At 70.9% G+C, this 46,529-nt stretch carries 27 protein-coding genes and 3 pseudogenes; 10 read left to right on the forward strand and 20 right to left on the reverse strand.

Translation table 11 applies throughout. The annotated features are described in order from the left end of the window. The 3 genes from ACZ4FV_RS39135 to ACZ4FV_RS39145 form a co-directional block, all read right to left on the reverse strand. Positions 1 to 183: GNAT family N-acetyltransferase (locus ACZ4FV_RS39135; protein WP_465325384.1), on the reverse strand; the 183-nt coding region annotated here is incomplete at its 3' end. Between the two features lie 237 nt (positions 184 to 420). Beyond that, a complete protein-coding gene (locus tag ACZ4FV_RS39140) occupies positions 421 to 1,074 on the reverse strand; it encodes a response regulator (RefSeq protein ID WP_465325386.1) in 654 nt (217 codons plus the stop codon). Then, entirely contained in the window at positions 1,062 to 2,342 is a 1,281-nt protein-coding gene (locus ACZ4FV_RS39145; RefSeq protein WP_465325388.1) for a sensor histidine kinase, read from the reverse strand. Before ACZ4FV_RS39145 ends, ACZ4FV_RS39140 begins: the two co-directional genes overlap by 13 nt. A 161-nt stretch (positions 2,343 to 2,503) precedes the next feature. On the opposite strand from ACZ4FV_RS39145, the gene ACZ4FV_RS39150 reads away from it, so the two are divergent. After that, the gene (locus ACZ4FV_RS39150; protein WP_465325390.1) at positions 2,504 to 3,271 is read left to right on the forward strand and encodes an ABC transporter ATP-binding protein; all 768 of its coding nucleotides are present in this window, start codon (positions 2,504 to 2,506) and stop codon (positions 3,269 to 3,271) included. Beyond that, complete coding sequence (locus ACZ4FV_RS39155) at positions 3,268 to 5,775, forward strand: ABC transporter permease (RefSeq protein WP_465325392.1); 2,508 nt, start codon at positions 3,268 to 3,270, stop codon at positions 5,773 to 5,775. The genes ACZ4FV_RS39150 and ACZ4FV_RS39155 overlap by 4 nt, the downstream gene beginning before the upstream one ends. On the opposite strand, the gene thpR is transcribed toward ACZ4FV_RS39155, so the two are convergent. From thpR to ACZ4FV_RS39170, 3 genes are all read right to left on the reverse strand, one after another. After that, a complete protein-coding gene (thpR, locus tag ACZ4FV_RS39160; protein ID WP_465325394.1) occupies positions 5,756 to 6,550 on the reverse strand; it encodes an RNA 2',3'-cyclic phosphodiesterase in 795 nt (264 codons plus the stop codon). The two genes, ACZ4FV_RS39155 and thpR, sit on opposite strands and share 20 nt — an antisense overlap. A 517-nt stretch (positions 6,551 to 7,067) precedes the next feature. Beyond that, positions 7,068 to 7,313, reverse strand: a complete 246-nt coding sequence (locus tag ACZ4FV_RS39165) for a hypothetical protein (RefSeq protein ID WP_395861387.1) — start codon at positions 7,311 to 7,313, stop codon at positions 7,068 to 7,070. Continuing rightward, a complete protein-coding gene (locus tag ACZ4FV_RS39170) occupies positions 7,297 to 7,548 on the reverse strand; it encodes a DUF6400 family protein (protein WP_395861385.1) in 252 nt (83 codons plus the stop codon). Before ACZ4FV_RS39170 ends, ACZ4FV_RS39165 begins: the two co-directional genes overlap by 17 nt. A 732-nt stretch (positions 7,549 to 8,280) precedes the next feature. Here ACZ4FV_RS39170 and ACZ4FV_RS39175 point away from each other — a divergent pair. Beyond that, complete coding sequence (locus ACZ4FV_RS39175; RefSeq protein WP_465325397.1) at positions 8,281 to 8,610, forward strand: hypothetical protein; 330 nt, start codon at positions 8,281 to 8,283, stop codon at positions 8,608 to 8,610. 451 nt (positions 8,611 to 9,061) lie between these two features. Here the strand turns inward: ACZ4FV_RS39175 and ACZ4FV_RS39180 are convergent, their stop codons facing one another. Continuing rightward, positions 9,062 to 11,098: a hypothetical protein gene (locus ACZ4FV_RS39180; protein ID WP_465325399.1), complete on the reverse strand. Its 2,037-nt coding sequence runs from the start codon at positions 11,096 to 11,098 to the stop codon at positions 9,062 to 9,064. A 951-nt stretch (positions 11,099 to 12,049) separates the two neighbouring features. Between ACZ4FV_RS39180 and ACZ4FV_RS39185 the strand changes: the two are divergent. The 4 genes and pseudogenes from ACZ4FV_RS39185 to ACZ4FV_RS39200 all read left to right on the forward strand — a co-directional run. Further along, positions 12,050 to 12,198 (forward strand): annotated as a pseudogene (locus ACZ4FV_RS39185) (zinc carboxypeptidase); the annotation flags it as partial. 369 nt (positions 12,199 to 12,567) lie between these two features. Further along, positions 12,568 to 13,359 (forward strand): annotated as a pseudogene (locus tag ACZ4FV_RS39190) (S1 family peptidase); the annotation flags it as partial. 93 nt (positions 13,360 to 13,452) lie between these two features. Next, a complete protein-coding gene (locus ACZ4FV_RS39195) occupies positions 13,453 to 13,728 on the forward strand; it encodes a proprotein convertase P-domain-containing protein (protein ID WP_402235314.1) in 276 nt (91 codons plus the stop codon). A gap of 718 nt (positions 13,729 to 14,446) precedes the next feature. Continuing rightward, the gene (locus ACZ4FV_RS39200; RefSeq protein WP_465325425.1) at positions 14,447 to 14,932 is read left to right on the forward strand and encodes a TetR/AcrR family transcriptional regulator; all 486 of its coding nucleotides are present in this window, start codon (positions 14,447 to 14,449) and stop codon (positions 14,930 to 14,932) included. Between the two features lie 687 nt (positions 14,933 to 15,619). Here the strand turns inward: ACZ4FV_RS39200 and ACZ4FV_RS39205 are convergent. Then, a complete protein-coding gene (locus tag ACZ4FV_RS39205) occupies positions 15,620 to 17,548 on the reverse strand; it encodes a choice-of-anchor P family protein (RefSeq protein ID WP_465325401.1) in 1,929 nt (642 codons plus the stop codon). Between the two features lie 549 nt (positions 17,549 to 18,097). Then, positions 18,098 to 19,045 (reverse strand): barstar family protein, encoded by a 948-nt coding sequence (locus ACZ4FV_RS39210; RefSeq protein WP_465325427.1) that lies wholly within the window; start codon positions 19,043 to 19,045, stop codon positions 18,098 to 18,100. A 76-nt stretch (positions 19,046 to 19,121) separates the two neighbouring features. Here ACZ4FV_RS39210 and ACZ4FV_RS39215 point away from each other — a divergent pair, with 76 nt between their 5' ends. Continuing rightward, positions 19,122 to 20,168, forward strand: coding sequence for an LLM class flavin-dependent oxidoreductase (locus tag ACZ4FV_RS39215; RefSeq protein WP_465325403.1), 1,047 nt, complete (start codon positions 19,122 to 19,124; stop codon positions 20,166 to 20,168). A 195-nt stretch (positions 20,169 to 20,363) separates the two neighbouring features. On the opposite strand, the gene ACZ4FV_RS39220 is transcribed toward ACZ4FV_RS39215, so the two are convergent. Together ACZ4FV_RS39220 and ACZ4FV_RS39225 are read right to left on the reverse strand one after the other, a co-directional pair. Continuing rightward, the gene (locus ACZ4FV_RS39220) at positions 20,364 to 20,570 is read right to left on the reverse strand and encodes a hypothetical protein (RefSeq protein ID WP_395861370.1); all 207 of its coding nucleotides are present in this window, start codon (positions 20,568 to 20,570) and stop codon (positions 20,364 to 20,366) included. Between the two features lie 914 nt (positions 20,571 to 21,484). Next, positions 21,485 to 22,828, reverse strand: coding sequence for a glycoside hydrolase family 18 protein (locus ACZ4FV_RS39225; RefSeq protein WP_465325405.1), 1,344 nt, complete (start codon positions 22,826 to 22,828; stop codon positions 21,485 to 21,487). A gap of 127 nt (positions 22,829 to 22,955) precedes the next feature. Between ACZ4FV_RS39225 and ACZ4FV_RS39230 the strand changes: the two are divergent. After that, positions 22,956 to 23,103 (forward strand): annotated as a pseudogene (locus tag ACZ4FV_RS39230) (IS5-like element IS4811 family transposase); the annotation flags it as partial. A 609-nt stretch (positions 23,104 to 23,712) separates the two neighbouring features. Here the strand turns inward: ACZ4FV_RS39230 and ACZ4FV_RS39235 are convergent. After that, the gene (locus ACZ4FV_RS39235) at positions 23,713 to 24,354 is read right to left on the reverse strand and encodes a hypothetical protein (protein ID WP_395861366.1); all 642 of its coding nucleotides are present in this window, start codon (positions 24,352 to 24,354) and stop codon (positions 23,713 to 23,715) included. Positions 24,355 to 24,939: 585 nt separating this feature from the next. Here ACZ4FV_RS39235 and ACZ4FV_RS39240 point away from each other — a divergent pair. Continuing rightward, the gene (locus ACZ4FV_RS39240) at positions 24,940 to 27,243 is read left to right on the forward strand and encodes an NACHT domain-containing protein (protein ID WP_465325407.1); all 2,304 of its coding nucleotides are present in this window, start codon (positions 24,940 to 24,942) and stop codon (positions 27,241 to 27,243) included. Between the two features lie 55 nt (positions 27,244 to 27,298). Here the strand turns inward: ACZ4FV_RS39240 and ACZ4FV_RS39245 are convergent, their stop codons facing one another. The 8 genes from ACZ4FV_RS39245 to ACZ4FV_RS39280 form a co-directional block, all read right to left on the reverse strand. Beyond that, positions 27,299 to 27,706 (reverse strand): hypothetical protein, encoded by a 408-nt coding sequence (locus tag ACZ4FV_RS39245; RefSeq protein ID WP_465325409.1) that lies wholly within the window; start codon positions 27,704 to 27,706, stop codon positions 27,299 to 27,301. A 661-nt stretch (positions 27,707 to 28,367) separates the two neighbouring features. After that, positions 28,368 to 29,834, reverse strand: coding sequence for a DUF4082 domain-containing protein (locus tag ACZ4FV_RS39250; protein WP_465325411.1), 1,467 nt, complete (start codon positions 29,832 to 29,834; stop codon positions 28,368 to 28,370). Positions 29,835 to 30,135: 301 nt separating this feature from the next. Beyond that, positions 30,136 to 30,891 (reverse strand): aquaporin, encoded by a 756-nt coding sequence (locus ACZ4FV_RS39255; protein ID WP_465325413.1) that lies wholly within the window; start codon positions 30,889 to 30,891, stop codon positions 30,136 to 30,138. Positions 30,892 to 31,268: 377 nt separating this feature from the next. Beyond that, on the reverse strand, positions 31,269 to 31,493 hold the full coding sequence (locus ACZ4FV_RS39260) for an MbtH family protein (protein WP_395861357.1): 225 nt from the start codon (positions 31,491 to 31,493) through the stop codon (positions 31,269 to 31,271). Then, complete coding sequence (locus ACZ4FV_RS39265; protein WP_465325416.1) at positions 31,490 to 41,893, reverse strand: non-ribosomal peptide synthetase; 10,404 nt, start codon at positions 41,891 to 41,893, stop codon at positions 31,490 to 31,492. Before ACZ4FV_RS39265 ends, ACZ4FV_RS39260 begins: the two co-directional genes overlap by 4 nt. A gap of 904 nt (positions 41,894 to 42,797) precedes the next feature. Continuing rightward, positions 42,798 to 43,784: a PI-PLC domain-containing protein gene (locus tag ACZ4FV_RS39270; protein ID WP_465325418.1), complete on the reverse strand. Its 987-nt coding sequence runs from the start codon at positions 43,782 to 43,784 to the stop codon at positions 42,798 to 42,800. A 446-nt stretch (positions 43,785 to 44,230) separates the two neighbouring features. Further along, the gene (locus tag ACZ4FV_RS39275; protein ID WP_465325420.1) at positions 44,231 to 44,635 is read right to left on the reverse strand and encodes a RidA family protein; all 405 of its coding nucleotides are present in this window, start codon (positions 44,633 to 44,635) and stop codon (positions 44,231 to 44,233) included. 343 nt (positions 44,636 to 44,978) lie between these two features. Continuing rightward, positions 44,979 to 46,355: an amidase gene (locus tag ACZ4FV_RS39280; RefSeq protein ID WP_465325422.1), complete on the reverse strand. Its 1,377-nt coding sequence runs from the start codon at positions 46,353 to 46,355 to the stop codon at positions 44,979 to 44,981. Between the last annotated feature and the right edge of the window lie 174 nt (positions 46,356 to 46,529).

Genomic DNA, 46,529 nt, shown 5'->3' on the forward strand with positions numbered 1-46,529 from the left:
GGTCGCGACGACCTCGCCCGTGCTCTCCAGGACGAACAGGTGCAGACCGGGCGAGCGCAGGATCCCGGCGAACACGGCCACGCCCACGCCGTCGCGTATCGACGGGTCCTCGGGGTGCAACTGCCGGTACAGACGCAGGATGGCATCGAAATCGCCGGGCCCTGCCTCGCGGAACACGATCATGCCGCCAGGCTACGCGAACGGCCCACCCGGATCGCCGTCAGTGTGCGACGGCGCCACGTCCGGCGCGAGCAGGCGTTCGTCCTCCGCGGCACGTTGCGAGGCCCGTAGAGCGGAACGCTCGTCGTCCGCTTCGTGCTCACATCACATCGAACGACCGTCACGTTCGCGGAAGGGGCGCCTCCACCGAATGGGGCGGGGGTCGTTGGCCGGCAAGGTCGGTGATGCACACCGTGGCTCTCACTGTTCGCGCAGGTAGGTGAGGACCGCCAGTACTCGGCGGTGTCCCGCGTCGTCGGCGAGCAGGCCGAGTTTGTTGAAGATGTTTCGGATGTGCTTGTGGATCGCGGCCTCGGTGACGTGCAGTTCGGCTGCGATGTCGCCGTTGCGGTGGCCCTGTGCCATCAGTTGCAGCACGTCGCGTTCGCGTGCGGTGAGGGCGGTGAGCGGACTGCGGCTGCGGCTGCTGCCGCGGCGCATCAGGGTCGTCACGACCTCGGGGTCGAGCACGGTCTCGCCCCTGACCACGCGGTCCATGGTGCGCAGGAAGTCCTCGACGGCGCCCACCCGTTCCTTGAGCAGGTAGCCAACCGCTCCGGCGCCGTCGGCCAGCAGTTCGCCGGCGTACTTGGTCTCCACGTGGGCCGACAGCACAAGCATGGGGAAGCCGGGACGCACGGCGCGGACCTGCATCGCGGCGCGCAGACCCTCGTCGGTGTACGTCGGCGGCATCCGCACGTCGACGATGGCCAGTCCCGCGTCGAACTCCTCGATGGTCTCGTACAGCCGATCGGCGTCAGGACGCGCCGCGACCACCTCGACGCCCTCGGCGGACAACAGCGCCGCAAGACCTTCGCGCAGCAGCGTGTCGTCCTCTGCGATCACGACTCGCATGGCAGCTCCATCCGCACCGACGTCGGCCCGCCGGGTGGGCTGGCGACTGCGACCGTGCCGCCGAGTGCCTCGATCCGGCTCTCGATTCCGGCCAGGCCAGTGCCCTTCGACCGCTCGGCGCCGCCGTGTCCGTCGTCGGTCACGGTGGTGGTTACGCGCATCTCGCCGTCGTCCTCCGTCCAGGTCAGGTGAATATCGCATTCGGTCGCGTTGCTGTGCTTGGCAACGTTGGTGAGCGCCTCGGCGACCGAAAAGTACAGGGCGGCATCGACGGACGCCGGTGTCGGCGCCGGGGCGTCGACCCGCAGCCGGGTGGGGATCTGCATCCGGTCGGCCAGCAGCCCCAAGGCCGGCACCAGGCCTTCCTCGGCGAGCACCGGCGGATAGACGCCCCGGATGATGCGGCGCATTTCGGCCAGCGCGTCGCGGTTGGCGTCCTGCGCTTTCGCCAGGGCCGTCGCGACGTCGCCGGTTCCGGTGCTCAACTGCCGTTGCGCCGTGCCGATGAACATGGAGACGGCCACCAGCCGGTTCTGGGCCGCGTCGTGCAGGTCCCGCTCGATCCGCCGCAGCTCGGCGCTGTGCAGGTCCACGGCCGAACGTCGGCGCTGCTCCTCCATGTGCGCACGGAGTCGGAGCTCCTGGTCGCGAGTCGGGGCGAGCAGCAGTTCGAGAAGCTTCGCGTCGGCGGAGCGCACGGGGGACGCGGCGACCGCCCACGCGGCCAGTCCGGCGAGCCCGATCAGGCCTGATGCCAGTGCGAGCCACCACGACGTGATCTCGAACAGTTGGTCGGCGGGCTTGCCCTCCGGCATCGCCCACCAGTACGTCGGCAGTGCCAGCGCTTGCAGTGACACCAACGGCAGCAGGACGATGACCACGCCGAGCGGGATCCCGACGACGATCCGCTGGAGGACGGCGGCCAGATCGCGGGCCGACGTGCCGTCGGCGATGCGCCGACGGGCAACGTCCGCCCCGGCGGCAGGGCTCGGGTACGGGGAACCGATGCGTCGTCCCAGCGCCCGTCCGACCCTGACCCGTTCACGGTCGCACCAGTGCCTCAGCAGCCCGGACGCGGCGCCGGTGAGCAGGAGCCCGACACCGACCACCGACAGCGCGGCCACCACCACGATGACCGCGAGAACCAACAGGCCGTACAGCCCGGAGAGGGTGCCGGCCGCCAGGTACCGAACCGAAAGAGCCGATCGCCGGACGGACTTCGCGTCTCGTGGTCGTTGCCTGGTGCCGACGCCTTCGGTGGAACTCACCTGGTGAGCCTACTGGCACCACCAAGTCCCCGGCAGAGCCCGTCGGGCTGCCCGCCCGGAGGGATATAGCCGGCACTACCATCCGGGTGGGCGCACGTACCACCGCGGCTCGGGTGAGCGGGGGACTGTGTCGCAAGCACCGCGATCCTACGGTCGGTTACGTGAAAACGCACAAGGGCGAACGCCCCGGAAACCATGACGACCACGCCGTGACGGTCAGCGGGTTGAGCAAAAGCTTCGGCGCCGATGCCACCCGGTTCTGGGCATTGGCGAACATCGACCTCTTCGTCGCGCCGCGGAGTTTCACCGCGATCATGGGACCGTCGGGCTCCGGCAAGACCACCTTGCTGAACTGCCTGTTGGGCCTGGAAAAGCCCGACACCGGCTCGATCCACATCGGCGGCACGGACATCACCGGCCTGGACGAGGCCCAACTGGCCGAGATGCGGCGTTCGCACGTCGGGGTGGTGTTCCAGTCCTACAACCTGATCCCGTCGCTCACCGTCGCCGACAACATCTCATTGCCGCTGCGACTGGCCGGCCGACGGATCGACCAGCGCCGCGTACGGGATCTGGCCGAGACCGTCGGTGTCGGTGCCACACTCGAGCGCCGACCGGCACAACTGTCCGGGGGGCAGCAACAGCGCGTCGCGTTCGCGCGTGCGCTCGTGACGGACCCGGAGTTGATCGTCGCCGACGAGCCGACCGGCGCGCTGGACACCGCCTCGAGCGACGTCATACTCGGCCTGCTCCGTTCGATCGTCACCGACCTCGGACAGCGGGCGTTGCTGGTGACGCACGACCCGCGGGCCGCGGCGGTCGCGGACCGTGTGCTGTTCCTCCGCGACGGACGCTGGCACGGCGAACTCCACGGGGCCACCGAAGGGCAGATCGCGGCGACCCTGACCGACCTCGGGCTGCGGTCGTGAACAAGCTCGCCCGACTGACGCTGCGAGCGCGCACGGGCCAGGTCGTCGCACTGGCTGTGACCGTGTTCTTCTCGGCCGTTCTCGTGGGGGCGTTCGGAGTACTCCTGGAGACCGGCGTCCGCGGCCGGGTCTCCACCGGCGAGTACGACAACGCGCCGTTGTTGGTCGCGTCCCGGCAGTCGGTGCCGGTCGGCGGCGACGTCGACATGACGGTTCCGGGCCGGGCGTTGCTGCCCGCCTCCTTGGTCGACGAGATCGCGGCGGCGCTGCCGGCATCCCGCGTGGTCGCCGACCGCATCGTGCCCGCCATCCTTGGTGGCCGAGCGGGCGACGCCGAACCGGTGGACGCGCATCCCTGGTCGGCGTTCGCGCTCGGGAACCGCGAACTGGCCTCGGGACGCGCACCCGTCGAGCCGGACGAAATCGTGCTGCCGGGCCACGTCGCCCGTTCCCACGGCCTGGCGACCGGGGGAAAGGTCTCGCTGGGCTTCGGCGACCGGTCCGTCGAGTACACGCTCGCGGGCACCACCACAGCCGACGACACGGGAGTCGACGTCCCGGACGTCTATCTGAGCGACGGGCAGATCGGGACGCGCGGCAACCCCGATCGCGGTGTGGCGGTCATCGGCGTCTGGCCGCAGGCGATGCCCGACGAGCACACACTCGCTCGCCTGGTCCCACCCGCCGACGCTCGGCTGTGGGATCGAAGCGCCCGGGGGCCCGTCGAGGCGGTCTCCCAGGGCCGGGCGACGGCGGCACTCGTCTCCGCCTCGGGCGCGCTCGGCGCTGTCGCGTTCATCGTCGCCGTGTTCACCGTCATCGCTCTGACGTCGCTCCAGATCCGCGAGCGATCACGCGAGTTGGCCATGCTCCGCATCGTCGGCGCCACGCCACGACAGGTGAAGCGGCTGCTTCGCGCGGAGATCCGCGTGGTCGTCGCGCCGGCAGGGGGCCTCGGCGGGCTCGCCGGACCACTCGTGGGAGCGGTCATGATCGACGCCATCCGATCCTGGGGGGCGCTGCCCCGCACCCTTCAGCCGGTCTTCGGCCCGTTCCCCTTCATCGCGGCGATGCTTACGGGTTTCGTCGCCGCGGAGATCGCCATGCGCGTCGCGGTGCGCCGAGTCGTACGCAGCAGTCCGCTGGCGCAACTCGAGGGTGGCGACACGGGTCCGTCCGGATCGCCGCGGACGGCGCGGCGCGTCGTCGTCGGAGTGGTGCTCCTCGCGGTGGGCATCGTGATGGCCCTGGCGCCGACCTACACGTCCAACGTCGATGCGGCCAGTGGACTTCCCGGGATCTCGGGATTGGTGATGGCCTTGTCGATCGGTCCGCTGAGTCCGCAGGTGGTGCGCGCGGCGGCCGCGATCGTGCGCCGACCGGCCGCGCGGACCGCCGCGGCATACATGGCCCTCGGCAGTATTCGCCACCGGGCCGCCCGCGTCGGCGGCGCGATGACCCCGATCGTCCTCGGAGTCGCGCTGGCCGCGGTCCAGCTCTCCGGCGCCGCGACCGTCGGCGCCGTGTCGAAGGCACAGGCTCACGCGGGCGCGCGCACCGACCTCACGGTCACCGTGTCGAGTGCCGGCGTCGGCGACCGGACGGCCGAACTCGTGCGAGGCGTGCCCGGGGTCGGCTCCGCCACCCCATTCGTGACCACCGGCGTCATCGTGCAGCCGCCCGCCGGCAGCGACAACAGCCCCCAAACCCTGAAGGCACTCGGCATCGCCGGTGACCAAGTGGAGCGCTACGCCGATCTCAAGCCCACGAGCAACAGTCCGATCCGTCTCCGGCAGGGCGACGTCGTGCTCGGCGTTCTCGGTGCCGCACAACTGGGAGCACACGTGGGAGACGAGGTCACCATCGTGCTGGCGGACGGACAGTCGATCAAGCGGCACGTGAGCGCGCTGTACGAACGCGGCCTCGGTTTCGGCGATGTCCTGCTCCCACTCGACGACCTGCAGCCGGCCACCGCTTCGGGACTCGCATCGGGTCTGGCCGTCACGGTCCCCGCATCCGAATCGGTGGCGCGGGTCGAACGCCGCATCCGCAACGACCTGGCGGACGTGCCCGGAGCCGAGGTCACCCGGTCCGCCTCCGTCGCCGACGCCGACGGCGCCTCGGGCGGCGAGGACAAGTTCGGGCTGCTGATACTGCTGGTCCTCTTCGGCTATATCGCCATCGCGGTCACAAACTCCCTCGTGACGGCAACCCTCTCCCGCCGATCGGAATTCGTGCTCCTGGCGGCCGTCGGCGCCACACCACGCCAACGACGCTCGATCCTGCGCTGGGAAGCCGCCATCCTGGGCGCCACCGCCTGCATCGTCGGGACCGCGTTCGCGCTGCCCGGCCTGTTCGCCATGACGTACGCCCTGAGCAACGGCGACCGCATCATGCCCGCAATCGATCCCTTCACCTACAGCGGGATCGTCACGTTCACCTTCGTACTCGTCTTCTCCGCCACCGCCCTCGCCGGCCGAGCCGTCATGCGCGACCGGCGATGATCTCCGCGTTCGAGTCGGCATCGGTGCGCTCGTCGGGTGCCGACGGCGCACCGACTGCCGCCGTAGCGGCGGGTGCCGCCGGGTTCAAGGACCGGCTGCGCGCAGAGGGGCCAGTGTCGGGGTCGCCCACCCGGACGAGCTGCTCGTCGTCGGCCGTGACGATGACGATCCGGAGCAGCCCGCCCGCGCGGACGTGCGATGAGCGCCTGCCCACCAACGGCCACGTCGCCACGTCGTGGTACCGAGCCGGGCCGTTGCCGATGACGCTCTGCACCAAGTGCAGCCGGGCCGCGGTCCATTCCACCCCGTCGAATCCGGCGAGATCGGCCGCCGGGTCGGTGAGCGCACTGCCCGGAGGGCGCCGCCCGCCCGCCCCGCGGGCTTGGGCGACGCGGGCCAGAGTCACGTGACCGTGCCACGGCCGGCCCTCGATCGGGATGTGGCATTTGCCGGCCGCGCGCCGTACGGCCACGGCCAGGGCGGCCATTGCCCGCCGATCGCCCCGGATCCCGATCCACAGGGTGCGATCACCGAAACGGCCGCTGCCGGTGAGCGCGAGGTTCCGCGGCGGATGGCGTGCGGCGACGCGGGCGAGCCGGGTTTCCAACTCGATCCGGGTCTTCGGCTCCACCGTGCCGAGAAAGGCGAGAGTGAGGTGCCAACCTTGGGGCCCGGTCCAGCGCAGCCCGTCGTACCGGGAGCGGATCGGGTCGACGGCACGACGCAATTCCGCCACCGCTTCGGGGGGCGGCACGAGCGCCACGAACAAGCGCATGGAGCCGTTTTCGCTCACCCATCCATCAGAACACGGCTGCGGCACGACCGCGAACAACCCCATCCCGCCCGGTACACCTGTCCTTGTCAGTGGCGGAAGAGCACGACCGTGCGGCCGTGGGGGATTCGGTGTCGTCGGGGATGTTCGTGATTCCGGTCAGGGCGGGGCTGTCGGCGCCGGTGACGCCCGGGATCTCGGCGAAAGTGCTCCAGGCACACCGAGACGACCCTGAGGATCTCGTCGGCCCGCCGCAACTCGACGTTCTCCCTCGGGAGTTGCCTCGGTTCCTCCGACTCGGCGGTGGTCGGGCGGTCGGTCCGCTCCCCCGGCGTCGGCCTCGGCCCCCCGGACCCGATTCCGCAGGGCCTCCGTGTGGATGCCCAGGTCCCGGGCGACCCGGGCGACCCGGGTGCCCAAGAGGTACGTACCTCCCGGATCGCCCGTTCCTGCGGCTCATCGGGGCATCTGCGTGCCGCCGGCACAGCTTACGGACCTCCCCGGCCTCCGCTCCGACTCGTCAGAAGCAGGGAGTGTTGTCACCGGAGCGGGTGATGCCGGGCCGGGTGTCCAGGGACCACATGTGCGTGCATCGGGGGCACTGGAGATTGACGACCGGCCCGTTGTTGGAGATCAGGTAGCGCCAGTGCTCGCCGCAGTTGCGGCGGTCGGCGCAGGTCGCGCAATGGCGGGCGTCGTCGCAGACCGGGCAGGTCACCCAGGCGCGTCGGGCGAGGTCCGCCTGTGGATCAATGGGCAGCCGCATGGCCCGGCTCCTCCCCCGGCAGGACACCGGCCGCCACCAGCAGGTCGTGGATGCGCTGCTGTTCGGCGTCCAGGCCCGAGTAGAGGAGGGCATACGCCTCGTCCTCGCCTCGCAGGACCGCCACCGGGTCCCAGTCGGGCCCGAGTGCTGCGACGACCTCGGCCCGTCGCCGGGCCTCCTCGAAGGTGAGGTCGATCGTGAAGGGGACGAGATCGGGAGTGTTGTCCTGGTTCATGGCGAGACTTCCGAAGTGCTGGGGAACCCGCCCATCTCTACCAGGCACCGTTGCCGCAGGGAAGAGCGGCCCCAGTCGCCTCGAGACGCCCCGGGGCCACGCTCCACCCCCGCCCATCGACGGGGCGCCCTCGGATCAGCCGACACAGGCGGGCCGTTGCCGCCACCAAGCCTCGAACGACGGACACGCCCCACCCACGGCACTATGACGTATTTCACGGCGCGCCCCGCAGCATGCACCGAGCGGACCGTGGGGCGCAGCGGCGATCACGACGGGGACCATTCCAGTGCGCGCCGGCGACGTCGCTCGCACACGGCGGGTGATGCGCGGCGACGGTCCGACCACTGACCGCCCTCCTCAAAGGCACACGGCCGGCCGGCCCCTTGGCGACCGCTCGGACACCTGGCCGATCCGGCGGAACCCTTGGACCCCGAGCCGTCGCCGCCTTCGTCACTCGGGTCGACTGCCTCACCTGAACCCACCGGCACACCAGGCCCCAATCGCCGCACGCGACACACCTGGCCATCGCAGACCCGGCACAAGGAATCGACTGGATCCTGGACGGAGAATCCGACGACTGACCCGACCGGGATCGGCCGACAGAACCAAGGAAACCACGGGATGAAGCAGCGTCCGTTGCGCCGTCAACCGAGAGGGGAACTGGCGCGGCCGCCGCTCGGTGCCACGATGGAGTGGAGGAGCCTTTTCGATCGGCGATTGGGGAAGGCGATCATGAGCCGCGAGTATCACTTTCATTGCGAGCACGCCGGTTGCTCGGTCACCGTGGGTCTGCGGATGGGCGGGACGCGGGAGCTGGAGCTCCTCGTGGACGGGAAAGAGGTCGCCGCCGCCCGCGTCCACGGCCACCACGCCCGGACGCAAGTGATGACCGCGATCCTGCCCACCGACCCGCCTCGCGGCATCGAGGTCGAAGTGACGCTCCCGGGCGCTCTCGGCGGCGATCCGGCGAGCGTCCTGCTCGCGGCCGGCGAACGCAGGCCGATGCCCGCTCGGGAGGTGCCTCGGCGGTCGCGGCCGACGGAGGCGTCCTGGTACTCCTGACCGTGTCGGGGCGCCACAAGGCGTATCGGTGACGCCCTCGGGCCGCCGGAGACGTCCGTGGCGCGGCGACTGGGGGCGGATCGTGCAGCGCCCGGTTCGGGCGAGTCTGGGTGGTCACAAGGTCCCGGAGTCACGGGGCTCGGCGTACGGCGCGCTTCGTGCCCGGTGCGGTTTCTTCAGCCGGCCGAGCGACCCGCCGGCCACCGTCGTCGTCAAGCAGGTGCGGCCGCAAGCCGCCGCCGTGTCGATCCATGGGGTGTCGCCACCCCCGCAGGCATCGGAAGCGATCTCGAAGCGACCGGATGTGAAGCTGATCAACGTCCGCTGCGGCCGGGCGCGGAGGTTTCCGCGAGCCACCGCCCGCCGTTCACCGAATGTCGTCAACCACCCACCCAAGCGTCTGGTTGTCGTGGTGGCTCGGGTTCCGGGGACGGGACATCACAGTGCGGTCTCACGAACGACCGGCGGCGCGACCGGCGGTGGCGAGCAGCTCGTCGACCGAGCCCGCGAAGTCCGGCAGCAGCCGCATCGCGATCGTCCACGCGTCGGGATCCTCGCCGAGGTGCGCGTCGACGAGTGCACGCAACGGCTCGGCCAGCGGCCGCAGTTTCCCACGGCTCCGCTGCTCGTCGCCGAACGCCCACAGGAGGAACGAGGCCGCCGCGGTGTGCGTCAGCAGGTCGTCCGGCGTGAGCGTGCCTGAACGCAGGCACGCGGCGAGCGCCGGGAGCACGAGTGTCCACCCCGAACCTTCGCGGCGGCCCCACACCCGGGCCGCTGCGGGCAGGAGCGCCAGGGCGGTCGACCGGGGCAGCGCCGCCAGCAGCCGGGCGTAACGTTGCGGATCGGCTTCGAACAGCGCGGCGGCGACCGACTCCGGCAGCGCGGGATGGCGGCTGAAGGTGTCGAGGACGTTCCTCTCCGCGCGTCCCGAGGTCACCTCGTCGAGGACCACGTCCCATGAGATCGGGGCCTCGACCGGGGCGTGGTGCGCGACGGGGCCCGGTTCCGCCGCGGTGCCGGTCGTCCGGGCGACGAGCTCCGCGCGCTGGTACGCGGTGAGGGCGTCGCCCGCGAGCAGCGCGGCGTCCACCTCGCCCAAGCCGAGCGCGATCAGTTCGGCACGCTTGTCGGGGTCGTGCTCGACGCCCGCGACGAAGTCGCGCAGCACCTCGGGGCTGCGCGAGGCCAACTCCCGTGCGATCGGCGGGACGAGCGCCGGCGCAACCGGCGCCCTGCGGCTGACCCCGGCCAACTCCGGGAGGACGTCGTCGTCGAACGCCGCGAGGATCGCGGACAGCGCGTCCGCGTCGGCGCAGGACAGCAGCAGCCGCAGCGGCGAAGGACCGGCCGACGGTGGGCGGGCCGGCCGCGGCTGCCGGCGGAAGTCGGTCCACGGCGCGGGCGCCTTGCCCGCGGGCGCCTTCGCCGAGCCGGACGGCCTCAGCCACGGGACGGTGGCTGCCTCGTCGAGCAACGCCAGGACACTGCCGGGGTATTCGGTGTCCCGGGTGAGCAGTGTCGCGGCCGCGCGCCAGGCGCCGGGGTCCGTGCCGAGCCGGGTCCGCACCGCCTCGCACAGGCCCTGTTCGAGGGCGGCCACCTCCTCCTCGGCGAGGGTCACCCTGATCCAGTCGTCGTTGGGCGGCGACCAGTGCAGCGCGTCGATCAGCCCGAGGACCCGTGCGGCACCGGGCCCGCGGCGCAAAATGTCGTCCGGAGTGACCGTGCCCGTGTCCAGCGCCACCCGGGCGGGGAACGTGTACGGGTTGTCGGTCGGCCCGTACGCGAGCAGGGCCAGCGCGGTGTCGACCGGGCATGCGGGTTCGCCGACGAGCGCGACGCACTCCTCGTTCTGCCACGGCTTTTCGATGTGCCGCACGGCGGTCTCGGCCCAGTCGTCGGCGGTCCACTTCTCCGGGCGCAGCAGCGCGAGCGTCTCGGGGAACCGGTCGTGACCGCGCGGCGACGACGTGTCGGGGTCGGCCGCCAGTGCGCCGGATCCCTGAGGTGGCAGCGGACGCCTGCCGAGGATCGTCCGGTATGTCTCGGCGGCCAGTTCCGGGTCGGGGCAGTCCATCGCCATGCCGAGTTCCGGCAGCGCGTCGGTGCACATGAGCCGTTGGCGCAGCACCGGCGCGATCGGGAGGGTGGCCAGCGCCCGGCGGCGCAGTGAGCCCGGGACCCTGCGGTGGAAGAACACCGCCGCCCGGACGTCCGGATCGGGGTCGGCGGCGAGCGCGGCCATCGCCCGGTGGTCGAGGAATCGGTTGCGGGCGTACGCCGCGCGGTCGGCGGCGGCACCGTCCCGCAGGCACCACGTGACGGCGCTCGGCCGTAGCACGCAGTACTCCAGTATCTGCGCGCGCAGCTCGGCTCCGACGCGGGCGAGTGCCAGACCGGCCTGGCGTGAGTCGCCCGCGCCGGTCAACGCCCCGAGAGCGACCAGGTCCGGAAGGGGGAGCGAGCGCTCTTTCACCGGCGTCACGCGCGCCTCCCGCCGACCGCACGCGGGGCGTCGCCGGCACCGGTCGACGCCCTGAGGGCATTCGGGCGAGACAGGCGGCGCTTCGGCTCGCCCCACGCGGCCGCGCACCCCTCCGTCCACTTCGGATCGGTCACTCCGCAGACCGGGGTCGTCATGGGTCGGATCCCAACTTCCTTCGCAGGGCGGACCGGGCGGATGGTCCGCACGATCGGGATGGCACCGATGATGCCGCCGCGAGGAACGCCCGCCGCAGCACAATCGGCCGGCGGATACCGCGTACGCGTCGAGCGCGGACCCGGGCGACGGCGCGCCGGCCCTCTCCCACAGCTCGGGAACGACAAGGGATTTCCCCGATTCGCGCCGGGTTCCCGATGGCTAGCGTTTGGTAGCGGTACCCCTCGACTTCTCGTGCCGAACACGTCCCCCGTACCGAACGCCTCCGGCGTCAGGAATCGGAAGTCAAGCGCGGTCTCCCGTTCAATGCGCGGCCGTCCCTCCGCACCTTGATCCGTGGTTCGCTCGTCAGACACCCCCCGGAGCGACCGGAAGCCGTTTCCCGCCGGCCTTCGGCCGTCCCCTCCGCGCACCCACACCACCCCGCGTGTGCGCAGCTCGCGCACCGAGTCGGGGACTGCGGCGCAGTGCATCGACTGCGATCCATCTCGACGGATGCCGTCGGCCACCACCGACGGTCTCCGGTCGACACGCACAGGAACACATCCCTCCGGCGTCGGCGAAATCCGGCGCCCTCGTGAGGAGGTACCCGTGTGAGACGTAAACGCCTGTCCGTCGTCACCGCTGCCTTCACCGCTGCTCTCGCGATGGTCGTGGTGGACCTCGCGTCCCGCGGTCGGCAACAAGGCACCGGCGTCGGCCGAAGCTCGTACCTCGGCGGAATACAGCGTTGTGGTCGGTAGGCATCGGTAAGCAGGTGATCGGCCGGCCCTGTCAGGCCGTGCGCTGTGCGTGCCGAAGATTTCGGACAACGTCTCGGTCGACGAGAACGAACCGGAAGGGCTGTTCGCCCACCATCAGCATCCCCGCGAACACCTGACTGTCGGCCGGCGCTCTACCTGGTGAAACTCCCCGGCGACGGTTACGCCGGGAAGGTCACCTGCCGGCACCTGCCGGCAGGATCCGCGACAGGCCATACGAGTCGGGAACGGTGTGCGCGTCGCACGCGGTCCACGCGGTCCACGCGGTGCGCGCCCTCCGCGCCGTCCACGCCTTCCCGCCGAGCGTCGGCAACACCCGCACCGCACCGCCCTCGTCGCGGTGCGTCGGGTGCGCCGAACCACTGCTCCATCGCCCGGAGTTCGCTCCTCTCCGGGTGGCTCCAACAAGCATTTCCCCGGTCGCAACGCGGGGTCCATCCGGTTCCACACCCCGGCTTCCACACCCCCGGTTCCGGATCCACGCGCTCCCCCATGCGGGTCGAAAGGAAGAAAATGGTAAGCAGGCATTCTCTGATCAAAAGGCTCCTGGTGGTTACCGCCGCTGTGACGGCAATCGCCGCCGGCGGCGCGGGGCAGACGATCGCGTCGCCCACCCCGCCGCCCTCCAACCCGGGCGACGTCACACCGCACATCGTCGGTGGCACCTTGGCCGCCCAGGGCGAATTCCCCTGGATGGTACGGCTGTCCATGGGCTGTGGCGGCACCATGTACACCGACCAGATCGTGTTGACCGCAGCGCACTGCGTCGACGGATCCGGACCCGACTCGAGCATCACGGCCACGTACGGTGTGGTGGACCTGAACAGCCCGGCGGCTGTCAAGCGCACGTCCGTCGAGGTGCTCAGCTCCCCCACGTACGACACCCCCACGGGCGGTGACTGGGCGCTGATCAAGCTGGCCGCCCCGATACCCGGCGCGGCGACCATCCCGATCGCCACGAACAAGACCTACGACAACGGCACCTTCACCATCGCCGGTTGGGGTGCGGCCACCGAGGGCGGCGGACAGCAGCGCTACCTGCTCAAGGCCGACGTCCCGTTCGTGACCGACGCGACGTGCAAGGCGTCGCCCGGGTATTCGGGGTTGATCCCGGCGGCCGAGATCTGCGCCGCGTATCCGCAGGGCGGCACGGACACCTGCCAGGGCGACTCGGGCGGGCCGATGTTCCGCAAGGATGCCGCAAACGCCTGGATCCAGATCGGGATCACGAGTTGGGGTGTCGGCTGCGCCCGACCGGGCCGACCGGGCGTGTACACCGAGGTGAGCACCTTCGCCACCGCCATCGCGCAGGGCGCGAGCGAATTGGGCGGAGTCGATCCCCCGGACGGTGAGACGTTCGAGAACACCAACGACGTCGCGATCCCGGACAACGGCGGCGCCGTGTTCAGCGACATCGCCGTGACCGGCGTCGCGGGCAACGCGCCGGCGACCCTCAAGGTCGGCGTCGACATCAAGCACACCTGGCGCGGCGACCTGACCGTCGACCTGGTGGCCCCCGACGGCACCGCCTACCGACTCAAGAACTCCAGCGGCAGCGACTCCGCCGACAACATCATCACGACCTACACCGTCAACGCCTCCAGCGAACTCGCCAACGGCACCTGGCGCCTGAAGGTTCAGGACGTCGCCGCCGCCGACACCGGCAAGATCGACTCCTGGAAGGTCACCTTCTAGTCCGGCGGGATCACCTCCCGACGATCCTTCCCGATCTCCCACGACCACGTTCCAGGGATAGCCCCCTTCCTCGGCCTCAATGCCCTCCACGCACGGCGCGGGCCGGGGACATACCGATCCAGGCTCGGCTCGGCCCGACGCGGTTTCCCGCGCCGGTCCGGGCCGAGCCGCACGTCGTACGTCAATCGGGCGCGCAAGCCCCGGCCCACACCACACCCCCACCAACCATCCCCTGGCTCATCTCCCGGTCAAGGTCGGTGTCGCCGTCAACGGCTGTTCACGGATGCCTCGTTCGAGGTGGGGACCGCATCCGGATCGGTGGAAGTCGCGGCGCCGCGGAGCCTTCTGCGGGCTCGGACCCCACCAGCCACAGGCCGGTGACCACGGCGGTAACCAACGTGACGGTGCCGGCAGCGAGGAAGGCGCTGTTGAGGCCGGTCTCGAAGGAGGCGCCGCCGGATTGCCGGGTGCGGACGACGGCTCCGAGTACCGCCACGCCGAGCACCGCGCCGATCTGCCGGGTGGTGCTGCTGATGCCTGAAGCGAGGCCGCCTTCCTGTGGGCCGACTGCTTGGATGGCGGCTCCCGTCAGTGGGGACATCGTCAGGGCGAAGCCGATGCCGACGACTCCCAGCCGCCACCACACGTTCCCGCGGCCCGACGACCCGGCGGGCGCAGCGCCCGCGTCGGCGCGGAGGTACACCGGGCCGTCACCGACCTGATCAGCGAGCGCGGCTACGGCAACTTCACCGTCGGCGAGGTCGCAGCCCGCGCGGGTGTAGCCGACAGCAGCATCTACCGCCGGTGGGGCAGCCTGGAAACCCTGCTCACCGACGTGGCGCTCACCCGCCTCAACGCTCAGTCGCCGATGCCCGACACCGGGAGCCTGGCCGGCGACCTGCGCACCTACGCGGCCAACGTGGCCCGCGAGATCACCGGACCCGACGGTCCGGCGCTGCTGCGCCTGGCCGTCGCCCTGTCCGACAACGGTCCTCAGGGCCTGCAGGCGCGTGACGACCTCCTCGCCGAACGCGCCCGGCAACTGCAGTCCATGCTCGATCGCGCCCGCGAACGCGGCGAGCACCCACCCGACGCGTTCGGCGTGCTGGACCACATCCTGGCCCCGATGTACATCCGCGTCCTGTTCGGCAGGGGCCCGCTCACCCCGGACTACGTCGACGGACTGGTCGACCGATTGTTGTAAACCTCGACCCGGTCCCCGTGATCGGCCCTCGGACGCGGTAACAGGGTCCGCGGCACCGGGGCCTCGTGAGGTGCTCCGCCGCGTGCCGTGTGCCGTGTGCCGTCCCACCTCAGGCACCCGGCCCCCGGCCGGCCCACGCGGCCCGGCCGAAGCCGTCGGCCGGCGACGCGCGTCGCGCGTTTTCTTGACCCGCCCCGGGCCTCCTCACTCGTCAACCCCCGCGAGGTCAACGGGCGTTCCGTCGTCGCCGAACGCCTCCATCCCCCGGAAGGCCCCGTTTGCCGCCCGGTCCGGCCGGACCCGGGGATCGAGCAGGAACGGATCAGGAAGACACCGGGTGGCCGCAACTCCGCCATCCCCGGCAGGTATACGCCCTGTGCATGGTTCGCCGGCCGCCGACCACACCGGGCGAGAGCCGGTGTCGAGGTCCACGCGGGCGGCCCCGTCTCCACACTCGAGCGACCGCCGGTGATCGACGTGTCGGTGCGCCGCTTGTACCGCGAGAACCCGGCCCGTTCCCGGACCACGCCTGTCGAACAGGTCCCGGGCCGACGGTGCCCTATCGGCGGCGGACCCCCGCCCCGCGGAGGCCGAATCGAATCCCGGGACGCGCCCCGACACCAATGCCGACACGCACGGACGCGGCGACCGCGAATGGCCGCCGCGCCCAAGCTCGTCCGCCTCACCTCACGCGGTCGGGCACGTACCTCCCGGCAGCGTCAGCGCCACCCGCGCATGCGACACCACGACGCTCACGCCGGACAACAGTGTGATCCGCAGCGCGTTGACCGTGATCCCCCGACCGCCGGGGTCGACCACTCGCTCGTTCACCCGCACCGTCGCCACCAGCGGGATCGTGATATCCACGTTGACGTTCGGGTTCACCACCGGCACCCCGGCCACCCGCAGGTTCGCCAACGTCACCGAACCGCTCGGCGTCGCGCCGCCGTTCGCGTCACCCTGCACCGTGGCGATCGCTTCGACGACGTCCGCCGTGACCAGTCCGCCGAGCAGGTTCACCCCGGCCGTCTCGGCGCGCGCGTTCGCCCGCTGCAGGCCGTTCGCGTCGATCGTGCCCTCCGCGCGGGTGGTGACCACGCCCGCGTTGCCGACGACGCCCAGCGACACCGTCGCGACGTTGTCGGTGTCGACCGCCGCGACGTTCGAGCACGTCACGTCGGACGCGGCGATCGGGCCGATGTTCGCGAGCGGGGACTTCAGTGCGGCCCCGTACGCGTGCGCGTCGAAGCGCATCGTGTCGAACACGACGCTCGCGCACCCCGGCAGGCTCACCCCGACCACGTTCGTAAAGCCCGCCGCGCAGTTCGTGTACGTCCCGCGCGCCGCCGAGGTCACCTGGACCTGCGCCGTGCAGGATTCCTGACCCGCCGTCAGGTTGCCGGATACGTCGACCGAGCCCCCACCCGCCGGCGCGAAGACCGAGCCGGCATCGCACGTCGTCGTGGTCACCCCGGTCGCCTTGAGCCCGGCCGGCAGCGCGTCCGAGAACGACCAACCGGGCTTGGCGCCCAGCTCGTTCGTGTTCGTGATCGTGAAGGTCAGGGTCGAGGTGCCACCGGTGAGCACCGGTGTCGGCGCGAAGCCGATGTCGACCTGCGGGCTCGCGTCGACGAGCTTGACGTTGTCGAAGGCCACGTCGTTGCCGGTGCCGCTCGGCTGCTCGTTCACCAACCGGATGCCGGCCTGGTTGCCGGCGAACAGCACGGCGCCGTTGCTGGTGAAGGTGCCGACCTTGGCCCCGCCGATCGTCGTCGTGGCATCCACGCACGCCTCGATCGGGCGCGTGAACGCGGGCGTGGCCTGGTCGCCGTCGAGCAGGTAGAAGCTGAACTTGGAGTGGTTGGCGAAGCAGTTGACTTCGGCGATGTCGACCGAGAACGCGATGAAGCGCCGCCCCGCGGGCAACGGGATCGGGGTCGCCGTCTCCAACTGCACCTTGCCGGCGCCCGGATTGCCCGCGGTGTACGCCGTCACGGCGTGGTTCGTGGTCGAGGAACCACCCGACCACTGACCGAGTACGCCCGCGAGGTTCTTGACCTGGGCCCAGTCGCCCGGGACGCACCCACTGCCGGCGGGAGGCGTGGTCGACGCGGCCGGCGACGTGACCCAGCCGTTGCACGCGGTCAACCAGGCCGGGTCGGCGGTGTACGTCTCGCCCACCGGCGGACCGCCGATGTAGTTCGTGAGCAGGGTCGGCGTCGCGCCCTGGCCGTTCTCGAAACCCTCGGCGAAGATCGCCGCGGGCGCCTGCGGCACACCCGGTGTCCCGGGCGCGGCCTGCGCGCCGCCGACGGCGAACGGTGCGGTCAGACCCGCAACGGCCACCGCGATCGATATACCGACGTTGCCGAAGCGTCCGGTGAGCCGTTTTCTCATCGTGGACATGACGAAACCCCTTACGTCGCAAGGTGTCTGACCCCACGACCCGCCCCACGGGGCAGGCCGAGGACGGCGAGGCCGCACCGACCGATCGCGGATACCACGACCGGTCCGGCACATCGCCTTGAGCAGCACAGCACCCACAACGCCGGACGACCGCCTCTCGGCAGCCAAACCACACCTACAGGTGACACCGTCGCGCGCCGGTGCGCGCACCGAACCGCCCCGCGCACCCCCACCGCGGGAGCCGCGCCGCACCCTCGACCGTGCCCCACCACCCCTCACCCTCCACCCCGCACGATCGCCCGGCTCGGCCGACCGCGACGCCCGCCCGGTGACAACGCGTCCACGCCGTCCGCCGCGACCCGACGACCACCAGCGTGGTTTCAAGGTGCCTTCGCTCGACGTAGCCATGCAGATCGCCAAGGCCCCTCACCGACACGCCGCTGACGGTCCAGCCCGGTACCCTCCGGCATCACGCAGACGCCCTGCCCCCGGCCGGCCCACCGCCCGCAATCCGTCGGCGGGTCGGGATAGCCGAACGCGTACCGGCCCTGCGCCACCTCGCCCACCCGCCCAGGCCCCCGACACCCGGACCCGACCCGAAGCCGGCATCCGGAGCCCCGCCGAGCGCGACGGGGTCCCGGAGCGGCCGGTGCCGGGGCGGGCGGGTGGCGGGATTACGGCGGGATCGCGTTCGCGTTCGCGGGCGCGATCCGGCCGTCCCCGGCGGCCAACCGCCCCAAAACCTCGCAACGCCAGCGGCTACCACGCACCCACGTACAGGTTCACCACGCGCCGGGGGACCACCGGCTTGAAGACTGAAATGAACTCCGCGGTGGTCTCCAACTCCATGACGCATCGCATGAATTGCCGTAGATCGCGACGGTGCATCCCGTCGAGCCCGCGCACGACGGTAACCACCGGCTCCTCGCTCGCCACGACGAAATCGGAATAGCAGTCGGTGTAGGCGGGCCAATTCTCTCCGAACCAGTCCGGGAAATCGTAGGTTCGGGCCAACGCTTGCAGCACGTCAAGCTCCGAGCCCCCTTCGGGACATCGACATCCAGCCGTACGAAACCGGCCGCGACGAATCTCTCGACCGCGGTCTGCGCCGTGGACTCGTCTACCAGGTACGGCCTTTCCCCCAGCGCGGCCAGGACATCCGCCCCGTCGACCCAACCGGCCAACCTGCGCCGGGCACCAACGACCACGGATCCGTGGAATCCTTCGGCGCGTCCTCCAGCCTCTGCCAACCACCAGGCTCCCGATCCCCACCCTCGACCTCCTCACCCACACCGTGACCGCATCGCCCTCCTTCGGGCACGACGAGGCCATGCCCGCCGTCTGCCCCCAATGGTGACAACGCGCCGCACGCTGTTTGGAGCCTCCCCGCCGGACGACTCCGAAGGGGCCGCCGCACCGCGAAGAGCCGCCGACACTCCCCGAGGTCGGCGGGTGCGGGGAACGCCCGGGCACCCGATGTGTGGAAACGGGCGGGTGAGGGAAGGCCACGTTCGTCGTCCCCCCGGACTCGGTCGGCACCCCGTCGACCGTTTCGCCGGTGATGATCGGCCGACTCAACGCCTCCTGACCGGTAGCCGGTTGTTGCGCCACCCGCGGGTCCTGCGCACGAAGCTCCCTCCCCGTTCGCGCGGCACCTTCCCGATCCTGAGACCGCTGCGGTAGGCCCACCGGCGCGCTGGGGAGCATGATTTCGACCAAAGGACGACAGCACACTGCAACCGGAGTGGTTCAGCTGTCTCACTCGACGGCGAGGAGAGTCGCCATGCGGACCGGCATCGTCACGACAGCAGGGCCGGGTGTGGAACACCTGGCCGCCCGCGCGGAGGAACTCGGCTTCGACAGTTTCTGGGTGTACGACACGCCGATGATCCACGGCGATCCGTTCGTGAGTCTCGCACTCTGCGCCAAGTCCACCCACCGGATCAGGCTCGGCATCGGTGTCACCTCACCGGCACTGCGTTCCGCGCCCGCCGCGGCGGCGGCCGTCGGCAGCCTCAACGCCCTCGCCCCCGGGCGCATCGTCTGCGGGGTCGGCACCGGCAACACGGCGCGCCGTACGCTCGGCATGCGGCCCACGAAGACGGCGGAACTGGAGTCGTTCACGGCCGCCCTACAGGATCTCACCGCGGGCCGCGAAACGGACTACCGCGAGGGGACCCGGTCCAGCAGAGTGCGATTCCTGCACGTCGGGCCGTACGTCGACACCGAGGCTCCCGTGGAGTTCGTCGTGGCCGCGTTCGGCCCGAAGGCTGCCGCGGTCGCCGGCCGGCTCGGCGCGGGAGTGATCTCCTTCGGGATGCACGACCCCGCGGCCTGGTCCACCCTCGGCCGGGCCCGGCGGGCGGCGGCGCGGAACGCGGGCAGCACCGAGAAGACCCGTGCGTATCTCATGTCCTCCCTGCATGTCCTCGCCGACGGCGAGGACCGCTACGGCGATCCGGTCAAGGACTCGATGGGGCACATCGCACTGAGCGCACTGATCCTCGGCGCGGAGGACCCCGCCCTCCGCGCGGCCCTGCCTCCGGAAGAGGCCGCGGCCGTCGACCGTCTGCTCGAGTTGCGCGGCACCACCCTCACCGACCCCAAGCTTCACCAAGCGCTCTACCGCAACTACCTCGGCCGGCTCTCCACCGAGGACCGCGAGCTCATCCTGCCCTCCCTGGTGGACAGATTCGGCCTGGTCGGTACCAGGGCCGAGGTCACCGAACGGATCAACGCGCTGGAGAAGTCGGGGGTCGACGAACTGGTGATCCAGCCCGTCGTGGACCCGGAGACCGAAATGGTCGAGCTCGCACGGCTGCTCGCCTGAAACTCGGCAAAGAACGGCCGTCGGATCGTCCAGCGGGCCGTTCGGCCGTTCAGGCCGTTCAGACCGCTCGGGCTGTTCGGGGTGGCGGCGGACAGGCTGCCCTGTGCGTACCCGCCCCTCGACCGCCAGGGTCAAGTCGATCGTGCGGTCCCTCAAGCGTCGACTGGCCGCTCGGCGATTCCCCCCGTTGTAGGGTCAGATGACCCCTTGCGGGGTGCCGCTTTCGCTGAACGTGTTGCCGCTCGGCATCAGCCCGGTTCCGCCCGTGTCGGCGTACCACAGGCTGTTGCGCGGGAAATCCCGGTGGCTGGGGGCTTTTCCGGTGGCGGTGTCGAGTCGGAGCCCGACGTACGAGGCTCCGGCAGCGCCCGGCACCGCCGGCGCGCAGAGGCCGGTGAGCACGCGGCGCCGGGGCCGCGAGGCGCCCGGGCCCGTCTCAGCTCCTCGCTGCGAGAGTCGCCGACACGCACGCCACGTTCGGCCGGGAACACAACGCCGCGACGTCCGATGCGCTCATGGACGGCGTCGTCGGGAAGTCCATGACCGGCGGCCGCTCCACAGGCACGGCGGACGACCCCTCGTCGAGCACACGCGTCGCCACCCACGCCGCCACAACAACGAACACGTAGACCAGCACGTGCTTGCGGAACCGACGCACAACTCCCCCGGGTCCCGGATGACGACAGCGTAACCACCGCCCCCGACAGCAACGTTCGCCGACGCATCATCACATCGGTCGGAATGTGCCACGGCGAAACTTCTTGCCGCCGTGCGGAGCTGGCGAGGCATCGGCGTGGGCCGCGGCCACGGCCGGGCCGGTGTCCGGGACCGGGAGCTCGCCCTCCGACGCGGCACAAGGCCACGTCGGGTTCGCGGCAACGGCCTTGAACACGGCGCCACTTCCGGTCGCCGCGCTCGGCCAAATGGATGGATGGATGTCGTGTCTCCGGCCGGCGAACGGCCCGGTGGTTGCCGTGATGATCGGGTGCCCCCTCCCCCGCGACCCGCATCTCCCCCTGCGTGGGCGCCCCGCGGACAAGGCGGCCCGACCCGACCAGTACCAACGCGCCCTGTGAGCCCGGGTCGTGTGTGCTAGGGAAGCCTCTCACGCGGGGCGCAGGGGCCGTCGGCGGGCGACTGGTGATGTGGCCCAGGACCATCACGTCCGGACGTGATGGTCCTGGCGGAACAGGCCAAGGGTGCGCGAAAGGTTGACGCAGATGCCTTCATGGCCGCTATCGGAGAATGCGGACTGCGCGCCGCCACGGTCGAGTTCGTCGAGACCGCGGCGGCCGACAGCCGGCAGTGGCGGGTCGCTAGCGTCGCAGGCCGCGGTCCAGGGCGGCGATGCCGCTGCCTCGGGCGTCGTCGCCGTCCAAAGCCCAGATCATGACGCCGGCCAGATCGTGCCGGCGGGCGTAGCGGGCCTTGGCGGTGAGGATCTCGGCGTTGTCATACGTGTAGAAGGTGTTGCCGTCGTATTTCCACGAGGCGCCGTGGTTTCGGTCGACGTAGGTGGTGCCGGGGTGGGCGCCGAGTTCCTTGTAGGTGAGGTCCGGTGCGGTGGCGGTGGCCTTCTGGTAGAGGCCGTTGCGGTTGCCTGCCGGGACGCCGGTCCAGCCGTGGCCGTAGAACGGGACGCCCAGAACGGTCTTTCGGGAGGGCAGGCCGAGTCGGGCGTAATGGTCGACGGCCTTGTCGGCGCTGCGTTGGCGGGCGTCGGGGTCGGTGGGGTCGGAGTACAAGTTGGCGTGGTGGTTGGTGGGGCCTTTGCTTTCCCACGCGCCGTGGAGGTCGTAGGTCATCAGGTTGATGAAGTCGACCGAGGCGGAGACCTTGGGGATCTCCAGGCGGTCGGCAACCACGGAACTGGCCGGGAGCGCGGCGGTCAGCAGGTAATGCCGAGGCTTGGGGCGTTCGCCCCGGGTCTTGGCCTTCTGCGCGGCGTACTCGTCGAGTTGCTTGCGGAACTCGGCCATCAGCAGCGTGAAGTTGCGGCCGTCCTCGGGGCGTTCGACGTTGCCTTCCGCGCCGCCGCCGCCCGGGTACTCCCAGTCGACGTCGATGCCGTCGAAGACGCCTTCGGCGGCGCCGGGCCCGCCCTCGGGAGCGCCGCCGAGCCGCGGCACGTCGCCCTTGATGTAGAGGTCGATACAGGAGGAGACGAACTTCTTGCGCGACTGGTCGGTGGCGGCGGCGTCGGAGAAGTACTTGGACCAGGTCCAGCCGCCGAGCGCGATGACCGCCTTGAGCTGCGGGTTCGCGGCCTTCAGTTTGCGCAGTTGGTTGAAGTGGCCCTTGAGTGCCTGGCGGGGGGTGTCGGCCACGCCGTCCACCGACTCGGCGGCGGTGAACGGGCGCTGGTAGTCGTCGTAGGCGTAGCCCTGACCCTCGATGTTGGCCTCGAAGCAGGTGCCCTCCGCGGAGACGTTGCCGAAGGCGTAGTTGATCGTGGTCAGCTTGGCGGCCTGGCCGGTCTTCTGGACGCGTTTGGCGGAGCTGTCGGGGCCCCACTGGGTGAAGTACCCGATCCGCTGGCCTTTCGGCTTCGGACCGTGCGGCCCGTTGCCGGCGGCGGCGGTCGCGGTGGTGGCAGAGGTGGTGGCGAGCAGCACGGCGGCGGTGACGGCCGCGAGCAGACCGGATGGACGAACGGTCACGAGCGCCTACTTTCCGACGGGGCGTCACGGCGCCCTGGGCCAGACATGGCAAAGGTCTAGTCCATTCCGTCGCACGTGTACAAGGGGTGCGTTCGGATCGGTGCAGTATGCAAAACGGTGTTTCATCATGGCCCGCTGGGCGGCGGCCCGGCCTGGTCGGACAGATCCGCGACCATCTCCGCAAGCGCATCCGGCGCGGTATGGGCCGAGCCCCCGGGGCGGTCGCCACCGTCATCGACTCCCAGTCCGTGAAGGCCGCGGAGACCGCTGGTCGAACGATCGATCGCCTGGGTCATGCACGCCCGCCGGCCCGCCCGCGACCTACGAACACCTCATCCGGAACTCCGAGTCGCTCATCACCTGGGCCGCGATCACCCTGATGACCAGGCGAATCACCCGCCGCACCTCCCGCCGGGCCGGCCGGCCGCCCTCACGCGAGGCCCACCGGGACTGACCACGGTCCCTACCGCGACCGCGAACTGCGGCTTCCGACGCACGCACCCTCGCACAGAGCCGACCCGCTCATCGAGGCCCCGGGTCGACTCCGCTCGGGCCGGGTGAGACGTATCCCGGTCCGCGTGCGCGTCGAGGTCACAGACGGCGCAGCGGGACGTCCGTCGGAGTGGCCGTGGACCGGGTGATCTCGACCTACGCGGTGGAACACGTGCCGTGCGCGTGGATCGCCCAGGCCCGGTCCGGAGGCCGTGTGGTCACGCCGTGGGGGCGGTTGGGTCACGTCGCGTTGACGGTCGCCGACGGACGACGCCGGAGACCGGCCGACGTGAACGACCCGCCCGCACGGATCGTCGGCGCGCCGCCGGACCGCCCTCCCGGCACGGATCGTTGCCCCGCGTCGGCCGACGCCCGGTACGGGGCGGTGGCGGCTACGCCTTCGGCTGTTCCGGGAAGTCTCCGGTGGGCAGGCCCAGGAGGACGCGGATGCGGTACGCGAGATCGGAATCCGGGGGGTCCAACTCCCGTATCGCACGAGCGAGTTGCTCTCGGGTCCTCGCTTCGATGATCTTGAGCCAGGAGGGCCGCATGGACACGTTTTCGCGCGCGAGCGCGTCCGCGAGCGGGGCGACGTCGGCCGGCCACGGGGTCGCGGCGAGCTGCCGGGACTCCTCGTCCTCGGCGGCGAGCCGGTCGACGGCGAGGACGCGCACCTCGGACCACGGACGGCCGTCCTCGATGGCCTCCTCGAACGCGTTGATCGCCCGGTTTCGGCCCGACACGATCTGCTGGTAGCGCCGCGCGGCCTCGGCACGCGTCAACGTGGCGCCGGTACGCGGCGGCAGGCTGAATGGAGTTGCCTCCGGGACGGCGCGAGTGGCCGGGCTCCCGGGCCGAGTCGCCGGCGATCCCGACGAGGTCGCCTTCGGGGCGGCACGGGCGGTCGAGGATGCGGCCGGTTCGGGGCGGCTGCCGGCCGCGAGGTCGGTCGCGGCCGAACAGCCGATGACGGAGACGGATATCAGGGCCGTGCTCGCGAGAGCGGCAAGCACGGTACGGGGATTGTCGATCACGAGGACGTGAGCATAAGCCTCCCGCACACCGGCACGGCAGGCGGGGTCACGGCTCGTTCGGGCGCGCCCCCGGGAGCGAACCCACTCGGGCGTCCGGACGACCCCGGTTCCCCCGCCCACGCGAACTCTCCTCGTCCACTGGGGCCTTGCCACCTCCGGCCGCCACGTTCCCGCCACGGGCCACCGCGGTTGCACCGTCGTCGCCGAGGACGACCACACACTCGCCGAACATCCGGCGATGCCCGCGTCCCGCGGCGGCGTCACGGACAACCATCCCAGGGATCGGCGGCGGGAGGTGCGGATGCGGCCCGGGCCGCGTCGGCGACGACGCCGACATCACCGCCCGCATCGATGCCGAGATCAGTTCGATGATCCGGGCGTTCACGGCGCGCTGCTCGGCGACGAATGTCCTGAGTTCTGAAGGCCCGCGCGGGGCCTCGGCCGCGGATGTGGACACGCCTCGCTCGGTGTCGATGGTGGCGTTTCGGGATTGCGCATAGGCAACGGCCGAGAGCGCGTTCGCCAAGGATCCTTGGTCCTGGAAAGCCCTGCGGCCGTTCGCGTCGGGTCGGGATGATGCCTGTCATGGGCACTCACGGGGGACGCAGGGTCGCTTTGGCTTGGGCACTGGTGTGCTTGGTGGCCGTGGTCGTGGCTGCGGTGTGGGGGTTGCGCGGGGTCAAGCCCGGGGACGACTTCGACCCGATCGGGGCACTGGGGGTGCTGTTCGGGACGGGTGTGGCGGTGTGGTCGGGGCTCATGACCCGGGCGGCCCTGCGTCAACAGGCTCCCAACCTCGCGTTCGCCGACGACCTGGCCCGTCAGGTGAAGTTGGTCGAAACGGCCGAGCGGGCGCGGATGCTGGGCGAGGACAGCCCGCGCATCGACGTCAGATTCGTCCTGCGCCCGGCCGCCCGGCGCAGCGCCGCCGGCGCCGGGTCGGAGGGGCGGCTGAGCACGGTGGTCGACTACTACGCCAAGTTGCGTCCGCGGCGGTTGGTGATCACCGGGGCTCCGGGGGCGGGCAAGACGGTCCTGGCGATCGAGTTGGTCCTGGGTCTGTTGGATCTCGAGCGCAAGGCTTCGGATCCGGTGCCGGTGCGGATGTCGTTGGCCTCGTGGTCCACGCTGCCCGACGCGGTGCCCGTGACGGTCGAGGCGGCGGGGGCGGCGGTGCGTTCGTGGGTGTGCGCTCATCTGGTGCGCAACTATCGGATCACGTCGGTGGTCGCGAAGGCGTTGGTCGAGGCGGGGCTGATCCTGCCCGTCCTGGACGGTTTGGACGAGATGGACGCGGAGGATCCGGGCCCCAATTTCGGCCGGGGGTGGCGGGCGCTGGAGGTGCTGAACGCGTACCAGCACGGTCGTGAGAAGGCGGGTCTGGTCCTGACGTGCCGCAGCGGGCCCTACGACGGTCTGCAGGTGTGGGCCAAGGACGCCGCGCGTGTGGAGATCGTGCCCGTGACCTTTTCCCAGGCGCGGCAGTTCATCTTCGACCGTGTCGACGACCGCGCGCGTTGGCGGAATGTGACCGACACCCTCGACCGCGAGCCGTTCGGAAGCGTCGCACGGGTTCTGTCCACGCCCTGGCGGCTGATGATGGCCGTGACCGTGCATGAGCAGCGTGACGCCCGCGGCTTCCACTTGCCGCAATTCCATCCCGACAACCTCCTCTCGCCTCGACCGGGTGGTGAAGCGGCGATGCGTCACCACCTCAACAGGCTCTTCGTGCTGGCCGCCACCACTGATCAGCTCGCACGCGACGGGCGACGGCCGGGATACACCCCGGCTCAAGTGCACACGTGGTTGGGCGTGTTGGCCGGCTACCTCAGGGCGAACACCGTCACGTGGCGCCACGTCGGCGGGCGCACGCTGTCCGGGACCGACATGATCCTCCACGAGATGTGGCCGCTGGCCGGCCCGCGACGACCCAGAGCCGTCCACGGATTCCTGTGCGCGGTCCCGCTCGGGCTGGGCATGTTGTTGTTGACCGCTCTCTTCGATCGATTCGAATTCTCCGCGGAAAAGCTCCAGGGGGCAGGCACGGTGGCTGCCATCTGCGGCGTCGGGGTGGCGTGTGCCTGGTACAACGTTTGGCCGTCACCCGCATACCTGTCGCCCCTGCGCATCCGGCCGCGTCATGGAGGTCCCACCGCGGTGGAGCGCATCGCCGGGGGGCTCACGATCGGGGTCGAAGGAGCGGTGATACTGCGATTCCTGTACGGCTACACGGATGTGACCGTGTCCGTGGCGATCGCGCTGATCGCGTTGCTGATCACCGGGCACGAGTCGGCCGGCAGGGTCGGCTTCACTAACCCGCGCAACCTGATCAGGTCCGACGTCGCGGCCTGGCTCGGCATCGGATTCGCCTGCGGTGCGGGATTGCTGGCCTACATCGTTATGGGGTGGGTCGGCGAGGATGCGATGGGGCTCGTCCTCGGGCTCGTCTGCACGCTCGGAATGGGATTCGGATTCGCCCTCGCGGCGAGGTTCGGTGTCGGAACCGGCAGCGGGGTCGAAGTCGCGGCGCGGCTCGCGGCCGGGCTGGTGCCCGCACTCGCACTCGTCCTGGCCGTCGCGCCCCAGCTCCGACCCGGACTGTTCGATTGGGCCCTCGCCATCGTGAGGAGCGTTGTGCTCGTGGCCCTGCTTGCCGGGGGAATGCTGCTGTGCGTCAACGGATTCGTCGGGGGCGCGGGAGTTCGATATCTCGCCCTGCTGCTGTGTACCCGCCGCGGACCCCGGCGGTTGCCGTGGCGACTGGGGCGGTTCCTGGCCTGGGCCACCGACGCCGGACTCCTCCGCGTCTCGGGAACCGCCTACCAGTTCCGCCACCGTGAACTTCAGGAATGGCTCGCCGACAACCCCACACCACCCCCAGCCCCCTGAACACCCCAACCACCCCCAGGTACCGCGCTGTTCCCCGGGCGACCGAGCGCTCCGGCTAGCGCGGCGGGCCCGGCATGGGCGGCGCGGACGGGTTGTATGCCGGGGCACCGTACGACGCGCCCACGCCGGCCGGTGCCGATCCGCGCCTCGTACCGCCGACCGCGATCGAGATGGACGCGGCGATCAGACCGACACCGGCGAGGCTCATCGACAGGCCGCCGTTCTCGGAGCCGTACGCGACGGAATAGTTGTTCTGTCCGCCCGATACGCAGCGAGTGGCTTCCTTGCTGCCGGAATCGGGCCTGCACACCCACTCGTTGAAGTGCCCTCGCTTGGCGTCGTCCTCGTCCTGCTCGACGAATCCCATTCCGAGCAGTGCGAACCCCGCTACCAGAAAGATCAGTTGGAGAATGCGTGCGATCGGATGCATCTGTTGAGGCCTCGCCCGTTCGAAGTCGTCCACCACTGGAAGTCGTTCACTACTACGTGAGTCGCGGGCGACGGAGTGCACCGCGCACCCACGGTGCCGACAGGTGCCGGAGCCGCCCACGGACGAGCCTCCGACGGCCCGGTGGGATCAACTCTGGCGGCCTGCCGACCCGGTGGGGAGAACAACGGCGTCCCACCTCGACCTGGGACGTGCATCCCTCCGCCGACCTGCGTAAACACCGCGAGAATGGGACGGGTTCATACGGCCGCGATCATGGAGCGGCGCCGGCTGGTCGTCCGGGACGGACAGCCTGTCACCCTCGAAACGGTACGGGCCCGCCCCCGCCGAGCTCGGAACTCGTGCGCCCGCGCGGTCCGACGGCCGGACGGGGGTGAGCGGGCGTCGAACCGCGCGAGTGCCGACCACGGGGGGAAGCCGGCACCGGACGACTACCCGAGCCACGAAAGGCAACACCCCTGCGACTGTGGGTGCTTACCCGGCATCCCCACCGGGCTGCAAGGTGGCGAACCGCGGTCGGAGGAGCGTCGTCCGGTTCCCGGGCCTTGAGGGGGCGGACCCGACCGGGGAAGCAAACTGGCAACGAACCGGCCGGAGACGCAACCGACGCCGCGCCCACCGGGCATCGGTCGACGACACACATCAACCAGCGATCGGATGATCCGAACGAGACGGTCTAGTTGTTGGTGGTGAAGACGACGTCCACCCAGAAGTTGGTGTCGTTCCGGGTGCTGGTCGGGAAGCCGCTGGAGCCGTACCTGTACACGCCGTTGCCGCCGACGCTGCCGGATGCCGGGGCGGTGACCGCACCCCCGGCCGCGTCCGTCAATCCGCCGTCGGTGAGGGAGTACCGGCCTGCGGGGGCGAAGTACGAGGCCACGTAGGTGACGTTGGGACTGATCCAGACCGGTTGGGCGAACGTCACCTGCTGCCAACCCGATTCCGACTCGTTGGTGAACGTGGCGGTGGCGAGTTGATAGCCCCCGCCGGTCCAGATGGTTCCGGTGTGCGGACCGGTGTTGCCCGGGCCCTTGTAGAACCGCAGGCCGGTGGCGAATCCGCGCGTGTTCGCCCCGAATTTGACGCCGACTTCGATGCTGGTGACGTCGTCCTCCGCGAGCACGGCCGGCGTCGCGTTCGAGGGCCAGATGGTGCAGGACGGGTTGCAGACGGGTGGCGGGCTGTCGGCCGTGGTGAAGGTCCAGCTCTTGGTGGGCATCGGGGTGCCGTCGAGGGATTTCACGCCGATCAGGTCGACGAAGTAGGTGTTGGCGGGCTCCAGGTGGTAGGTGAGATCGAAGGTGGTGATGCGGCTGGTGGCGTTGTAGGTCGTGCTGCCGGGGCGGCCGCCGTTCTCGCCCTGCCAGATCACCCAACGGATGGTGGAGGGTTGCACTTCCCGGTCGAAAGTGGCGGTGATGTTGGTGTCTACCGGGACGGAGGCCTCCCCCTGCGTCGGGGAGATGTCGATGACCGCCGGCGCGGGACCGGGAGCGTCGGAGGTGTTGAACACCGGGTCGACCCAGTAGTTGGTGTCGTTCCAGGTCGAGTTCGGGAATCCGGTGCCGTAGAAGTACACCCCGTTGCCGCCGGCGGTGTCGCTCGCGGGTGCGGTGAGCGGGCCGCGGACGTGCGCGGTGGTCAGACCGCCCTGGTCGGCGCTGTACCTGCCGTTGGGCGCGTGATACGAGGCCACGTAGATGGTGCCGGCGGTGACCGGGACGGGCTGGGCGAAGTTCACCTGTTGCCAGCCGGAGTCGGACTCGTCGGTGAACGTGGCGGTGGCCAGTCGATCGCCGGACGCCGACCACAAGGTGCCGGTGTGCGTGCCGGTGTTGGTGGCGTCCTTCCAGAAACGTACGCCGGTGATGTAACCGGCCTGGTCCGCTTGGAACTTGACGCCGAGTTCGGTGGCGGCGGTGTCCGGATCGGGACCGGAGGAGGGCTGTTCGGTCGATGCCCACAGGGTGCAGGGGCAGGTGACCGACTGGGCCGGGTCGCCGTTGACGCCGATGTCCGTGGAACCCGCCGCCGCCCGGGCTGTCCCCGGTGCGGCGACGGTTAACGCGAGCAGTAACGCGAGCAGTAACGCGAGGATTGTCGGAATAGTTGCCCTGTGCAGCCTTGGCCAAGCTATGTTCATGGGTGTCCCCCACTCGAACATCACTTCCCGGGGCGGTTGTCCCGGGGCCGAGCTATGGGAGAGTCTGGCGCACGCCCCGGCCCGTTGTCCGGGGTTCGTCCGCTCGTGAAGCGGGTCGTGGGGTTCCGCACGACCGTCCGGGGGACCCGCGAGGGTGGCGATCACCGGCGGCACCGTGCTCGTGAGGACCGTGCGGCAGGGGGCACGGCGCCCGGCGAAGTCCGTGACCTACAGCGTGGACTACGGCAGCGCCGTGCAGGCGGCGGCATCCGCTCGTCGGATGGACCGAACCGACATCGGCTCAGGTTTCGGTCTCGGTCTCGGTTCCCCCAGGGTTTACACCCGGGGCAGCGATGGGCTTCGGGAAGAGCAGCCTGTGAATGCCGGCGGCCAGGATGCCACCCACGAGGGGGGCGACGATGAAGAGCCACACCTGATCGAGGGCTTTCCCGCCGACGATGAGGGCAGGCCCGAGACTGCGGGCCGGGTTCACCGACGTTCCGGTGATCGGAATCCCGATGAGGTGGCACACGGCGAGCGACAGCCCGATGGTGAGCCCTGCCATCGTGGCATTCGCGGTTCTACCGGTTACGCCAAGGACGACAAAGACAAAGAGAGTGGTCAGCACCACCTCGATCAGAAAGGCACCGCCCCCGTTGATATGGATGGCACTGGCGTCACCCCAGCCGTCGGCCCCAAGGCCGGTGGTCGAACGGCTGTAAAGGGGCGAACCGACGAACGTGGCCCATAGGAGCAAAGCCCCGAGAATCCCGCCCACGAACTGCGCAACCCAGAAACCGACCGCCTCCACCAGCGAAATTGCACCCGCCAAAAGGGCTCCGAGGGTGACGGCCGGATTGACGTGACAGCCCGAAATGGGACCGAGCACGTACGCCAGGGCCAAAAGAGTGAGGCCGAACGCGAGTGCGGTCGCGACCACGCCGGCGGCGTAACTGGTCCCCGTGGTGCCGAAGCCGAACGACAACGTGGCCACACCGACAGCGACGTATACGAGCAGTCCCGTCCCCAGCAATTCCGCAGCCAGCTTGCGCACCATGTCGTTCCCTTCCAGGACGAGTACCAGAGGATCACTGCGGTCTGCGAAGTACGTGGATGCAAGCCCGAACCCCTGATAGATACAGAGAGTTATCAGAAATTATCACAAAGTAGTCACCTATTGGGTGATACCGTCTCATTTCGCCTGTCGCGTGGGCGCTACCGGTACGGCTCGGCTCCGCTTCGCGACGGAACCCGGCTTCCCGGCGCAACCCTCCACGCGCGCCGTCCACCGAGCAGCCCCTTTCGACCCCCACTTCCCCAGCCCGCCCCGACACGCGCCCTCGATCGCTCCCGAAGCCGATCGAGGGCGCCCCGTCGTCGACCCATGCCGGGCCGTCCGCCCGCGCCGGGTCGTCCCCGGCTCCTGCCGTTCTCTTACCCCTGGGCGTTCATGGCGTCGATCAGGCTTTGCGGGCGCATGTCGGTCCAGGTGCGTTCGATGTGGTCGAGGCAGGTCTGGCGGCTGTCCTCGGGATGCGCCACGGTCCATCCGGCGGGTACGTCGAGGGTTGCGGGCCACAGTGAGTGCTGGTTCTCGTCGTTGACCAGGACGAGGTAGGTGGCGTCGTTGTCCTCGAAGGGGTTGGTCGTGTGGGTCATGTCGGCTCTTTCCGGTCGTGCGCTGCCGGTGCCGGTGCACCGGCGGGAACGGGTTCGGGGTCGTGGTCGGGGTCGGATGTACCGGCCGGGATGGTCGCGGCGATCCCGTCGAGGCGAGCCGCGAGCGCGGGGCCGATCCGGGCGAGCGCGTCCGGTTGCATCAGCCCGTTGTGACGGGCGGCGATCTCGAGGACCTCGATCCGCCCGCGCACGTGCGGGCGCCACGCCGTGGGCTCGGGAATGCGCGGATCACGGTCCGTGGTGGCCTTGAACAGCAACATGTCCCCGTCGAACACGCCGGGGGTGAACGCCTGCGCTGCCACCGCGTTGTGGTCCAACACGGCCGCGACGGCCGCGAGTTGATCCGGCTGCAGACCGGCCAGGACGTGCTCTCGTTCGCGCAGCACCCGGGCGAGTCCGTCGTAGGTCGCCGGAAGGGTGGCGAAGGCGCCCGGGTCACAGTCGAGAACGAGAGCCAGGTGTTCCGCTCCGCGGTGAAGCGCGGATTCGTCGGGAGAGATCGCGTACAGGGGGTAGGCGTCGAGAACGGCCAGCAGCGCCGTGTGCTCGCCGCGCGTGGCCAGTTCGGTGGCGATGGCGTGCGCGATCAGTCCGCCGGCGGACCAGCCGAGCAACTGGTACGGCCCCTCCGGCTGCACCTCGCGGATCTGTTCCAGGTAGTCGGCCGCCATCTCCTCGACCGAGGCGGGCGCGGATTCCGGGTGGGTCAGGCCACGAGCCTGAAGCGCGTACACGGGCTGGTGCGGGTGCAGGTGGCGCAACAGCCCGCCGTACGCCCAGCCGATGCCGCCGGCGGGATGAACGCACCACAGCGGCAGCCGACTCCCGTGCGGACGCAGCGGCAGTACCACCTCCATGACGTCACCGGGGCGACCCGCTCCCGCTCGCTCGGCCAGGCCGGCCGGGGTGGGTGTCTCGAAGAGGGTGCCGAGTGCGATGTCGACGCCGAGGACGGCGCGGATTCGGGAGATGAGACGGGTGGCGAGAAGGGAGTGGCCACCGAGGTCGAAGAAGGAGTCGTCGGTCCCGACGGCCGGCAGATCCAGAATCTCGGCGAACAGTTCGGCGATGACCTGTTCGTGGGGGGTTCGTGGAGCTGTGCGGGTGTCGTCCTTGGCGTTCGGCCGGTGTTCCGGGGCGGACAGCGCCGTGCGGTCCGGTTTGCCGTTGGGGGTCAGCGGCATGGCGTCGAGGAAGACGAACGCCGAGGGGACCATGTACTCGGGCAGGTGCCCTCCCATGTACGCGCGCAGTTGGGGGACCGTCGGGCTCTCGCCCCGCGTGGGCACGAGGTGGGCGGTGAGGCGTTTGTCGCCGTGTCGGTCCTCGGGGGCCGTCACGACGGCCTGGGCCACGCCGGGGTGCGTGGTGAGAACTGCTTCGATCTCGCCGAGTTCGATGCGGAACCCGCGGATCTTGATCTGCTGGTCGCCTCGTCCGCAAAATTCCAGGCCCGTGCCGTCGGCACGCCACCGGGCGAGGTCGCCCGTGCGGTACATCCGTTCCCCGGGCGCACCGAACGGGCACGCCACGAACCGCTCGGCGGTCAGGGCCGGACGGTTCAGGTAGCCGCGGGCGACGCCCGAGCCGGCGAGGTAGAGCTCGCCGGTCACTCCCGGCGGCAGCGGGTCGAGGGCGGCGCCGAGGACCCAGGCGTGCATGCCGGGCATGGGCCGGCCCAGCGGCAGCGGCCGATCGGTGGCGACCACGGGTCCGAGCCGGTGGTGGGTGGCGAACGTCGTCGTCTCGGTGGGGCCGTAGACGTGTACCACCAGCGTGCCGGGACAGGCTTGCCGGATCCGGGCGGCGGCGGCAGGGGAGACCACGTCGCCGCCGGTCCATACCTCGCGCACGCCGGCGAGGCAATGCGGTTGCTGTTCGGCGATCAGGTGGAACAGTCCGCAGGTGAGGAACACGGCGGTCACCGCGTGGCGGGTGAGGACGCGGTGGAGGGTGTCGATGTCGAGGGGGTCGGGTGGGGCGAGGACGACGGTGCCGCCGTTGAGCAGGGGTGTCCACAGTTCGTAGGTGGAGGCGTCGAACGCGGTGGGCGAGTGCGCCAGGACCCGCTCGTGGGCGCCGCCGCGCCAGGTGGGGATCAGTGCCAGCGCGGCCACGTCGTGGTGGGTGACGGCGATGCCCTTGGGTTCGCCGGTCGACCCGGAGGTGAACATCACGTACGCGAGCCGGCGCGGGTGGCAGGCGATGTCCGGGTCGGCGTCGCTGTGGTCGCCCCGTTCGAGCGTGGTCAGCGTGTCGGGTGTCAGCAGCAGCACCGCGTCGGTCCGGCGCATGATCAGGTCGATGCGCGAGGGCGGGAACCGCGGGTCCAGCGGCACGTACACCGCTCCGGCCTTGACGATTGCCAACAGGACCGCGACCAGGTCGAGGGAGCGTTCCAGCAGGACCGCCACCGTGTTCTCGGGTCGCACCCCACGGTCGATCAGGGCGTGGGCAAGGCGGTTCGCGCGCTCGTCCAGTTCCCGGTAGGTCACGGTCGTGTCGCCGGCGATCACGGCCGGCGCGTCCGGCGTGGCCCGCGCCTGCCGGGTGAACAGTTCGGGCAGTGCGGCCCACGGCACGCCCTCGTCCTGTGCCTCGGGCCGCCCGGTGCCGGACCGCAGCGTGTGTCGCTCGTCCTGGGAGAGCAGGTCGATGCGGCCGATGGGTGTGTCGGGATCGGCTGCGGCTGCCCGCAGCAGGCGGGTCCATCGTGCGGTCAGCGTCTCGATCGTGGACCGGTCGAACAGGTCGGTGGCGTACTCGAGCGTGCCGTCCACACCGGCGGGATCGCCGTGCGGACCGTACCGTTCCTCCAGGGCGAACGCGAGGTCGACCCGGGCCGTTCCGGTGTCCAGGGGCACCGCGTCGGCGCGCAGTCCCGGCAGGGCGAGGTCTTGTGCCGGTGCGGGATGGAGGCCGAGCATCACCTGGAAGAGTGGGTGTCGGGACAACGACCGGGTGGGGTTGAGTTCTTCCACCAGTTGCTCGAACGGCAGGTCTTGGTGGGCGTAGGCGGTCAGGGCGTTGTCGCGGACGCGGGCGAGGAGTTCGGCGAACGTGGGGTCGCCGGAGGTGTCGGCGCGCAGGACGAGGGTGTTGACGAAGAATCCGACGAGGTCGTCGAGGGCTTGGTCGGTACGTCCGGCGATGGGGCTGCCGATCGGGATGTCGGTGCCCGCGCCCAGGCGGGTGAACAGGGCGGCGAGCCCGGCCTGCAGGACCATGAACAGGCTCGCGCCGTGGCATCTGCCCAGATCGGTCAGGGCGGCGTGCACTCCGGCGTCGAGTTCGAAGGCGAGGCGCTCGCCGCGGTGGGTGGCGGCCGCGGGGCGGGGCCGGTCGAAGGGTAGTGGGAGCTGGTCGGGCAGACCCTTCAGGGCGCCCTTCCAGTAGGCGAGTTGGCGGGCCGCGAGACTGTCGGGGTGGGCCGGGTCGCCGAGCAGATCGTGCTGCCACAGGGTGTAGTCGGCGTATTGGACCGGCAGCGGTTCCCATGCGGGTTCCTCGCCGCGGGCCCGGGCGGCGTAGGCGCGGGTCAGGTCGCGCGAGAGCGGGCCCGTCGACCAGCCGTCCCCGGCGATGTGGTGCACCAGGAGCAGCAGCACGTGCTCGTCCGGTCCGGTGATGAAGAGCTCCGCGCGCAGTGGCGGTTCGACGGCGAGATCGAAGGAGTACCGGGCGGCGGCGGCGAGCCGCTCCCCGAGATCGCTCTCGTCGAGCCGGGTGACCGGCAGGCACAGGTTCCCACGGGTCTGCGTCGCGTCCAGCACCCGCTGGTGCGGCACGCCGTCCTCCGACTGGGGAAATACCGTGCGCAGGCTCTCGTGTCGGGCTGCCACGTCGGCGAGGGCGGCGTGCAGGGCTTGTCGGTTCAGGCGGCCGGTCAGGCGCAACGCGAGGGGAATGTTGTAGGTGGGGCTGGGACCCTCGAGGCGGTGCAGGAACCACAGGCGGCGCTGGGCGAAGGACAGCGGCACGTGCCGGGGGCGTTGCCCGCGGCCCAGGGCGGGCCGCCTGACCGGACTCCCCTGGTCGAGTCGTCCGGCCAGGTCGGCTGGGGTGGGGGCTTCGAAGAGGGTGCGCAGTTCCACGTCGGTGTCGAGGACGGCGCGGATGCGGGAGGTGAGGCGGGTGGCGAGGAGGGAGTGTCCGCCGAGGTCGAAGAAGTTGTCGTCGGCGGACACGTGCGGGAGGTCGAGGGTTTCGGCGAACAGTTCGCACAGCAGACGTTCTTGCGGGGTGCGTGGGGCTCGGTGTTCGGCCGTGCGGTGTTCGGGTGCGGGGAGCGCGGAGCGGTCGAGTTTGCCGTCGGCGGTCAGCGGCAGCGCGTCCAGGGTCGTGAACGTCGAGGGGATCATGGATTCGGCCAGATGCTCGCGTGCGTGCGCTCTCAGGTCCGAGGGGCGCGCGACGCGGCCGGCGGTGGGGACCAGGTAGGCGACCAGGCGTTTGTCGCCGTTCCGGTCCGCACGGACGACGACGGCGGCCTGGTCCACGTCCGGGTGGTTCGCCAGGACGGTTTCGATCTCGCCGGGTCGGATGCGGACACCGCGGATCTCGACTCGGTCGTCGGCGCGGCCGCAGAGATCCAGTCCGTTCTCGTCCGAGCGCCATTTCGCGAGGTCGCCGGTGCGGTACATGCGTTCGCCGGGCCGGCCCCATGGGCAGGCGACGAACCGTTCGGCGGTCCGGTCGGGCCGGCCCAGGTAGCCGCGGGCCATGCTCGCCCCGGCGAGGTACAGCTCCCCGATCACTCCCGGCGGCACCGGCCGCAGGGCGGCGTCCAGCACGTAGGCGCGCATGCCTGCGACGGGCCCGCCGATCGGCGGGGCGGAGCCGGTGGGGGCGAACGGGGCACTCGTCGTCGCCGATACTGTGGTCTCGGTCGAGCCGTGGGCGTTGATGGTGCGTCGCCCGGACGCCCACCGGTCCAGCGGGTCCACCGGGCACGCCTGGCCGGCGACGGCCGGCGCGGTCGCCGGGCCGTCGTTCGCGATCGCACCGACCGGCGCCGACGCCGGCACGGTGGCGTGCGCCGGCCCCGACGGCGGGTCGGTGAGCGCGGACAACGGGTCGGCCACCGGGGTGAGCACCAGCGTGGCACCGGACAGCAGGGCGGCGCACAGGTCCCGGACGAAGACGTCGAAGGCGGGAGAGGCCAACACGCGGCTGCCGGTGCCGAGTCCGAGCTGCTCGGCCTGGGCGGCGGCCATGTGGGGGATGCCGCCGTGGGTGACGGTGACGCCTTCGGGCCGGCCGATGGCGTCGGAATCGTAGACGACACAGGCACTGTGCCGGGGGTCGACGGCGATGCCCGGATCCGTGGCCGGTCGTTCCTCCCCCAGAACGGTGACCGTGTCCGGGTGGTCGAGGACGAGCGCGGGGCGGGCGTCGTCGAGCATCGACCGGATGCGGGCGGCCGGGGAGGCGGGGTCGACGGGCAGGTAGGCGGCCCCGGCCTTGAGCGTGCCCAGGATCGCGACGACGAGGTCGACCGAGGGGGGCAGCACGAGGGCGACGATGTCCTCGGGGCCGATGCCGCAGGCGATCAGGGCGTGGGCGAGCCGGTTGGCGCGGGCGTTCAGTTCCCGATAGGTCGGTTCGCCGTCGCCGGCGATCAGCGCGAGAGCGTCCGGTGTTTGCTCCACTTGTGCGGCGAACAGTGCCGGCATCGATCGTCCCGGCGTCGCGGGAGCGGTCCGGTCGAACTCTTGGAGCACTCGTCGGCGTTCTTGTGCCGACATGATCTCCACGTGGCCGATCGGCCGGTCGGGGTCGTCCGCCACCGACGCCAGCAGGCGCGTCCACCGGTCCGTCAGCGCCTCGACGGCGGCGCGGTCGAAACAGTCGGTGGCGTATTCGACGGTGCCGACGATCCCGTTCGGGGCGCCGTCGGGGGTGTGCTGTTCGGCGAGGCTGAGCGTCAGGTCCATGCGCGCCGTGCCGGTGGGTGTCGGCCGGCCGCTCACGCGCAGGCCTGGGAGCTCGAACGTCCCGGCGGGGGTGTTCTGGAGGACGAGCATCACCTGGAACAGGGGGTGGTGCGCGAGTGAACGCGCCGGACTCAGCTCTTCCACCAGGCGTTCGAAGGGCAGGTCCTGGTGTGCGTAGGCGGCCAGGTTGGTGTCGCGAACACGGGTGAGGACTTCGGTGAACGAGGGGTCGCCGCTGGTGTCCGTGCGCAGGACCAGGGTGTTGACGAAGAACCCCACCAGGTCGTCGAGGGCCTCGTCGGTGCGCCCGGCGATCGGGGTGCCGATGGGGATGTCGTGCCCGGCACCGAGGCGGCTGAGGAGGGCGGCGAGACCCGCTTGGAGGACCATGTGCAGACTCACCCCGCGTTCGCGGGCGAGATCGAGCAGCGCGGCATGGAGGTCGGCGCCCAGCGTGATCTCGGTGGTGGCGCCGCGGTGGGTGGCCTCCGCGGGGCGTGGCCGGTCGGTGGGCAGCGCGAGTTGCTCGGGCAGGCCGGCCAACGCCTCTCGCCAGTAGGCCAGTTGGCGGGCAGCCAGGCTTTCGGGATCCGCCGGATCCCCCAGGAGGTCCCGCTGCCACAGGGTGTAGTCCGCGTACTGCACCGGCAGCGGCTTCCATGCGGGTGCCTCGCCGCCGCGCCGCGCGGTGTACGCCGCCGTCAGGTCCCGTGCCAGTGGGCCCATCGACCAGCCGTCCCCGGCGATGTGGTGCACCACCAAGGACAGCACGTGCTCGTCCGGGGCCAGGGCGAACAGTTCGGCGCGAAGCGGCGGTTCGGTCACCAGGTCGATGCCGCGGCGCGCCGCCGTCGCGAGTCGGTCCTCCAGCTCCGCCTCGCCGACGGACGTCACCGCCAGGGACAGGTGCCGACGGATTCGCCTCTCGTCCAGGACCTGCTGACAGGGCAGCCCGTCCTCGGACAGCGGGAAGACGGTGCGCAGGCTCTCCTGTCGCACGGCGACGTCCCCCAGGGCCTGTTCCAGCGCCGCCGGGTCGAGTTCCCCGGACAGGCGCAGCGCGAGGGCGATGTTGTAGGTGGGCGTGGGGCCGTGCATGCGGTGCAGGAACCACAGGCGGCGCTGGGCGAACGACAACGGCAGCGGCTCCGGACGCTGCTGCGGGCGCAGCCCGGGCCGAGCCTGCCCCGCCTCGTCGAGCCGGGCGGCCAGGCCGGCCGGCGTGGGTGCCTCGAACAGGGTACGGATCCCCACCTCGACGCCCAGCACCGCGCGGAGGCGGGAAATAAGGCGGGTGGCCAGCAGGGAGTGGCCGCCGAGGTCGAAGAAGGAATCGTCGGCGCCGACCCGGGGCACGCCCAGGACCTCGGCGAACAACTCGCCCAACACCTGTTCGTGTGGGGTGCGCACGGCCCGGCCGCCCGCACCGGGGTGATGCTCGGGAGCCGGTAGCGCGGCCGTGTCCAGCTTGCCGTTCACCGTCAGGGGAAGCGCGTCCAGGGTCACGAACTCCGCCGGAACCATGTAGTCGGGCAGGTGCCCTCGCGCGTGCTCGCGCAGTTCCGGGGCCCGCGCACCGCTGGGGGCCGGGACGATGTAGGCGACCAGGCGCTTGTCGCCGGGCCGGTCCTCGCGGGCGACGACGGCGGCGTGAACCACGTCCGGATGCGCCGCGAGGACGGTTTCCACCTCGCCGGGTTCGATCCGGAAACCGCGGATCTTGACCTGCCGGTCCGCGCGGCCGAGGTAGACCAGGGCGCCGTCCGCGCGCCGGCGCACCATGTCCCCGGTGCGATACATCCTCTCGCCCGGTGTCGCGTACGGGCAGGCGACGAAGCGTTCGGCGGTGAGGCCGGGGCGGTTGAGGTAGCCGCGGGCGAGACCTTCGCCGGTGAGGTACAACTCGCCGGGCACGCCGGGCGGTACCGGCTGCAGGGCGGCGTCGAGAACGTGGGCGCGCAGGTCGGGCAGGGCGGTGCCGATCACGCTGGCGCCCGCCGCGGCGGCGGTCTCCCGGTCGAACGCGGCGTGGGTGGCGTACACCGTGGTCTCGGTGGGGCCGTACATGTTGACCAGCACGGGCGCGTCGTCGCCGTGGCGGCTGTACCAGTCGTCCAGGCGGGCGGGGTCCAGGGCCTCGCCGCCGAGCAGCACCGTGCGCAGCGACAGCGCCTGCCCGACCTGCGGGGCTTCGCGGTCGGCGTGCATCAGGGGATGGAACGCGGACGGGGTCTGACAGAGCACCGTCACGCGCTCGTCGGCCAGCAGGCGCAGGAACTTCCCCGGGGAGCGGGTGGTGTCGTGGGGAACGACGACCAGGCGCCCGCCGTGCAGCAGCGAGCCGAAGATCTCCCAGACCGAGGCGTCGAAGGTATAGGAGTGGAACAGCGCCCACACGTCGTCCGGACCGCACGCGAAGAGGTGTCGGGTCGTGGAGAGCAGCCGCACCACGTTGCGGTGCGGGATCAGCACACCTTTGGGTCGGCCGGTCGAACCCGAGGTGTGGATGACGTAGGCCGGATGCCGGGGATCGATGGCGACGACGGGATCGGAATCAGGGCGGTTCTCCAGCAGCGCCGCCGTCGAAGGGGCGTCCAGCAGCAGCGAATCCGTGCCCGGGGCGGGATCGATCGCGGCCCGGATCGCGGTATGGGTGAGCAGCAGAACCGCGCCGGTGTCGGCGAGCGTGGCCACGATCCGCGCGGCCGGGCAGCCGGGTTCGATGGGCAGGTACGCGGCACCGGCCTTGAGCACTCCCAGGATCGCGGTCACCATCTCGACGCCGCGGGGCAGCACGAGGGCGACGATGTCCTCGGAACCGACACCGCGGGAGATCAGGGCGTGCGCGAGCCGGTTCGCACGAGCGTTCAACTCCCCGTAGGTCACGGCGTCGTCCCCACACACGACGGCGACGGCCTCCGGGGCGGTGTGAGCGCGAACCTCGAACAGCCCGGGCACGCTGGTGTCCGCGACTTCGGCCGGCACCTCGTCGCGGCGGCCCACCAGCTCGCGGCGCTCACCGTCGGAAAGCAGGTCGAACGCGCCGATGCGTGTATCGGGGTCGGCCGTGGCCATGGCGTCCAGAAGGCGCAGCAACCGCGTTTGATGGTCGACCAGATCCGCGTCGCCGTACCGGTCCGCGGCGGCGTGCAGCTCCAGCCGCATCCCGGCTCCGTCCCGCTGCTCCAGGGCCACCAGCGTCGGGGCGGCGACGGCTCCTCGGGAGAGGTTGTGCATCGTGGAGCGGTGGCCGGCGAATGTGAGGGAGGCGCCGAACGTCATGACGTTGACGATCATGAAGAACCGGGAGCCGATCCGGTCGGGCAGGCCGAGGTCGCGGGTCATGTCCTCGCCGCGATAGCGCTCGTGCGCCACGGCCTGCTCCACCGCATGGTCGACTCGGGCGAGCAACTCGGCCAGCGGCATGGCCGGATGCACCTTCAGGCGCAGCGGCACGACGTTGGCCAGTACTCCCGGGATGTTGAGCAGGTCACGCCGCGAGCGGCCGGAGACGACCAGGCCGAGCAGCACGTCCCGCGCGCCGGTCATCCGGTGCGCGTACGCCGCCGCGGCGGCGACGACGTAGCGCGACCGCTGTGTCCCGGTCTGCTCGGTCGCCTTCCGCAGCGCCTCCGACGATGCCATCGGGCGCGCTTGGGTCCTCCGGGCGGCACCGGGAAACCACAGGCCGTCGCCTGCGCCGACTTCCGTGTGCGCGAGGTCCGGCCGGGCGGGCAGCGGGGCCGGGTCGGGCAGGTCGGCGAGCACTTTCGTCCAGTGCGCGCGGTCGGCGTCGTACTGCCCCGAGGTCCGGTAGTCCAGGTCGGCCCGCACCAGATACGCCGGCGACCCGAACGGGGAGGCTCCCGTCGCCTTTCCGGCGACCATGGCCGTGTACACCCGTGCGACCCGGCGCGCGACGAGGGCGAACCCGAAGCCGTCCATCACCAGGTGGTGACTGCTGCCGTACCACCACCAGCGGTCCGTCCCCAGTCGCAACAACACGAACCGGAACAACGGACCGCGCGACACATCCATGGGGGTGTCCATGTCCGCTGCCATCCACGCCCGCGCCGCCGCCTCCGGGCAGGGCTCACCGCTGACGTCGACAAGCGGGAACGACAGGTCCGGGTCCGCGTCCACGACCTGCACCGGGCCGTCCTCGCCCTCGATGACGCGCGCCCCCACCGCCTCGGTCTCCGACACGGTCTGCCGCAGCGCGGCCTGGAACAGCGCGGCGTCGACCGGGCCGTGGATCTCCACGCACTCCGCGACCCGGTACGCCGCTCCCCCACCGGGGGAATGTTGCTCGGCGAGCCAGAACTCCCGCTGTGCGGAGGTCAGCGGCAGCGCACGGGAGGCGACTCCCTCGCGCCCCTCCACGGGGTTCGAACCGGGTTCCGGGTCGGGATCGGACACGATCGTGGTGCCAGGGCTGGACAACGGAGGACCTCCGGGAGGCTCGGACAACAGACGGGGACCGCAGCTGCGGGGTCGGTCGGGTGCGCCACCCGGGCGAACACTGCCGAGGAATGAAAGCCACGGGAGCGGCGGCCGCCATCCGCGGTGTGCGTGGCAACTCCCGGCCCGGGCCGTCCGAGCGTGCCTGTGCACCGATCGCCGACCGCGCCTTGTCTTCCGCGCGGCATTTCTCCGAACATACGAAAATCCAACCAGGGGGTTAGTCGAGTGGGCAACGAAACAGGCGCGACGCACTACGAACGGGTGAACAACCCTGGGCCGCTTGGCGGGCCGGGACGACACGTGGCCGACGTCGCCTCGACACACGTCGAGGCCGAGGTCGCCGAGCGGGACTTTCGCCCGGACGGGCACGTCCCCGGCGCGGCTGGGTCGAGGCCACCGCCGTACTCGCCGACGAACCCCGCAGGCGTACCGCTACGCCGAAACCGGCCTGGTCACCGATGCCGGTGAACTCCACGACATTGCCCGGGCCGTCCTCGGATTCAGTGGTCGCGGACACGGGGACGAGGAACCCGATAGGGTGCGGCCCAAGCACGACAGGTCTCCGAACTCGCACGCTCCATGCGCGGGGACTCCGCCAACGGCTACTTCATCAACCTGCCCGGCACTCGACGGCCGCAGGGCGTTTGTCCACAGGGATGATCCGCGCGACGGACAACGACACCGGCTCGACGACACGCCGGACCGTAAGCTTCCGTCCGGAGCGACGAGACGGACCTGTCGGCCGGGTTTCCGTCGCCAACGACTGGTGCGTCGATCACCTTGCCTCGGTGCGCCTGGGGCCGTCGGCCGGGACGGCAGCCGACGGCCCGAGCAACCTGCGGGCCGCTAAACGGTATTCGTCCGGCCCCGGGGCCGCGTGGTGCTATCTGAACAGGCGGTCGCTGCTGTTGGCCATGCGGTGGGTGCCGCTGTGTGCGTTCACCCAGTCACGGATCATCTTGACGGCGTTGCCGCATTGCCAGTTGTTGTCGTAGTCGCGCACCCCCGTGTAGGCCCCGTAGCCCGCGATGATGCCGTCCACACGTGCGTCGCCCAGGAGTTTGTCGACGTACCACGGATCGTTGTAGGTGGTCGTCCAGGACAGCGTGGCCGCGAGTCGTCCGGCGGCGCGGTCCCGGGCGCCCTTCTTCAATTCGGCGCACGTGTTCCAGGTGGCCTCGGTGCAGTTGCCGAATCCCTTGGTGATGTCGCTGTCGCCGTAGTCCATCACCCGCCGGCCGGCCGGGAATCCGGAACCGGATCGGTCGAACGCGTTCACGACCTGGTCGCGGGTCCCGGTCGTGGTGATGCCCTCCAGCGGGCCGAGCCTTCCCTCCAGGCTCTTCCAGCCGCGGCCACCGACGTCCGGGGTGCTGCCCCCGTGGTACTCGTAGAAGCCGTAGAGCACCTGGATCCCGGCCGCCGTCAGGCGCTGTGCCTTGTCCCGCAGTCCGGCGACGCTGCACGTGCGGTTCGGCGCTTCCCCGCAGTAGTTCGGATCCTTGATGTCCAGCCACACCAGCGCCAACCGGCGCCCCGCGTTGGCGTTGGACAAGATGCGGTCGATCATGGCGTCGAAGCTGGGGCCCAGCCGGTTCTCACCGGCCGAGGAACAGTCGTGCCAGGCACGCCACTCGTTCGGATTCCACCAGGCACAGACGTCGATCTCGATGGCGTTGGCACCGTGGTTGATCGCGGCGTCCACGCCGTCCAGCGTGTCGACCCGATGCGCGATGTCATAGATCGCCTGACGCTGATCCGCCGCCGCCGGAGTCGAACCGAGCACGGTGGTGGCAACGAGTCCGCACAGGGCCGCCATCAGCGCCAGTAACGTCCGTGGGCGGCTGACACGCCGTAGGTGAGTGGTCAAGGGGCTACTCCTGCATATAGGTGGCCCGAAGCGCACGACTACCGATCGTCGACCCGCGTCGGCGTCGGCGGGCGGGTGCGCGCCGGATCGACTGCCGCAGGTTCCGGCGAGAACGCTCGCCCGGTGGGCCGACCGGAGACCGGCCCCCGATCGTCGCAACGCCGTGGGCAGTTGGTGTATCGGATGCCGACGCCGGGTTCTCGACGCGAGCATCCACAAACGTCACGCCGCAACCACGCTTCGGGTTGCATGAGGGTTACGCGCGCCCGCCGTGTCGTTCCCCGACCGGCTCCGCAGCGCCATGGATCCGCCACGCGCGCGGCCACGCGATCGCCTCGCGCGACCCATCCCGTGCTCGGCCACGGCACCCACACCCACCCGCAGCTCGCCGCGTTCCATCCCCGCTGGTTCGCGGACTCCATCCGAGACCCGCCGAACGCGTCGCCTCAGCGCACCGCGCCGATGGCCTCGATCTCGATCAGCCACTCGGGATCCGCCGGCGCGGCGACCTGCACGAAGGACTCGGCCGGGAAGGGGTCGGCGTACGACGCTTCGCGTATCGCCTCGTAAAGGTGCTGGTGCGCGATGTCCGTGACGAAGACGGTGACCTTGACCAGATGGTCGAGGTCGGATCCGGCAGCTTCGCGGACGCTGCCGACATGGGCCATGGCCTGGCGGGCCTGGGCCGCGAAGTCGCCGGGCGCGACGGATTTCCCGTTGTCGTCGACCGGTGCCTGCCCCGAAGTGAAGATCAGGTCGCCGACGCGGATGCCGAGGGAAATGCGGGTCGGGGCGTACCAGTCGGCGTCGACGGTGACACGAACGGGAACGGAGGCGGCCGGCTTGGTCATGGTGGGTCCCTGAGAGTGGTCGACGGTCCGGGAGGACCGGGGGCTGAGGATGGATCTCCACGGTGGCCGGGGCCGAGCGCCGTGGTCCGCGAGGAGTGCAGTCGCGGTAATCGCGTCGCACGGAGGCAGCGGCGATCCGCCGTCTCCGCGCAGGACCGTAGTACATTTTGAACCGATCGATCCAAAACCGTTTCGGGTGCTCCGTTGCCCGCAAGGACTGCACGGCCTCTGCGAACCGCCGGGAGCGGTCCCGGTTTCGGGCTTCGCCCCGAGGAGGCGGACGACCGCGGCTCCGCCCGAATTCGTGCCCTGTAGCGAGGAATCGGGATTCCGCCCCGGGAAGTCACCCCGAAACAGCAACCGTTGCCTCGGCCCGTGTCGGGAGCTCCGCGATGTGGAAGAGGGTGTGTTCGCGGCCTGTCGGGGCGACCAGTTGCAGGCCGGTGGGGAGGCCGTCCACGGGAGCCGCCGGCAGCGTGAGCGCGGGAACGCCGACGAGGTTCCAGGGGAAGGTCAAAGACAGCAGGAGCGCGCGGACCTCGACGGGCGTACCGGCGACGTCGAGGTCCCGGCATCCCAGGGGTGGCGCCACCACCGGCACCGTGGGCAGTGCCAGTACGTCGTGTTCCTCGAAGAGACGGGCCACCGTCCACGCCGCGAAGCTCCGGACGCGGTGTGCGTGGCCGACCTCGTCGTCCCCGACCGCCCCCGCAACGCGCAGGCGTTGCAGGACCTCCGGATCGAACAGACCGGGTTCACGCTCGATCCGGTCGGCGTGCACCGCATGGGCCTGCCGGCCCTGAATGGCGAGGAACGCCTGCCGCAACCGCGCCGCTCCGGGGAAGGGGACGTCGGGAACGGGGCCGACACGCTGTTCGAGTGCGGCCCGTGCGGCCCGCGCCACCCTCGGGTCCGTGGGTCCCAGCCCGCGGGTGTCCAGCCACGCGATGCGGAGCGGAGCGGTCGTCCGAGCAAGCTCCGGCGCGCTGCCCGCGAGCACGTGGTGCGCGGTGAGACAGTCCCGTGCGCCGCGAGCGTGGATGCCGACGTGGTCGAAGGCCGTCGCCAGCGGGAAGACGCCCTCGGTGGGCAACGCTCCGAAGGCGGGCTTGAATCCGTGGACGCCGCAGAGTGCCGAGGGGATGCGTACGGAACCGCCGGTGTCGGTGCCCAGAGCCAGCGGAACCATTCCCGCCGCGACCGCCGCCGCGCTGCCACCACTGGATCCACCGGTCATGCGGCTCGGGTCGTGCGGATTGCGCGAAGCCCCTTGGAGAGAACGGTCGCCGGTCGGGCCGTAGGCGAACTCGTGTGTGGTGGTCTTTCCCACGATGACCGCGCCTGCCTCGCGAAGCCGGGTCACACAGGCCGCGTCGGCTGCGGGAACGTGGTCGCGAAAGTGTGCCGACCCGTAGGTCGCCGGCAGGCCCGCGACGTCGATGAGGTCTTTGACGCCGACCGGGACACCGTGCAGGGCGCCACGATCGCGGCCCGCGCCCAGTTCGCGGTCGGCCCGCTCCGCCGCCTCCAGAGCCCCGGCCGGATCGACCGCGACGAAGGCGTTGAGCCGATCGTTCGCTCTGGTGATCGCGTCGAGCGCGTGGTGGGCCAGTTCCACGGCCGAGACGCGTCGTGCGCGCAGGGCGTCGGCGAGGTCCGCGAGCGTGTGGTTCGTGAAGTAGCCGGAGATCGCCGGCTCGACCCTGCGGTCGGTCGTCATGTGCGTCCCTCGTATCGCGTCGTCGTGCGTCGTCGTGGGTGGTCGTGTGCGCGGTCGTGGGCGGTTCGACGCAGGGCCGGTCCCGGGGGGGGGGGGGGGGGGGGGGGGGGGGGGGGGGGGGGGGGGGGGGGGGGGGGGGGGGGGGGGGGGGGGGGGGGGGGGGGGGGGGGGGGG

Source organism: Embleya sp. NPDC025285 (genome assembly GCF_055558835.1).

Coding starts and splice junctions, on each gene's coding strand:
- ACZ4FV_RS39140 (WP_465325386.1), bottom strand. CDS start 1,074: ATGCGAGTCGTGATCGCAGAGGACGACACGCTGCTGCGCGAAGGTCTT.
- thpR (WP_465325394.1), bottom strand. CDS start 6,550: ATGCGCTTGTTCGTGGCGCTCGTGCCGCCCCCCGAAGCGGTGGCGGAA.
- ACZ4FV_RS39165 (WP_395861387.1), bottom strand. CDS start 7,313: ATGCGGCTGCCCATTGATCCACAGGCGGACCTCGCCCGACGCGCCTGG.
- ACZ4FV_RS39170 (WP_395861385.1), bottom strand. CDS start 7,548: ATGAACCAGGACAACACTCCCGATCTCGTCCCCTTCACGATCGACCTC.
- ACZ4FV_RS39175 (WP_465325397.1), top strand. CDS start 8,281: ATGAGCCGCGAGTATCACTTTCATTGCGAGCACGCCGGTTGCTCGGTC.
- ACZ4FV_RS39210 (WP_465325427.1), bottom strand. CDS start 19,045: ATGCTCCCCAGCGCGCCGGTGGGCCTACCGCAGCGGTCTCAGGATCGG.
- ACZ4FV_RS39215 (WP_465325403.1), top strand. CDS start 19,122: ATGCGGACCGGCATCGTCACGACAGCAGGGCCGGGTGTGGAACACCTG.
- ACZ4FV_RS39240 (WP_465325407.1), top strand. CDS start 24,940: ATGGGCACTCACGGGGGACGCAGGGTCGCTTTGGCTTGGGCACTGGTG.
- ACZ4FV_RS39250 (WP_465325411.1), bottom strand. CDS start 29,834: ATGAACATAGCTTGGCCAAGGCTGCACAGGGCAACTATTCCGACAATC.
- ACZ4FV_RS39255 (WP_465325413.1), bottom strand. CDS start 30,891: ATGGTGCGCAAGCTGGCTGCGGAATTGCTGGGGACGGGACTGCTCGTA.
- ACZ4FV_RS39260 (WP_395861357.1), bottom strand. CDS start 31,493: ATGACCCACACGACCAACCCCTTCGAGGACAACGACGCCACCTACCTC.
- ACZ4FV_RS39275 (WP_465325420.1), bottom strand. CDS start 44,635: ATGACCAAGCCGGCCGCCTCCGTTCCCGTTCGTGTCACCGTCGACGCC.
- ACZ4FV_RS39280 (WP_465325422.1), bottom strand. CDS start 46,355: ATGACGACCGACCGCAGGGTCGAGCCGGCGATCTCCGGCTACTTCACG.